Source organism: Alcanivorax sp. 24, assembly GCF_004360225.1.
GTDB classification, from domain to species: domain Bacteria; phylum Pseudomonadota; class Gammaproteobacteria; order Pseudomonadales; family Alcanivoracaceae; genus Alloalcanivorax; species Alloalcanivorax xiamenensis.
In genome coordinates this window covers 1-57,671 of the sequence record NZ_SNUA01000015.1, presented here as the reverse complement: position 1 = coordinate 57,671, position 57,671 = coordinate 1, and the positions used below count along the sequence as shown (strand labels likewise).

Genomic DNA, 57,671 nt, shown 5'->3' with positions numbered 1-57,671 from the left:
CGATTCCTGGTAGAACCAGGTGCCGTCGCGGGCGATGCGCATACGGCTTTCGCCCTGATGCTCCGGGTGCCACCGGTGCACTGGCGGCAACCCTTGCTCGTCCCGTTCGGCTTTTTCCAGCAGGGCCAACAGGGAATCAGCGGAAGTCATTTTCGGCGTTGTCCTTTGTTGCCCATGCGGATACCGATTTCGATCAGAAAGTCGAGGAAATCCTCCTTTTCATCGATCAGCCCCATATAAAATGGCGACTGCACCAGCGCCACGGCGCCATGGGCCAGCGCCCAGGCCGCGCAAATGTGATAAATCGGCGGCACGTCTTCCAGGGAGCCTTCGCTGATCCGTGCCTTGACGATGCTCTTGAGGCGCTCGAAATTGGCTTCACGGATGTTGTGCAGTTTTTCCACCAGTTCCGGCACCGCATGATCCTTGATCACCTTGTTCTCAAGCCGGTCGAACAGCTGATAACGGGCCGGATCATTGATACGGAACCGGAAATATTCGCGGGTCAGTTTTTCCTTGTCGTCCTCCTCGGAAATACTGTTGAACACCGCCGCCAGATCCTCTTCATAACGGAGCATCAGCAGCAGATAAATCTCATTCTTGGTTTCGAAGTGTTTATAGATGGTGCCTTTGCCAATCCCCACCCGGTCGGCGATCATTTCCACGGTGACACGGTCCTCCCCCTGCTCCAGGAACAGCTCCAGAGCGGTATCGAGGATTTGCTGTTCCCGTTGCCGGAACTCCTGCGCCTTACGCGTCGCTTTTTCCAGATCAGCCATTCATCCTTACTCCCAAGACCGGTGAATCCCGCGATTCACCACAGTTTATCCCACCCCCCGGCACCATGCATCACGAGCCAGGTTGACCTGCCACGGCAATCGGTCATGCTGTAAGAGCCTGTTTACCATCCATTCGCCGCCGCGCCGGAGCTCATAAAGCCCGCGGTTCGCGACACCCTCTCGCGGCGTTGCCAGCGGCAACGCGATGGCGAGCAAAGCGTAAACAGGCTCGCTGACGAATTATCGATGCCCTTTTGGGCAGGATGATACCCCCCCGCCCGGCAATGACAATGGAGTCGATCATCACATGACCAGCGCTCTGGATCTGTCCGCGGAATTTCCCCTTGAAAAGGACGTGCTTTACCTGAATCACGCCGCCGTGGCGCCCTGGCCAAAACGCACCCGGGACGCGGTGGTGCGTTTCGCCGAGCAAAACATCACCGTGGGAGCGCGGGATTATCCGCGCTGGCTCGACACTGAGCAGACCCTGCGCGGACGCCTCGCCGCTCTGATCGGAGGCGTGCCCCAGGAGGACATCGCCTTGCTCAAGAACACCTCCGAGGGGCTGTCGGTGATCGCCCAGGGCTTATCCTGGCGGGACGGTGATCAGGTGCTGATCAGTGATCAGGAGTTCCCCTCCAACCGTATCCCCTGGCAAGCGCTGTCCGGACAGGGGGTGGAAGTGATCCAGGTGGCGGTGGGCGGCGATGACGCCGAGCAGCGCATTATTGACGCGCTTGGACCCCGGGTGCGCCTGGTGTCGCTGTCGTCGGTGCAATACGCCAGTGGCATCCGCCTGGATCTGGCCCGGATCGGCGCCGCGTGCCGGGAACGAGGGGTGTTGTTCTGCGTGGATGCGATCCAGAGTCTGGGAGCCCATGTTTTCGACGCGGAGAGCATCAGCGCGGACTTCGTCGTCGCCGACGGCCACAAGTGGATGCTGGGGCCGGAAGGCCTGGCGCTGTTCTATGCCCGGCCGGAAGCCCGCGACCGGCTGCGCCTGCGCCAGTTCGGCTGGCACATGGTGGCGGCGTCCGGCGACTATGATCGCCAGGACTGGCGGCCGGCGGACGATGCCCGGCGTTTCGAATGCGGCAGCCCCAACCTGTTGTGCGCCCATGCACTCAACGCCTCGCTGTCGTTACTGCAGGAGGTGGGCATGGTCCCGGTGGAACAGCGGCTGACCGATATCGTCAGCGGCCTGATCAATGCGCTCAAGGCGCGCGGCGCGGAGTTGTTGACCCCGGAAACCGCCCGTCGCCGCGCCGGTATCGTCACCTTCCGTCTGCCCGGCGAGGCGCCCCAGTCCACCTTTGACCGCCTGCGCCAGGGTGGCGTGGTCTGCGCCCAACGCGGCGGCGGCATACGCTTCTCCCCCCACTTCCATACTGACCAGTCAGTCATCGACCGCGCCGTGGCGCTGTTGTAGGATAGCGCCCCATGCGAACGCAACGACTCTACCAATGGCTGTGCGAGCGCCTGCAACGTCAGGACGGCGGCAAGGATTGGCCACAAAGCAGCCTGGACCATCAGCGTGTCCTGCTGCAACCCTGCGACGTACTGTTGGTGGACAGCGACAGTGCCCTGGACCGGCGCCTGCGGCGACTCACCGGCAGCCGGTTCTCCCGCGCCCTGCTTTATATAGGCCGTCTGCACGACGTCGCCGACCCGGCCCTGCGCGCCCTGCTCGCCGATTACGTACCCTGCGAGCCGGACACCCAGTTGGTGCTGGATGCCAGCCTGGAGCGAGGATTACGGGTGCGCGAGCTGGGCACGCTCAGCGGCCTGCATCTGCGCGTCTGCCGGGCACAGAATCTGTCCACGGACGAGCGGCAGGACGCGCTACGTTACGCCATCAGCCGGGTCGGCACCGGCAGCACCACCTCCTGGAGCACCCTCATGCTGCTCTGGTTGTTTCCCTGGCGCGCGCTGCCAAACCGGTGGCGCCGGCGGCTTTCCAATCGCCTGGCCACCGAATTGCTGCGTACCCTCAGCGGCAGCCTGGTGGGCGAAGCTTTCGCCTTCATTCAGTTCCCGGTTTATCCGCTGGTGAAGCAGCCGGAGGACGACGGCTCACGACTGCTGCGTCTACAGCCACGCCTGTTTCACGCCGCCGATTTCGATCACTCGCCCTATTTCGACGTGATCAAGACCCCTTATCTGCTGGATCGAATTCCCTCTGGATTTCAGGCCATCCCCTGGAAGGGGAACGCCAGCGCCATGGCGGCGGAATCCCAGGCACCTCACCTGAGCCTGGTGGACAACCCGTAAGCCAGCAATAGACACCATGCCCATCCCAGGGCGCCGCCACCGCCAGCACTGGCGCGAGGCGTCTCCGCCCGCGCCTGGGATGGCAGGAACGACAAGCCGGTATCACCGGCCGGGAAATCGCCGCTGGAAGAGCCGCCTTCCAGGTGCACCCGCCCCTCTCCCTCCCCTTCGATCACCAGCGACCGGCTGGCCTCCGCCCCTTCGGCCAGATCCCCCAATTGACAGCGAACCGTGGCACCGCCACTGCATCCCTCGGGCAGGTTCCTCCAGGACCAGCCTTGCGGAATCCGGAACCACATCCAGGCGTCCCGGGCGGCAACATGGGTGGCTCGATTGATCAGCCGGGCTTCCAGCGTCACCGCCTCCGCGTTGAGACGCTGGGTTCCCACCATCATCAGGTCCGGCTGATCGCTGAAAATGGCGGTCACCGCGTCTCGTTCCAATTGGTAATAGTCATGGGCGGCGCTATCCGGCCGGATCCATAACCGGGATTGCACCGCCGCGCCCGAGCGGGAACGCAGCCGCAGGCGGTAATCCCCGCTGCTGGCGCCCCGCGCCAGTGAGGCCTCCCCCCGGCACAGGCTGTAGCCCTCATGGTCGTCGCAGACCAGATCGTCGGCGCTGATCGTGACGCCAGGGTCATGGTCTATACGGGCACCCACCTGGTATGCCGCATTGACCCGGCTCTGATTCTCCAACCGCAGAGACAGCGCCAGCGTCTCCCCGGGGCGGCCGTAGCGCCGCCCGGCCAGCGGCCGGCTGTGCAAATCCACCAGCGCCTCGCGGGAAGTGCTTTCCAGCCAGGCCAGGTAATCACTGACCCGGGTGTAGACCCCCGGCACCTCCGGCGTGGCACACCGGGGCGGGCCGTAGCTGGTGATACCGGCCAGCCACGGCCGGCCGTCATAGCGATAAACCAGGGGGCCGCCGCTGTCGCCCCGGCAGGTATCGCGCCCCGGCTCACCCTGCCTTTGCAATTCACCGGCGCACAGTTGCCGCCCGCCGAGATTGGACCAGTGCCGCGCGCAGCGCTCCGGGGTGATGTAATCCAGCGCCACTTGATGCAATACCCGAGGGGCGCTTCCGCTCTCGGTAGTGCCCCAGCCGTAAGCGGTCAAGGCCTGCTCGGCGGCGCCATCGATCAACGCCTGCATTTCCCGGTTCTTGGCCAGATCCAGCGCGGCCAAAGCGGATTCCCCCTGCATTTGCAGTAACGCCAGGTCGTTGTGGAAAACGCCGTGGACGAATTCGGGGTGAACATGGACCGCCCGCACCGCCCGGCGTTCCACCGGCTCCTGGTAGCGGTCCGCGCTGCCCAGCGCCACGAACAGCTGCCCCGGATCCAACTGATCGCTGCTCTGGCCGCGTACACAGTGCGCCGCCGTCAGCACCCAGCCAGGTGCCACCAGAACCGCCCCACACAAGAATGAACCTTGCTCCGGATCACCCGAGCGGCTCACCTCCAGTTCCGCCATCCAGGATGGGACGGTGGCGACCACTTCCCCACCGATGATCCGCGGCGACATGGTCCGTGCGTGGCCCCCAACGGGCGCCACGCATAGCAGAACACAGGAGAAAACAACAAGAATATGCAAATTCACACCATCCCCCACAAGGCGATTTCGCAAAGAGACGGGAAATTAACTCCAGAAAAATAAGAAATTCTACCTATTATTTTTATAGGGATATATCAGCGTGACCCATATCACAAAAAAAGTGTCGCACCAACAAAAAAGGCGCCTTTCCGTGCGGATTAACAACACGATAGGCGCCTATTTAAGTTTTTTATCAACAATTTATGGCACTTTAAAAAACAGCTTATTGCTCGTCGGTCTCCTCACCGTCGTCATCATCCACCGGTGGCGGCAAATTGCGCCGGGCCTTGGCCCCCAAATCCCGCAATTTATGGGCCTGCCCCAGCAGGTTGCCGCGCCCTTCCGTGAGCCGTTTGTAAGAGGTTTCCCAGGCTTGCTGAGCCTTGCCCAGCTTATCCCCCACGTCCACCAGGGATTCGCTGATCCGTGATACCTGATCGCAGATATGGCCGGCGCGGTCGGCGATGTCCAGGGCATTGCGGTTCTGATACTCATACCGCCAGATGTTCTGAATGGTGCGCAGGGTCACCAGCAACGTGGTGGGGCTGACCAGCACGATATTACGCTCATAAGCCTCCGTGTAGAGCCCGGGGTCCGCTTCCATCGCGGCCATGAAAGCCCCTTCCACGGGAATGAACAGTAACACGAAATCGAGACTGCGAATCCCGTCCAGACGACTGTAGTCCTTGATGTCGAGCCCCTTGATATGGGCGCGCAGGGATTGCAGATGCTGGTCGCGGGCCTGGCGGCGCTCCTCCTCGTCCTCGGTGCTGGTGAAGCGCTCATAAGCCACCAGTGACACCTTGGCGTCGATGACCACGTCCTTGCCCTCGGGCAGATGGACGATGGCGTCCGGCAGCCGCCGGCCGCCGTCCTCGGCGCGCAACGCCACCTGGGTATCGTATTCCCGTCCTTTGCTCAGACCGGAACTTTCCAGCACCCGCTCCAGAATCATCTCGCCCCAGTTGCCCTGGGTCTTTACTTGGCCGCGCAGAGCCTCGGTGAGATTGCGAGCGTCCTGGTGCATCTGCTGATTAAGACTCTTGAGGTGCTGGAGTTGCTCGGTCAACGCCGCCTGGGCCCGGGCATCGTCACCGTGAATCTGATCGACCCGGCGACGGAATTCAGTCAGTTGCTCACGAAACGGCTGCAACAGGGTATGGATACCTTCGCGGTTCTTTTCCTCGAACTGACGGCTGCGCTGCTCGAAGATACGGCTGGCCAGCAATTCGAATTCCTTGCGTAACTGCTCCCGGCTCTCCTCGGCGAAGCGCAGCTTGTCCTGTTGGCCGGACAAACGCTCCTCCAGGCGGGCCTGCTCGGCGCGGGCGATGGACAGGTTCTCTTCCGCCTGGCGCCATTGCTGACTTTGCTGCTCCAGACGCTGGCGCTGTTCATCGCGCTCCTGCTCCAGCGCCTGGCCCCGCAGTGCCAGCCGTTCCGCTTCCTGCTCCAGCAGAGCACGGCGACGGCGCATCGGCAGCCACACCAGCAGCGCGGCGATCACCGCCGCGACCACGGCGGCGGCCGCCAACCACCACCAAAACATCGCTGTCGTCACGGTACCGCCTTATTAAACAGCTGGAAGAAATTATTCCGGGTAATGCGAGCCAGCTCCGCCACCGGCAACCCTTTCAATTCCGCCACGCACTCCGCCACCTTGGCGACGAAACGCGGCTCATTGGGCTTGCCCCGGTAAGGCACCGGCGCCAGCCAGGGGGCATCGGTTTCTATCAGCAGATGCTCCACCGGCAACGCGGCGACGGTTTCGCGCAGCGCCTCCGCATTACGGAACGTGACAATACCGGAGATGGAAATATAAAAGCCCAGTTCGATGGCCTGCTCCGCCATATCACGGTCCTCAGTGAAACAATGCAGCACGCCGCGCACCCGCCCCTCGCCATGCTCACGCAGCAGTGCCAGGGTATCGTCCTTGGCGCCACGGGTATGCACCACCAGCGGCAAATCAGTGTCGCGGGCGGCACGGATATGCTCAACAAAACGCTTTTGCTGCCACTCCCGTTGCTCCTTGGCGTAGAAGTAATCCAGACCGGTTTCACCAATGCCCACCACCCTGGGGTGATCCGCCAGGCCGATCAGCTCCGCCGCTTCCGGTTCATGCACGTCCTTGTAGAGCGGATGCACTCCGACGGTGGCGAACACCTCCGGCTGGGCTTCGGCCATGGCCCGCACCCGTGGAAAGGTCTCCAGATCAACGCCAATGCACAGCATGGTGCCCACGCCATCGGCGCGGGTGGCGGCCATGAGGGCCTGAAAATCACCTTGGTAGGCGTCCAGATCGAGACGGTCCAGGTGGCAGTGGGAATCCACCAGATCAAGCGGCTCCGTAGACATGAAACACTCCGTATTGAACTGCGGGCATTCTACATGAAACCGCCGGACGCCGGACGCCGGACGCCGGACGCCGGACGCCGGACGCCGGACGCCGGACGCCGGACGCCGGACGCCGGACGCCGATAATGCAAAACCAGACCCAATGCCCTGGCAAGCACTAAAACGCCTTTTTTATGGTTCATCGCGGTTTAGCAGGCCACGGCGCTTCAATCATGGGCACGGGTCTGTAACGGAAGGGGCTACCAAGCCGCTCTATTCGCCAGCAAGCTGGGCTCCCACAGATCTGCCACGAAGCCGCTGTGGGAAGCTTGCTGGCAAGCAAATATCCCAACACCAGAGGGCCAGAATTCGCCAGCAAGCTGGTCTCCCACAGATCATGCCACGAAGCCGCTGTGGGAAGCTTGCTGGCAAGCGAATATCCCAACACCAAAGGGCCAGAATTCGCCAGCAAGCTGGTCTCCCACAGATCATGCCACGAAGCCGCTGTGGGAAGCTTGCTGGCAAGCGAATATCCCAACACCAGAGGGCCAGAATTCGCCAGCAAGCTGGTCTCCCACGGATCATGCCACGAAGCCGCTGTGGGAAGCTTGCTGGCAAGCGAATCGCCAACGGTCCAGGGCATTCGCGGCCAAGCGGAGCGCCGCCCGGGCCGCTTCCCACAGCGGCTCTGTAGCCACCTCTGAATGGATATCTGCGAGGTAACCGGGCAATACGGGAGCCCCCGCCGGAGCGACCCTTCTCGCTAAACCGCGATGAACCTTTTTTATGACCGCCGTCCATGGCGGTCACCCTGCGGGCCGTCGCACAACAACGTTAAAAATTGCTCCCGGCAATTTTTTATGACCGCCGTCCATGGCGGTCACCCTGCGGGCCGTCGCACAGCAACGTTAAAAATTGCTCCCGGCAATTTTTTATGACCGCAATGCCCGCCGCCCCGGGTTTCGGCTTTAGCGTCCGGCGTCCGGCTTCAAACGTCACATCGTATGCGTGGGCCGGTCCGATTGCAGCGAGCCCGCGAGGTGATTTTCTATGGTGCGGCGGGCGGTGTCGTCTTGATCGGAGAACTGCACGCCAATACCGGCGCTACGATTGCCCTGGGCGCCTCGAGGCGTGATCCAGACCACCCGGCCAGCCACCGGTATTTTCTCCGGCTCATCCATGATGTTGAGCAGGAGAAAGATTTCCTCCCCCAGTTGATAGGCTTTCTCGGTCGGCACGAACAGGCCGCCGTTGCCGATAAACGGCATGTAAGCGGCGTACAGCGCCGCCTTGTCCTTGATACTCAGCGAAAGAATGCCACTACGGCCCCCCGGCATCTTCATGCCACCCCCCTGTCGCGGTAGTGCTTGTATTGTTGTGCGTGCCAGTGCCGCGGGCGATTACTGCAAGGCAGCGTCCACGCCCACCAGCACCAGCATCCATTGCTCCATGAGCAATTCCTTGTTCGGGTTGGCGCCGGCCAGGATCTGCCTGCGGCCTTCCTGGATCCGCTGGGTAGCGCGCATCAACCGCGCCACCGGAACGGTATCGGCCAACTGCCGCAGCAACGGCTCCAGTTGCTCATCCCCCTCACCGCCGGGCATGGCCGCGCCACCGAGCGCCGCCAGCCGTGTCGCCCGGGCCAGCCAACCATACAATATCCTCGCCATGGTGTCCGGCTCGAACGCCGCCAGGGCCTGGGCCCCCTGGGCCGGAGACAGACGCCCCTGGGCCACCCGCAATACTTGCTCGGCAAGACGGCGGCGGTCACTGAACCAGTCCGCGTCCTGCAACACCAGCGCTTTCAAAGGCGCGCCCTGGGCCGCGTCCAGCAATGCCGGCGCCATCTCCCCGACCTGGGGCGTCAACCAGGACAGCGCCTGGTCGGCGGCCGGCACCGGCAGCAACCGTTGCTGGCAACGGCTGCGGACGGTGGGCAGCAGCAGGCTGGGCTGATGGCTGACCAGAATCAGGGTCATGCCCGGACCGGGCTCTTCCAGCGTCTTGAGCAGCGCGTTCTGCGCACTGCGGTTGAGTGCTTCCGCCGGGGACAGCAACGCCAGTCGTGCGCCGCCAAACTGGGCGGTGCGGGCGCAGAACTCCACCAGCCGCCGCACCTGATCGATCTTGATCGCCCGGCTGCCGCCTTCCGGCGTCAGCACATGCATGTCCGGGTGGGTGCCGGCGGTACTCAGGTGGCAAGCCTCGCATTGTCCGCAGGCCACCCCGGCACTGGGCTGCCGGCACAACAGCGTCTGCATCAAGGCCTGCGCCAGCCGGTACTTGCCGATGCCTTCGGGACCCGCCAGCAACAGGGCATGGGGCAAACGCTGACGCTGGTGCTGATCCAGCAGCCGCGCCATCTCCTCCTGATGCCAGGGACAAGGTACCTGTACCGGCGCTTTACTCATGCCCCCTCCGTAATGGCGTCGACCCAGGCGCCAAGGCGCTGGCGCACCTGTTCCAGCGGCCGGGTGGCGTCCACCTGCACGAACCTGTCGGGTTCATTACGGGCCCGTTGCAGATAGCAGTCGCGCACCCGTTGAAAGAAATCGCGGCTCTCCTGTTCGATGCGGTCCAGTTCGCCCCGTTTGCCGGCGCGAGCCAGCCCCACGTCCACCGGCACATCGAACAACAAGGTGTAATCCGGCGCCACCCCGGCCAGCACCAACCGCTCAAGCGTGGCGATGGCTGCCAGGTCCAGACCGCGTCCGGCCCCCTGGTAAGCCCAGGTGGCATCCATGAAACGGTCACACAGCACCCATTCACCACGCGCCAGGGCGGGCCGGATCAGAGCGTCCAGGTGTTGGGCGCGGGCGGCGAACACCAGCAGCAATTCGGTGGTATCGGCCATGGGCTCCTCGCTGGGCGCCAGCAGTACCTGGCGGATACGCTCCGCCAGTTCGGTGCCACCGGGCTCCCGTGTCACACGTACCGTCTTGCCGCGCTGACGCAGACGCTCTGCCACCCATTCCAGGTTGATGCTTTTGCCAGCGCCTTCGCCCCCCTCGAGAGTGATGAAACGGCCGCTCATGGCGCCGCTCCCGGGCTTGAGCGGTAATCATCGCGGCGATTGAGCTGATATTGGCGTACCGCGCGCCGATGTTCCGCCAACGTATTGGAGAAGGTATGGCTGCCGTCGCCACGGGCAACGAAATACAGCGCCTTGGTCTGCTGCGGGTGCACGGCGGCGAAGATGGCATCGCGGCCGGGCATGGCAATGGGCGTCGGCGGCAATCCGGTGATCACATAGGTGTTGTACGGAGTGGATTCACGCAGGTCGGCCCGGCCAATGCGGCCGGCGTAGCGCTCACCCATGCCATAGATCACGGTGGGGTCGGTTTGCAGCCGCATCCCGAGCCGCAGGCGGTTGACGAAAACACCGGCGATCTGGCCACGTTCCTTGGGTACACCGGTTTCCCGTTCCACGATGGAGGCCATGATCAATGCCTGATAAGGGTCGTCATAGGGCAGCTTATCATCGCGGCCGAGCCAGGCCTCGTCCAGTATCTTGCGCTGACGCTCCAACGCCCGGCGCAGCAGCTCCACGTCGCTGGTGCCGGCGGTATAGAAATAAGTGTCCGGGGCGAACCATCCCTCGGGATGCGTATCCGGCATTCCCAGCCGAGCCATCACCTCCTCGTCATCAACGCCGTCCAGCGTGACGGTGAGGCCCTCAAGCTCGGCCAGGCGGGTGCGAAACTGGCGAAAGGTCCAGCCCTCCACCAGGGTGACACTGCGCTGCATCACCTCGCCCCGGTCGATGCGCTCCAACAGCGTCAACAGAGAGTCCCCTGGGAACAACTGGTATTCCCCCACATGCATGCGCCCTTCGATACCGGTGAAACGGCTGTACAAACGTCCCGCCACCCGACGCAGCGTGGACTCCGGCTCACCACCCAGCAGGCCCTCCCCTTGCAGACGGCTCATCAGGTGGCTGAAACCGGTGCCGGCCGGTACCTGTACCAGCCGGGCCTCGGTCACCGGCAAGGGGCGATGCAAATACCCACTTACCCAAAAGCCCGCCAGCGGAATTGCCACGATGACGAACACCAGTAGCAGAGCAAAAATTCGTATTTTTCGACGCATGGATTGAATGCTAATGCCTGTATTGGCGATCCCAGGCCATGGAGCGGGATCGGGGTTAGAGCCTGACGCCAGCGCGTCACCGCGCGCTCAGTGGTTGAACCGCGCCTGCCAGAGCCGCTGCCATTGTGGGACCTGCGGATCGACCGGCCACGTCCACTGCGCCAGTTTACGCACCGGTAACAGGCCGACAATACTGTTGGTCAGAAAAATGCCATCCGCCCGACGCAGATGTGACAGGGGCCTCGCCCTCACTTCCACCCGCCAACCCTGATCACGGGCGACGTCCAGCAGCCAGCCACGCGCCACGCCGGCCACCCCGGCGCGCTCCAGGGAGGGTGTCCACAACAGGTCGCCAAACACGGCGAACAGGTTCATCGAAGTGGCCTCCACCGGGCACCGGTGGCGATCCAGCAGCAGCCCCTCGCGCCAGCCACGCCGCCCGGCCTCGGCGCGCGCCACCACTTGCGGCAGGCGGTTCAGATGCTTGAGTCCGGCAAGAGGATCGTCCGGCAACACGGTATCGCAGAGGCCGATCTCAACGCCATGACGAAGGTGGGCGCACGGCTCCTCCGTGAACGGAAACCATTGGCCAAACAAGGTGGGTTGCGGCCTCTCCGGCGGCAAATACCCCCGGCCGCCGCTGCCACGGGTAAGCACCAGCTTGATCACGCCGGCGCCTCCGTCATGATCGCGCAGTCGCGCCGCCAGCGTCCGTTCGAGTCTGTCCTCCGTCAGCGGAATCGCCAGCCGGCGGGCACCGGCCAGCATTCTCGCCCGGTGCCGGGGCCACAATGGCACCCGGCCATCGGCGCTGACCCTCAGGGTCTCGAACAGACCATCCCCGTAAGCCAGGCCGCGGTCACTGCGGGACAGCATGGCGCTCCGCTCAGACGCGACGGAACAGCAGGGTGCCGTTGGTGCCGCCGAAACCGAAGGAGTTGGACAAGGTCACGTCGATCTGGCGGTCCTGGGCCTGATTGGGCACCAGGTTCAGATCGCAGCCCTCGTCCGGATCATTCAGGTTGATGGTCGGCGGTGCCACATTGTCGCGCATGGCCAACAGACACATGATCGCCTCCACGGCACCGGCAGCGCCCAGAAGATGGCCAATCATGGATTTGGTGGAACTCACCGCCAGCTTGTCGGCATGCTCGCCGAACACCTGCTTCACCGCGTTCAGTTCGGCCAGATCGCCGAGCTTGGTGGAGGTGGCGTGGGCATTGATGTAGTCCACGTCACCGGCGTCCATGCCCGCGTCGCGCAAGGCGTTGCGCATGGACAGCGCGGCACCGGCGCCGTTTTCGGAGGGCGCGGTCATGTGGTAAGCGTCATCACTCATGCCATAGCCGACCAGCTCCGCGTAAATGGTGGCTCCCCGGGCCTTGGCCCTTTCGTATTCCTCCACCACCACCGCGCCGGCACCGTCACCGAGCACGAAACCGTCGCGGTCGCGGTCCCAGGGCCGGCTGGCCGCCTGCGGATCGTCGTTGCGGGAAGACAGCGCCCGTGCCGCGGCGAAACCGCCCATGCCCAGCGGCGTGGACCCCTTTTCGGCGCCACCGGCGATCATCACGTCGGCCACGCCCAGTTGGATCTGCTGGGCGGCGAAGCCGATGTTGTGGGTCCCGGTGGTACACGCCGACACGGTGGCGAAGTTCGGGCCCTTGAACCCGTACATGATGGCCAGGTTACCGGCGATCATGTTAATGATCGTGCTGGGCACGAAAAACGGAGACAGCTTGCGCGGCCCGGAGTCGAGCAGCTTGCGGTGATTATCCTCGATATTGGTCAGCCCGCCGATGCCGGAACCAATGGCCACGCCGATGCGCTCACCCTCTTCCTTGTCCATATCCAGGCCGGCGTCGCCGATGGCCTGGATCGCCGCCACCATGCCGTACTGGACGAACAGGTCCATTTTCCGTCCTTCCTTCGCGGACAGGTAATCACCCAGTTCGAAATCCGGCACCAGCCCGGCGAATTTGGTGGAGAAATCCGAGGTGTCGAAGTGCTCGATCGGACGAATGCCGCTACGGCCCGCCTTGATACCCTCCCAGGTACTGTTCACATCGGCGCCCAGGGGCGTGAGCATGCCCAGGCCGGTTACCACTACTCGACGTCGTGTCACCTGTATTCCTCCCAAAATGACGATTCCAGGGCCGGACAGTCAGCGCCGGCGCCCTCGGATTATAGCGTGCCGATTCGCTGCCAGGGCAGCTCCCACAGCGGCTCCGTAGCGCTCTCCGTGGGAAGCGAGCTTGCTCGCGAATGCAGCGCAACTTCATATCTCCAACACCAACAAACGCAGAGTAACCACCACGGATGGTGGTCACAAACAAATCGCCGGGAGCGATTTTTGACCTCACTCCAGCGACGGCCCGCAGGGTGATCACCACGGGCGGTGATCACAAACAAATCGTCCGGAACGATTTTTGACGTCGCTCCAGCGACGGCCCGCAGGGTGATCACCATGGATGGTGATCACAAACAAATCGTCCGGAACGATTTTTGACGTCGCTCCAGCGACGGCCCGCAGGGTGATCACCATGGATGGTGATCACAAAAAAACCGCAAGCCCATACCGAGCCTGCGGTTTTCCTTGACGCAGCGTTACGACCGAAATCAGCTGTGGGCTTTGATGTAGTCCACGGCTGCTTGTACGGTGCTGATTTTTTCAGCTTCTTCGTCGGGGATTTCGGTCTCGAATTCTTCCTCGAGGGCCATTACCAGTTCAACGGTGTCCAGGGAATCGGCGCCCAGGTCTTCCACGAAGGAAGCTTCGGATTTCACGTCTTCCGGCTTAACGCCCAATTGCTCGACAATGATCTTCTGGACCCGTTCTTCGATGCTGCTCATGATCCTATTACTCTCCTATTAATGGTGTGCAAGCACCTATGAGCGGCTATTCTAGGTGAACGCGATTTGCGCTTGCAAGCCGCCGCCGGTGCCCGTTTTCACGGATACGTTTCCAAATATGTTGAACCCCACCCACCACTGAGACGGCAGTACCCTCTCCGTGGGGGCCACCCTGAAGCTGCGGCCCGGGCGAATCCATTGCACAGGCCGGCCTCGAAAGACCGGCGCATTCCAACCGGAACCGGCAGCTTAGCGGTTTCGGGAGGATTTGTCCCTACCCGGTGAACATGCCACCGTTAACGTGGACCGTGGTACCGGTTACATAGCTACCACCGTCTCCGGCCAGCCACGCTACCGCGCTGGCCACTTCATCGGGGCTGCCGAGGCGGCCCAGGGGGATTTCCCGCAGCAGCGCATCGCGCTGAGCCTCGGGCAGAACATCGGTCATGTCGGTCTGGATAAAGCCCGGCGCCACCGAATTCACCGTGATGTTACGCGAGCCCAGCTCGCGGGCAAGGGCCCGGGTAAAGCCCTCCACGCCACCTTTGGCCGCGGCATAGTTGGCCTGGCCGGCGTTGCCCATGGTCCCCACCACGGAACTGATATTGATCACCCGGCCCCAGCGGGCCTTGGTCATGCCCTTGATGCAGGCCTTGGTGACCCGGTACAGCGAGTTCAGGTTGGTGTTGATCACATCCATCCATTCATCGCTTTTCATCCGCAACATGATGTTGTCCCGGGTGATGCCGGCGTTGTTCACCAGCACCAGAGGCGCACCGTGCTTTTCCACGATGGACTTGATCGCGGCCTCCACCGAGGCATCCTCGGACACGTTCAGCACCACGCCGTCACCGTTCTCTCCGAGGGCGTCGGCGATGGCCTTGGCGCCGTTTTCGCTGGTGGCGGAGCCGACCACGAAGAAACCGGCGTTGACCAGGTTTTCGGCAATGGCCTTGCCGATACCGCGGCTGGCACCGGTGACCAGGGCCACTTTACGTTCGTCGCTCATGAGGCGTCCTCAACCGTTCAAAGCCGCCTGAAAGGCGTCCAGGGATTCCAGGGGCTTGGCGTCCAACCCCCGGTCAATACGTTTGGCCAGGCCACACAGCACTTTGCCGGGGCCACATTCGTACAGCGTGGTCACGCCATCCGCGGCCAGGGCCTGCACCGTCTCCACCCAGCGCACCGGGGAATACAATTGCCGGATCAAGGCGCTGCGAATCGCCTCGGGGTCGGTTTCCCAGGCCACATCCGCGTTATTGATCACTGGCAGTTCCGGGGCGTGGAAACGGACCTGGGCGAGCGTTTCCGCCAGCGCTTCCGCCGCCGGCTTCATCAGTGCGCAATGGGAGGGCACGCTCACCGGGAGCGGCATGGCGCGCTTGGCGCCGGCGGCCTTACAAGCGGCAATGGCGCGTTCCACGGCACTGCCTTGCCCGGCGATCACCACCTGGCCAGGCGCGTTGAGGTTGACCGCTTCCACCACTTCACCCTCGGCGGCTTCGGCACAGGCCTGACGCACCTGATCGTCATTCAGACCGAGGATCGCCGCCATGGCGCCCTCGCCTTCCGCCACCGCCTGCTGCATCAGCTCGCCACGGGTGCGCACCAGGCGCACCGCATCCCCCAGGCTGATCACCCCGGCACAGGTCAAGGCGGTGTATTCACCCAGGCTGTGCCCGGCCAGCAGCGCCGGGCGCGGACCACCGCTCTGCTCCCACTCCTTCCACAGGGCGACGCCGGCGGTCAGCAACAGCGGCTGCGTATTTTCGGTGCGATTGAGATCAGCTTCGGGGCCGTTCCGGGCCAATTCCCAGAGGTCCATGTCGAGGGCGCCGGAAGCTTCCTGGAAAGCCTGGCGCACGGCGGTGTGATCGGCGAAATCGGCCAGCATACCCAGGCTCTGCGAGCCCTGACCGGGAAAAACGAAAGCGGTTTTTGACATGCGTTTCCCTGATTCGCGAAGGACGGCCGGTGGGACTCCGCGAGAGCCCGCCCCGGGCGTCGGGTTATCGGATTTGGCGGCAGTATGCCTTTACCCGCCCGGCTTGTCCGTTCCGGGCTGCAACAAAGTATGAATGACCCCGGCGCGGCATCGATCAGGAGGCGGGCTGTTCAGAGACCTGGGCCAACGGCGCCACGGCGTCGCGGATCAACGCCGGCACGTTGCGGCGGGCTTCCAGCAGGGCCACTTCCAGAGCGCTGGTAAAGCCGGCTTCGCCAGTGCCGCCGTGGCTTTTCACCACCACGCCGTTAAGCCCCACCAGACTGGCGCCATTGTAGCGCTCCGGGTCCATACGGTGCTTGAGGCCGTTCAACACCGGCAGGGAAAACAGGCCGCTCAGCTTGCGCCACCAGGAACGGCCGATCTCCTCACGGATCATCCCACCGATCATGGTGGCCACGCCTTCCATGGTTTTCAATGACACATTACCGACAAAGCCATCGCAGACCACCACGTCCACGTCACCGAGGAAGATGCCATTGCCTTCGACGAACCCCACGTAATTGAGGTCCTCGGCGGCCTGCATCAAAGCAGCGGCCTCCTTGATCTGCTCGTTGCCCTTGATGTCCTCTTCGCCGATATTGAGCAGCGCCACGCGGGGCTGGCTCAGTCCGTCGACGGCGCGAACCACGGCCTGCCCCATCTGCGCGAACTGCAACAGATGCCCGGGCTGGGAGTCCACATTGGCGCCCAGGTCCAGCATGTGACAATGGCCCTTGGCGGAAGGAATGGCGGTGCAGATAGCGGGACGGTCGATCCCGGGAAGGGTTTTCAACACGAAACGGCTGACCGCCATCAGGGCACCGGTATTACCGGCGCTGACCGCGGCCTGGGCACGGCCTTCCTTGACCAGATTGATGGCCACCCGCATGGAGGAGTCTTTTTTCTGGCGCAGCGCCACCGCCACCGGATCGTCCATGGCCACCACTTCGGAAGCGGGCTCTATGGCAACGCGGGCATGGCCCTCGAGACCGGCCTTGGCCAGTGCCGGCGCCAGAACGTCGGGATTACCAACCAGGATGATGTGGAGACTGGAATGACGGGAAAGCGCACGGCTGACGGCGGGAACGGTGACAGGTACCCCGTGATCCCCCCCCATGGCGTCCACCGCCAGAGTCACGTCTGACATGGCCACTCAATTCCTCAGAGGCATGGCGGCACCCAGAATACTCCTAATCCGGCCCAGGTAAAGGCCGGACACAGGCCAGTGCCCCAGAACGAAAAACGGCGCCCGTCAGACGCCGGATGAAACCGGGTGACGGGCGCCGTTCGACTTATTCTTCTTCGTCCAGGTCCGCGGTGCGCAGAACCTGACGGCCGCGGTACATGCCGTCCGGAGAGATATGGTGACGGCGATGCACTTCACCGGTGTTGCTGTCCTCGGTCAGCGTGGCGGCGGACAGCGCATCGTGGGAACGACGCATACCGCGCTTGGAACGGGTTTTGCGATTCTGTTGAACAGCCATTGTCGAGCTCCTCGGCGTGTTACTTGCGGCGACCCTTGAGCTGGGCCAGCACGGCAAAAGGGTTATCCGGATTGTCTTTGTCCCGGCCCTCGCCGTCTTCCCCATCGTCGCGGGTATCCGGCAGCGGATTCGGGCATTGATCGTGCAGCGCCACCAGTGGCATCGCCAATAGCAGCTCTTCCTCGAGCACATCCGCCAATGGCAGGCGCTCTTCGGTGACCAGCAGAGGATCCAGGTGCGTGGGCAACGCCTTTGCCTGTTCCTCGCTCCAGACCATGGTCAGGTCCACATTGGCGAGGATCCGCTGGTGCACGGGTTCAAGGCAGCGCTGGCAGATCAAAACCAGCGTGGTTTCCACCTGGCCCCGAACGCACCGGTGCCCGTCCTCATCGCGGCCAAAAGCCAGCGACACCCGGACCGGCTGGTCCAGGCTCTCGCGATATTCCCGCAGCCGGGGCAGATCCCCAACCCGGGCCTCGCCCTCGATGACGCGCTCCTGATCCGCGAACTTGCGCGGTTCCAGGTACGGTGGCAGTTGCCCTGAAAACATAAGCGCGCAATTCTAGGGCCGCGCCGCGGCGCTGTCAAAGCGAAAATCACGCCAGTGGCCAAGACCTAACCGTCTGAGAAATTTGGATTTTTCGTGCACTGCCATGCCCACCTCTTTTACACTCGCTGCTTTGAAAACCGAGGAGACCATGGTGAACGACATTCCGCCGACTCTGATTCTGGCCTCTTCCTCTCCGTTTCGCCGTGAGTTGCTGGGCAAACTGGGGCTGCCTTTCAGCGCCGCCAGCCCGGATATCGACGAGACCGCTCTGCCCGGCGAAAGCGCCACCGAGCTGGTACTGCGCCTGGCCCGGCGGAAAGCCCAGGCCCTGGCCGCGGACCATCCCGATACCCTGATCATCGGCTCCGACCAGGTGTGCGTCCTGGATGACACCATTCTCGGCAAACCCGGCGACCGCGACAACGCCATCAAGCAGTTGAGCAGTGCCAGTGGCCGCAGCGTGGTGTTTCATACCGGTCTGTGCCTGTACAACAGCGCCACCGGCCGCTATCAAAGCGGTTGCGAGAACTTCACCGTGCATTTTCGCACCCTGGATCAGGACCGCATCCGCCGCTACGTGGACAAGGAACAACCCTTCAATTGCGCCGGCAGTTTCAAGTCCGAGGGGTTCGGCATCACTCTGTTCAAGGCGCTCGAAGGTCGCGACCCCAACGCTCTGGTGGGACTGCCGCTGATTCTATTGACCGACTTCCTGGCGGCGGAAGGCGTCAGCCTGCCCTGACGCCGGACGCCGGACGCCGGACGCCGGACGCCGGACGCCGGACGCCGGACGCCGGACGCCGGACGCCGGACGCCGGACGCCGGACGCCGGACGCCGGACGCCGGACGCCGATAATGCAAAACCAGACACAACGCCCTGGCAAGTACTAACAACGCTTTTTTTATGGTTCATCGCGGCTTAGCGGGAAGCGGCGCTTCAATCATGGGCACGGACCTGTAACGGAAGGGGCTATCAAGCCGCTATATTCGCCATTCGCCGGCAAGCCGGTCTCCCACGGATCATGCCACGAAGCCGCTGTGGGAAGCTTGCTGGCAAGCGAATATCCCAACACCAGAGAGCCGGAATTCGCCAGCAAGCTGGTCTCCCACGGATCTGCCACGAAGTCGCTGTGGGAAGCTTGCTGGCAAGCGAATATCCCAACACCAGAGGGCCGGAACTCGCCAGCAAGCTGGTCTCCCACGGATCTGCCACGAAGCCGCTGTGGGAAGCTTGCTGGCAAGCGAATATCCCAACACCAGAGGGCCGGAATTCGCCAGCAAGCTGGCCTCCCACAGGTCCGCCACGAAACTGCTGTGGGAAGCGGCCCGGGCGGCGCTCCGCTTGGCCGCGAATGCCCTGAGCCGTTGGCGATTCGCTTGCCAGCAAGCTTCCCACAGCGGCGCTGTAGCCACCTCTGAAGGGAGGTCTTCGAGGTAACCGGGCAATACGGGAGCCCCCGCCAGAGCGACCCTTCCCGCTAAACCGCGAGGAACCTTTTTTATGACCGCCGTCCATGGCGGTCACCCTTCGGGCCGTCGCACAGCAACGTTAAAAATTGCTCCCGGCAATTTTTTATTTCCGCAACGCCCGCAGCCCCGGGTTTTGACTTTAGCGTCTGGCGTCTGGCGTCCGGCGTCCGGCGCCTCACCCCCCATCAACGCAGATCCGGCAGGTACTGCTCCAAGCCCAGGCTGCCACCCAGCCCCTTGCCAATGGAAACACCGAAGCGCTGCAACAATTGCTCCACCGGAGACGGGCTGTAGGTGTAGTTGACCAATTCCTCGACGCCGATCACATCCCGGGCCACCTGACCCGGGCTCTTGAGGCCGTCGATCAAGCCCAAATCCAGAGCCCGCTCGCCAGTCCAGAACAGGCCTGAGAACAATTCCGGGTGGCCATCCACCCGCAGGCGATCACCGCGCCCCTGTTTCACCGCGCCAATGAACTGCTGGTGAATCTCATCCAGCATCTCCTGCACGTGCCGGCGATGGGCCGGATTCACCGGTGCGAACGGGTCCATCAGGTCCTTGTTCTCGCCGGCGGTGTAAACGCGGCGCTCCACGCCCAGCTTCTCCGCCGCTTCTTCCAGACCGAATCCGGCCATGATCACGCCAATGGAACCGACAATACTGGCCGGATCGGCGTAGATGTCATCCGCGGCCGAGGCGATGTAATAAGCCCCGGACGCGCCGGTATCGGTGATCGCCGCGTAGACCTTCTTCTCCGGGTACTTCTCGCGCAACCGCCGGATCTCGTTGTAAACCTGATTGGACTGCACCGGCGAGCCGCCCGGGCTGTTGATGCGCAACAGCACCGCCTTGGCATTTTTCGCCTCGAACGCCTCCCTCAGGCCGGCGCTGATCAGATCCGCCGACGCCTCACTGTCAGCGCTGATGACCCCATTCAGGTCCACCACCGCCACATGGGGCTCGGCCACCGCCAGAGCGCCATCGCGACTGGGAATCAGCATGAACAGAACAACGAACAGATAAACAAAGGTCAGCGTCTTGAAGAAAATCCCCCAGCGGCGGCTTTTACGTTGCTCCGCCTGGGCCTGCCCCAGCAGCTTCTCGATCAGCTGCCACTCTTTATTGCTGCCCTGCGGCCGGGACGGTGGTTGATTCGATTCCATCTACATCTGCTCCTCGCGTGATTACCCCTGCCCCGACCAGGGGCAGCAACTGTGGCAAAGCATCGATCATCGCCCGCGGATTGCGCTGACGCAGGCGCTCCGGCGTGTGGGCACCATAGCTGACCGCCACCCGGTCAACCCCGGCGGCCTCCGCCATATCCAGATCAAAGGTGGTATCCCCCACCATCAGTGCCCGCTCCGGCGCCACTCTCAATTCCTCCAGCAGCTCCAGCACCATGGCCGGATGCGGTTTGGAGCGGCTCTCGTCGGCGCAGCGGGAGGCGTGAAACAACGCCCCGAGGCCGGTGTTGGTCCAGACCCGGTCCAACCCTTTGCGCGACTTGCCAGTGGCCACCGCCAATCGCATGCCCCGCTCGCGCAGCGCCAGCAAAGTATCGCGGGCGCCCGGATAAGGCACACTGGGGGACCGCTCCGCCAATACGAAATGATGAGCATACCGGTCGCGCATGGTGCTCACCATGGCTTCGTCCAGGAAGGGGTACAAAGTGAGGATCGCTTCCGGCAAACCAAGGCCGATGATGCCGCGCACCTGCTCATCTTCCAACGCCGGCAACGCCAGGTCGCGGGCGGCGCCGTGCATGCAGGCGACGATGCGGGCGGTGGAATCCATCACCGTGCCGTCCCAGTCGAAAATCACCAGATCGTAGCTCATCTTGCCAGCGCCTCGGGTAGCCTTACTTCACTTCAGGATCAGGATCGGGAGCGGCGCCGCAGTGCCGCCAGGATCGACTCGAAATCCTCGTCCAGGGGAGCCTCCACCCGCACCCGGCGCTCGCTGAGCGGATGCCGGAAAGCCAGGCTATGGGCATGCAGACACAAACGACGCACGCCGAGTTCCCCAAGCAGGCGATCACCCTGATCATTGCCGTACTTGTCATCCCCCAGCAGCGCGAAGCCGCCGAACTGACTGTGCACGCGGATCTGGTGGGTCCGTCCGGTGCCCAGAGTGGCTTCCACCAGGCTGACACCGCCGAGCCGTTCGAGCAGCCGGAAGTCGGTGACCGAGGGCTTGCCTTCCCGGGATACGCGTACCACCCGCTCGTTGCCCTGCATTAATTTGAGCAACGGCGCCTCGATACGGCGTTCCTTGCCCTTGAAGCCCTGACACAACAGCCAATAGCGTTTTTCCACACCGCCCTGCTGCATCAACCGCTGCAATCGGCGCAAAAAACCGCGCCGGCGCGCCACCATGATGCAGCCGCTGGTATCCCGGTCGAGCCGGTGCACCAGCTCCAGCTCCCGCTCCTCCGGATAGAGCACCCGCAACGCCTCGATCAAACCAAGACTGACGCCGCTGCCGCCATGCACCGCCAGGCCCGCCGGCTTGTTGAAGATGAACAGGTGCTCGTCTTCATAAATAAGGGTGCGCGAAAGCCGCTCCGCCAGAGCGTCACTGATTTTCGGCGGCGCCTCGGATTCGGCGGTGCGGATCGGCGGAACCCGCACGATATCCCCGCTCGCCAGGCGCGTGGTCTGTTTGGCACGCTTTTTATTCACCCGCACTTCGCCGGAACGGATGATCCGGTAGATACGGGAACGGGGCACGCCCTTGAGGTGCGTGATGAGGAAATTATCCAGGCGTTGACCGTCACGACCTTCATCAATGGTAACGAAGGAAACGCGGTCGGCGGAGGGGGTCTCGGACATGCGGGGGATTCTGACCTCCGCCCCCGCGCAGGTCAATCGCCTCGCCGGGGCGGCAGCGCCATCAGATTGATCTTATTGCGGTTTTGTTGCTATAGTGCCTTGTCTGGCAACAGCTTTACGATCGTTGTGTCCGCCCATTACTGAGATTCACGGATGGCGGGGCGCGAACAGTGAAGCCGGTGGTCCCGTGAGCATGACGGGCGGCCCGGGCCGGCGCCCTGCTCCCCTATCGGGTCAAGTCAGGACGCCACCGGAAACATTATCCTTGCCGCTTCCCGTGCCCGCCCACCCAATCAGAGACGCTCGTTGCGCCCGGTTACCGTGAAAAGATGGCCTCCGATGCGCGATCGGAACGCTGATGACAGACTCATGTCGGCCGCGGCAGGCCAACGGCGACGCGCAGCGACCATTCGCCGTCAAGATCAGACCGCCCGCCCCGCCCGACCATGATGACGTCGCGAGAACTCCCACCGGAGCGCGACGCTGCAGCATGACCTCCCGGGCCGCGTCATTGCCCGGCAGGTTGCCGACAACCTAAACAGGCGGACTGCAGCCAGGCTGAAGACAGAGAACCGGTATACAGACAAACCAAAGTTTACCCGGTCCGGCGCCACGAAAATCCAAGCGCCGGGCACAGCGTGAAGCACAACCACGGGGCATGACATCCCCGGCGCAACACCAACGGAACGACTTCCTATATCCGGAGGAGAAAGAGTAACGAACAGGCAGAATCATCACCGTCGTCTCCGCGCCCGAAAAGCGCCGTACACACGTGACGTCGATGCCTGCGCGGCTTTTCCTCGTTCAGGGTCAGGGTCTGATACCGGCACCAAGCCGGCCCGCTGCATGCCGCCACGAACAACGTGGTAGCACAATGAAACGTATGTTGATCAACGCCGCCCATCCCGAAGAGGTTCGGGTGGCCCTGGTGGACGGACAGCGTCTTTATGACCTGGATATCGAACACCGCTCCCGCGAGCAGAAAAAAGCCAATATTTACAAAGGCAAGATCACTCGCATTGAACCCTCTCTTGAAGCCGCTTTCGTGGACTTCGGCGCCGAACGCCATGGCTTTCTGCCGCTGAAGGAAATTTCCCGCCAGTACTTCACCAAGGATCCCAAGGACATCCAGGGTCGCATCAATATCAAGGATGTGATCAAGGAAGGTCAGGAAGTGATCATCCAGGTGGACAAGGAAGAGCGCGGCAACAAAGGCGCCGCCCTGACCACCTTTATCAGTCTGGCCGGCCGCTACCTGGTGCTGATGCCCAACAACCCGCGTGCCGGCGGTATTTCCCGCCGTATCGAGGGCGAGGAACGCCAGCAGCTAAAGGAAGCCCTGGCCAGCCTCAAGCTGCCCGATGAAATGGGCGTGATCGTGCGCACCGCCGGACTCGGCCGTGGCGCCGAGGAGCTGCAATGGGACCTGGACTACCTGCTCAAATTGTGGGATTCCATTTCCGAAGCGGCGCAATCCCGCAAGGCCCCGTTCCTGATCTATCAGGAATCCAACGTCATCATCCGCGCCATCCGCGACTACCTGCGCAAGGACATCGGCGAGGTGCTGATCGACTCCGAGAAGGTGTTCGAGGAAGCCCAGGCCTTCGTCCAGCAGGTGATGGCCGACTACAAGCACAAGATCAAGCTGTATAACGAGGAGATCCCGCTGTTCTCCCGTTTCCAGATCGAGTCCCAGATCGAGACCGCCTTCGAGCGGGAAGTGAAGCTGCCTTCCGGCGGCTCCATTGTCATCGACCCCACCGAAGCGCTGGTGTCCATCGACATCAACTCCTCCCGGGCCACCAAGGGCGCGGACATCGAGGAGACCGCCCTGCAGACCAACCTGGAAGCCGCCGACGAGATCGCCCGGCAACTGCGGCTGCGGGATATCGGCGGCCTGATCGTGGTGGACTTCATCGATATGGGGCCGGCCCGCAATCAGCGCGAAGTGGAAAACCGCATGCGCGACGCCCTGGAAGCGGACCGCGCCCGCATCCAGCTTGGCCGCATTTCACGCTTCGGCCTGCTGGAACTGTCCCGTCAGCGGCTGCGTCCCAGCCTCGGCGAGACCTCCAGCATCGTTTGCCCGCGCTGTGATGGCCAGGGCCATATCCGTGACGTGAAGTCCCTGGCACTGAGCATCCTGCGCCTGATCGAAGAAGAGGTGATGAAGGAACGCACCGGCGAAATACAGGCCCAAGTGCCGGTGGCGGTGGGCACCTTCCTGCTCAACGAAAAGCGCCCGGTGCTGCGTGACATCGAAACCGCGCACAACGCCCGGGTGCTGGTGATCCCCAACCCGAACCTGGAAACCCCTCATTTCCAGGTCGAGCGGATCCGCGACGATCAGGTCAAATCGCAAACCAGCCATGAGCTGGAACTGGTGGACACCAGCGCCGAGGAGCCCACCACCAACACCCAGGAAGCCCCGGCGAAACCACAGGAACCAGCGGTTAAGCTGGTCACCCCGGACACGGCTCCCCCTGCCCCCAAAGCGCAACCGGCGGAACCGGCCGCGCCGGCGGCGGCAAGTGAAAGCACTCCCGGTCTGCTCGCCCGGCTGCTGGGCTGGTTCGCCGCCGTGTTCGGTGGCGGTGCCGAACAAGAACAGAAGCAGGAATCCAAAGGCGGCCAGAAAGACGCACGCCGTCAGCAGGATCGCCAGCCCCAGAACCGCGACCAGCGCGGCAACCGCGACAAGGAACGCGGCCGCCGTCAGCAGGATCGGGGCAACAACCGCAATAACCGGAACCGGCGGGAAGACACGGAGCAGCAGGACGATAACCGTCGTGGCAACCGTGGCAATCAGAACCGCAACCGCAACAAGGCGGACGGTCGCGACGGCGACAACGCCGGCGGCGGCAATAACCGTCGCGGTCGCAACCGTGGTGGCGACCGGTCCTCGGACAATAAGAGCACGGACAATAAGTCCAGCGACACGAAGTCCAGTGATACCCGGTCCAATGACGCCAGGACGAATGACAACCAGGGCCGCCAGGAACGCCGTGGCGAGGGCCCGAAAGCCAACCGGCGCCAGGACGCCAAGGACGATCGCCCGCTGCGCGAACGGGAACGGCCGCGCAAGAGCCAGGATGATCGCAAGGCTCAGCAGCAGGAGGCTCAACAGCAAGCCGCTCAACAGCAAAATAGTGGCGATGCTCAGCAGCGCAAGGATCAACAAGGCAAGGAAGAACCCCGCAACGAAGGCAATAAGGCCGCCACGCAACGGGATAACGACCAGCGCCGTAATGATCAGCGCCAGCAAAACACCGGCCGTGGCGAGCAGGCGGAAAGCAAGCAGGACACCGCGAAAGGCGGTGCCCCGGCTCAGCCTCCGCTGATGACCAGCGAAGACAACACGCCGGGACGCGATCAGGAACGTGGCGACAGCCGTCCGCCCAAGGCCAAGCTGGTTCCGGCTCAGGAAGGCGGAGAAGGCAAGGCGCAAGCCGACCAGGCACCGGCCCAGACCAAACCGGCTCAGGGCGGCGATGCCAAAGAGGCTCCGGCGGAGCAACCATCGGCGCAACAGCAAAAGGACAGCTCCCGGCAGCAGCACGAGCAGCCGGTGAGCAAGCCACAACAGCCGGAACAGGAAAGCAAGCGGGAAGCACCCCGGCCCGCCGCTGAAGCGCCGGTCCAGGACGCCAAGCCGGCGGCCTCCGCCCAAGTGGAAGAGCAGCCGGTACGACGTGCCGGCAACGATCCGCGCCAGCGTAACCGCCAGGCCGCGGCTCAGGCTCAGGCTCAGGCTCAGAACAAGCCTGAAGCGCCCGAGCCGGAAAAAGCCAACGGCGGCCCGGCCACGCAGCCGGAAAACGCTGCCAAACCGGTAGCGGAAAAACCGGCGGCGGAAAAACCGCAACCGACGGCGGAGCCCACCCCTGCTCCAGTGAAAGCCGAGGAGAAAGCGCCAGAAAAAGCGCCGGAGAAAGCCGAGGCCAGCAAGCCGGCACCGACCGAGCAGCCGAAACCGGCGGCACCGGCGGCGGAACCGCAAGCGGAACCGAAGGCCGAGCCCAAAGCGGAAGCCAAGACTGAAACCTTCCCCTCCGACGACGCCAAGCCAAAGGCGGACAGCAAACCGGAGGAAGCAGCAAAGCCGGCGGTCAGCCCGGAACAGCCGGCACCGGCAAACGACGCCAAAAGCACCGGCTCCGAAGCCGCGCCGCAAGGCCGGGCCAGCAATGACCCACGCCTGCGCCGCCGCCAGCAACAACAGGAGGCGACTGCCGCGGCGGACAGCACCAAGGACGCCGACACCGGCGCCTGATGCCCTGATCCTTCAGGCATGAAAAAGCCCTCGCCGGGTTACCGGCGAGGGCTTTTTTGTGGTGCCCTGCACACTGATTCGCTGCCAGGGCAGCTTCCCACGGCGACTTCGTGGTCCTGCTGTGGGAAGCTGCCTTGGCAGCGAATACAGCATGAGCTCATATTTCCAAGACCAATAGACTGACCACGGCCGTGGATTCGGCGGCAAGCGCCAGAGCCTCCCCAACTGTGGGACACCACTGGCCCACGAGCCACGATTGATATCTCAGATTGCCAGGGCGCCCGGCATCAACACCGGCTCCTGCTCCAGTTCCACGCCAAAGCGCTGCCGCACGTCTTCCCGTACCGCCGCCGCCAGCGTCAGGACATCCACGGCGGTGGCGCCACCATGATTGACCAGTACCAGCGCCTGCTGATCGTGCATGCCCACCGGGCCGAGACGCCGGCCTTTCCAGCCGCTGCGCTCGATCAGCCAGCCCGCGGCCAGCTTACGACCTTCAGGCACCGGGAAAGAAACCAGTTCCGGATACGATTCCAGCAACCGCTGATAGTGCGCCAGAGAGACCACCGGATTCTTGAAGAAACTGCCGGCATTGGGCAAATCAGCCGGGTCCGGCAGCTTGCTTCGCCGCAAGGCGATGACCGCTTCGCGCACCCGGGCCGGGGTCACCGGCCCATCGCCTTCCAGCCGCTCCGCCAGCCCGCCATAGTCCAATCGGAAAGAGTCCGGCGGGCAGTCGCTGCCACGGCGCAGATTCAACGTCAGGTGGGTAATAATGAATTCACCCCGGCAGCGGCTCTTGAACAGGCTGTCCCGATAGGCGAATTCGCATTGATCGGCATCGAAGCGGATATTGCTGCCGTCTTCCACCGACACCGCTTCCACCGTGGAGACCACGTCCGCCAGCTCCACCCCGTAGGCACCGATATTCTGGAAGGGCGCCGCGCCGACGCTGCCGGGAATCAGGGAGAGATTCTCCAGACCCTGCCAGCCAGCGGCGACGGTGTCCGCCACCAGCCGGTCCCAGACCACCCCCGCGCCAACCCGGACCCGGGCCTGGCCCTCATCCACCTGCCGGTAGCTTACCTCGTCGAAAGCCGGCATCACCGTCAGGCCGGGCAGGTCCCCGGTCAGGACCAGATTGCTGCCGCCGCCGAGCACGAACAGCGGGTCAGTCCCGCGCCCGGTCAGCACCCGGGCCAGTTCGTCCACATCGGAGGGGCAGGCAAGGCGCTCGGCGCGGGCCGGCAGGGCCAGGGTATTGGCCGTGCTCAGATCCACATCGGTCTCGATCACAGTGACGCCCGCAACTGTTCCAGCCACAGCTCGCTGGCCCGTTCCACCAGGTCCAGCACCTGATCAAAGCCATCCTCGCCGCCATAGTAAGGGTCCGGCACTTCCTCCGGCTCGCCTTCTCCCAGCACTTCCAGGAAGCGCGCCACCCGCGCGCGGGCTTGGGCCGGCGCCAGCTCGGAGACATCGTGGAAATTACTGTGGTCCATGCACAGGATAAGATCGAAACGGCGAAAATCATCCACCGTGATCTGACGGGCGCGTAACGTCTCCATGGCGTAACCGCGCCGTGCCGCCGCCGCCGCGGCACGGTGGTCCGGGGGGCGGCCGATGTGCCAGTCACCGGTGCCGGCGCTGTCGATCTCCAACCGCCCGCTCAGCCCCGCCGCATCCACCCGCTGACGGAATACCGCTTCAGCGGTGGGCGAACGGCAGATATTACCGAGACAAACAAACAGCACCGCCGGCGCGTTGAGATCAGTCATGCGCCTCTCCCCGCAACAGCGCTCTCATACGTTCCAGGTCCTCCGGCGTATCCACGCCCCCGGGCACGTCCTCGCGGGCCGGCGCCACATGAATCGCCACACCATTGGCCAGCGCCCGCAATTGCTCCAGGGATTCCAGCGTTTCCAGCGGTGCCGGCGGCCAGTTGACGAACTGGTGCAGAAAGCCGGCGCGATAGGCGTAGATACCGATGTGCCGCCACCACTCACCCTCACCGAGCTGCTCGCGATCCTTGGTGAACGCATTACGATCCCAGGGAATCGGCGCCCGCGAGAAGTACAGCGCGCGCCCCTGGTTATCGAATACCACCTTGCAGATATCCGGGCTGAACAAATCCCCGGCGGCGGTGATCGGCTCACACAGGGTGGCCATCTGACACTCCGGATTGGCGGCCAGATTCTCCGCCACCTGGTTGATCACCGCCGGCGGAATCAGCGGCTCGTCCCCCTGCACATTGACGATGATGTCGTCGTCAGCGAGCCCCAGTTGCGTTACCACTTCCTGCAAACGATCGGTGCCGGAGGGATGATCCGGCCGCGTCATCACCACCGGACAACGGTCACCAACGGCATCGGCGATGCGTTGATCGTCGGTGGCCACCCACACCTTGCCGGCGGCGCTGAGCAGGCAACGTTCCGCCACCCGCAGCACCATCGGTTTACCAGCCAGATCCGCCAATGCCTTGCCCGGCAGACGCGCCGACGCATAACGGGCCGGAACCACCACGGAAAAACTCATTCTCTCTCCTTCTCGACGGATGCCTTCTCGACGGATGCCGGCGCCGTCTTGAGCAGCGCCGGGTCCGGATTCAATGCGCGGTCGATCATGGCGTCCAGCACCGTGTCCGGCAAGGCCGCCCGCACCGGCAGCATCCACAGCCGGCTATTGTCGAAGCCCTGGCATTTCACTGCGTCCTTCTCGGTCATCACCACCGGGCGGCCGTCGGCGAACGCCAGATCCTCGGGTTTAAACGCATGGTGATCGGCAAACGCGTGTGGTGTCACCGCCAGTCCCAGCACCGCCAGGGAATGAAAAAAACGCTCCGGGTGGCCAATACCGGCAACGCCGTGCACGGCACCAAAACGCTCCCGAAACGCCTCACCGTCCAGGGTCAGGCCATCATTCAGGCGGGTCAGTTTACCGGGTTTGAGGTGCATGGTGACGGCCCCCGGCCAGACCCCGCCGTTGGCCACCAGAAAATCCACCTGATCGAGACGGTCGGCCGACTCGCGCAGCGGACCGGCGGGCAGGCAGCGGCCATTGCCAAGCCCCCGGCGGGCATCGATCACCACGATTTCGGCGGAACGGGGCAACGCGTAATGCTGCAGGCCGTCGTCACTGATCACCAGATCCGGCGCCAGTTCGCGCGTCACATAGCTCAAGGCGCGGTCCCGGCGCGGATCCAGCACCACCGGCACGCCGGCCCGGCGCACGATCAACAGCGGCTCGTCACCGACCACCGCCGGATCGCTGGAGGGTGTCACGGTCATCGGATATCGGCCGGCCTTGCCGCCATAGCCCCGGGAGATCACTACCACACTGAGGCCCCGCTCGCTGGCGCGCTGGGCCAGAGCCACTACCAGGGGGGTCTTGCCGGTGCCACCGACGGTGATATTGCCGACCACCAGTACGGGCACCGGCGGAGCGGTTCGCTGCCGGCGGAAGGCGGCCAGACGGCGCCCGGCAACCCGCCCCACCAGCCACCCCAGCGGGCGTAGCGGCGTCAGCCAGGGGCTGCCTTGGTACCAGCCCCGCTCCACGCGGCGGGCAAAATCAGTCATTAACGTCGTCGGCGAAATCCATCTTATAGAGTTGTGTGTAGAGTCCATTCTTTTCCAACAGCTCGGCATGCGTGCCCTGTTCGATCAACTGGCCCTGATCCAGCACCAGAATACGGTCCGCTTTTTCAATCGTGGACAAGCGGTGCGCGATCACCAGGGTGGTACGACCTTCCATCAGGCGTTCCAGCGCCTTCTGGATATGGTGCTCCGATTCCGTGTCCAGCGCACTGGTGGCTTCGTCCAGGATCAGGATCGGCGCGTCCTTGAGCAGAGCCCGGGCGATAGCCACGCGCTGGCGCTGGCCGCCGGACAGTTGGGCGCCGTCCTGGCCGACCATGGTGTCCAGGCCCTTGTCGAGGCCCTGGATGAAATCCCAGGCATAGGCGTTACGGGCCGCCTGCTCCACTGCCGCGTCGTCGGCGTCCCGCATCTCGCCATAGGCGATGTTATTGCGCACGGTATCGTTGAACAGCACCACCTTCTGGCTGACCATGGCGATCTGGTGACGCAGGTCCGCCAGCCTGTAGTCCGGCAACGACACGCCGTCCAGCAGCACCTGGCCCTGATCCGGGTCGAAGAACCGGGGCAGCATGGCGGAGATGGTGCTCTTGCCGGCGCCGGAGCGGCCAATCAGTGCCACCGTCTCACCACTGCGAATGGAGAAACTGAGGTTGCGCAGCACCGGCTGATTTTCGTCATAGCCGAAGGTGACATCCCGGAATTCCACGTTGCCTTCGGTGCGCGGCAGCGTCAATTGTCCCAGGTCCTGCTCCACCGGGCGGTCCATCAATTCAAACAAGGAGGCGGCGCCGGTAACGCCACGCTGAATCTTCACATTGACGTCGGTAAGCTGCTTGAGCGGTTTCTGCACCATGCCGGCGGCGGCGATGTAGGACAGGAAACCACCCACGGTGAGCTGCTCGCCCATCATCGTGATGTACAGATAAGTGATGGCGCCAATGCCCACCGCCACGAACAGCTGCACGATCACCGTGGAGGCAATCTTGCTGGCATTGAGCTTGGTGTTCTGGCGCGCGAATCGGCGACTGACGCTGTGGAAGCGGTCGCCTTCCAGCTTCTGGCCACCGAAAATCTTCACCGCCTGATTGCCCTCGATGGCTTCACCAAGAAACTGGGTGATGTTGCCCATGGACGACTGAATACGGCGGCTGATGTGACGGAACCGTTTGCTGGTGACATTCACCACCAGGCCAATCACCGGCGCCACCACCAGCAGAATCAGCGTCAGTTTCCAATTCTGATAGAACAGGAACGCCATCAGTCCGATCACCGTCAATCCTTCCCGGAAAATCACCATCACCGCGTCGGTGCCGGCGCTGGTGACCTGCTGGGCATCAAAGATGATCTTGGACATGATGCGGCCGGAAGCGTTGTTGTTGTACTCCGACTGAGGCAGCCGCAACACATGACCAAACACTTCATTGCGCATGAAATAGACGATTTCCTGGGCCACCCAGGCCAGCGTGTAGCTACCAAGGAACTGCCCGACCCCTTGAGCCAGGGCGATGAGCAGCGGCGCGACGGAAACCACCAGGACCCGGTGAGGCTGCGGGTCGACCACGGTTTCACCCAGGTAACCGGCCAGTTGCGCGGCGGCGGCCTGAGTACCGGCGTAGATGGCATAGCCGAAAAAACTGGCGAGTAACAGAAACCAGTGAGGTTTTACATAGCCCAGCAGTCGTTTATACGTTTGCCATGCACTTTCCGATTGTTGGCTCATTGGCCCTCTTCAGTGGCTTCACGTGTAGTGAGCGACAGCTTATCAAAGCCCAGTTGGCCCGCCACGTCCATCACCGTCACCACCGCCTGATAGCTGGCGTGGGCATCGGCGGTGATCAGCATGGGCCACTCGGTCTTGTCCTGGCCCAACCGCAACAGAGCGGAGCGCAGGCCGGCGTCGCTATTGTCGATCAGTTTTTCGCCGTTGATCACATATTCCCCCGCCGACGACACCAGAATCTCCACCGCCTGGGGCGCCTGCTCCGGCGGCGTGCCCTGCGCTTCCGGCAGAGTCAGCGACAACTGCGTTTGGCGGGTGAAGGTGGTGGAGACCATGAAGAAAATCAACAGCAGAAACACTACGTCGATCAACGGCGTCAGGTTAACGCTGATTTCTTCCTGCCTGGGCCGCGGGAATCTCACAACGTCGCTCCTTCCCTTTGCCCTTGTCTTTGCCCTTGCCTTTGCCCTTGTCCCCGCGCCGGTTCGCGGTCACCGTGGACCAAATCGACCAGATGCACCGCGTTTTGTTCCAGCCCGACGGTGATCTCCTCCACCCGGCGCACAAAGAAACGGTGAAAGAAAATCGCAGGAATCGCCACCACCAGCCCGCCGGCGGTGGTCAGCAGGGCCTGGGAAATACCGCCGGCAAGCTGCGCCGCATCGCCAGTGCCGTGGATCATGATCGCGGCGAACACGTCGATCATCCCCACCACCGTGCCGAGCAGACCCAGCAAGGGCGTGATGGCGGCGACCGAGCCCAGTGTCGCCAGGTACTTCTCCAGGTCGTGGACCACTCCGGTGGCCGCTTCCTGGATGCTCTCTTTCATGATCTCGCGGCCGTGCCGGGCGTTGGCCAGCCCCGCCGCCAGTATCACACCGAGGGCGGACTGCGATCTCAGGGTTTCCAGCCGCTCATCGGACAGTTGCCCTTTCTTCAACCACCCCCGCACCTCCGCCAGGGTGCCCGCCGGCGCCAGCCGGGACGGACGTAAAGTCCAGAATCGTTCCGCCACGATGGCCAGCGCCACCACCGAACAGATCAGGATCGGGAGCATCATCCAGCCCCCGGACCGCACCAATTCCTGCACGTTGTTATCCCCTTGGTCAGTTGCGATGGCGCGCCGCGACACGATACCAGGCCAATCCGGTAACCCCCTTACCAGCGCCATCCGCCGGGCCCATGCCAGGGCCGGCCGTGGTCGTCACGCCACCTTGTTATAGGCGCGGCATTATCGGTGGCCCCCAATTGAAACTCAATCATGCCGGCCCGGTCGGTGCGCAGAACCGTGACGCCTGCCGCTTCCAGACGCTCCAGCACCGCCGGCGCCGGATGCCCGAACCGGTTGCCATAGCCGGCCGACGCCACCGCCCAACGAGGTTGCAATCGCGACACCCAGGCCCGCGACGTGCCGGTATCGCTGCCATGGTGGGACAGCACCAGAACGGTCACCGGCGCCACCTGCCCCAGTAACCGGTATTCCACCTGGTGGGTGATATCGCCGGTCAACAACACACGATGCGGGCCGGCCTCCACCCACAGGACACAGCTGGCGTCATTGCCCTGCCAGGCCTGATCACGGGGCCACAGAAAACGGAACGTGACGCCGTCCAGGGTCCAGCTCTGCCCGGCCTGGCACGGCGCCGCGCCGACGGTACGATCCGGCTCACCAGACAGCAACAAGCCCGGCTCGCGCAGGTCCCTCAAACCGCCGGCGTGATCCAGGTCGCCGTGGCTGATGACGGTGATCGATGGCCGCAACCGCTGGCGGCGCAGCCACGGTTCGAGCACGCTGGCGCCAACGGACCCGCCCGGCCAGGCCGGGCCGGTGTCGTATAGAAGCAGATGCCCGTGAGTACGCAGCGCCACCGCCTGCCCCTGCCCCACGTCAAACACCGTCATTCGCAGTTGCCCAGGTGGCGGCGCGGCATTCTGCGGCCACAGCCAGGGCACCATCAGCAGCGGCAGCATACGGCGTGGCCAGGGCCAGGCCCTCAACGTCGCCAGCGCCACCGCCAGCAACAACGCCGCCGCCGCCATGCCTGTCAGCACCGGCGGCGCCCCCGGAGTGAACCGTGCCAGCATCGCCATCAACGCCACCGCCGCCTCCACCCCGGTGGCCGCCCCCAAAGACAGTGCCGGCCAATCGAATATGGCGCCACTCAACGCCAGCGGCACGATCAACACACTGAACAGGGGCACCAGCACGGCGTTGGCCACCGGTGATGCCCAGGTCCAACTGTCGAACATCACCGCGCTGATCACGCCCATGACCAGTGGCAGACCGGCCCATAACCAGGGGCCTCCGGTCCCCGCGATCAGCAAAATCGCCAATACCGCGCCAAAGGACAGCCACAGGCTGGCCGACAGCGCCGCCAGCGGATCCCAAAGCAAGACCACGAACAGCGCCAGGGCGAGAACCCCCAGCGGCGGCCGGGGGCGACGCCGGCAAACCGCCAGCGCCAGCACCGAGATCATCAGGGCGGCGCGCTGGGTGGGCAGGCTGAATCCGGCAAGCGCGGCGTACCCCCAGGCCGCCGTCACTGCCGGGGGCCACGCCAGCAACGCCAGTGGGATCCGCCGTAACGGACGGTACAGCCATTGAGCGGCGGGGCCGAACAGGACTCTGCCCAGCCACCAGATCATGCCACTCACCAGGGTCAGATGAAGCCCGGAGATGGCCAGCAAATGCGCCGTACCGGTCTCACGGAACAGGTCCCAAAGCGGCGCTGGCAAGCCACGGCGGTCCGCCACCACCAGGGCCGGCACCACCGCCGCGCCATGGGGACTGACGGCCAGATGGCCGACGATGCGGTCGCTCACTGCCTGCCGCCAGCCCGGCAGACCGCCGCCGCCCCAGCGTGCTTCCACGGCTCGCACCGTGGCGCGGGCATCAATGCCCTCGGCAAGAAAATAGCGCTCAGAATCAAAACCCGCTTCGTTGTAGGTACCGCGGGGCCTGTAGAGGCGCAGCCGGGCGCGTATCCACTCGCCGGCGCGTAATGGCGGATCCGGGTTCCAGTAACTTACCCGCAGCCGATGCCGGCCCGGCCAACGGCGTTCCGGGGCGCTGACGCGGCCTTCCAGCAGCGCGCTCTGATTGATGCCGGTCTGACCATAATGCACCCCGCCGTGGGTCTCGGGCAGCGACACCACCCGTCCGACAAACACCATCTCCTCCCCGTTCAGGTGCTCCGGCAACCGCGCCTCCAGCGCCAGTTGCAGTACCACCACGGCGTAAAGATAAGCCAGCGCCGGCCACATCCAGCCTCCGGCGGAGCCACCGCGGCGCCGGGCCAGCAGCGCCAGCGCCAACCCCAGCACCAACGGCCATAACGGGCCATACCACACCGCCGCCGTCATCGCCGCGGCCATACGCCACCAAGGCATCCTTGCCTCCCGCCACCAACCCTCTAGTGTTGACAGCTTCCGTTCAGTTTGTCTGTTCTACACTGCCTAAGAGCCTGTGGAAAACGTCATGCCGGATTCGATCCGGCATCTCCTTCCACGAAACCATCCGCCCCGCGGAGGGAGACCCCGGGTCACACAACGGTGCTTGGAGCACCGTTTGGACGCCCCGCGGGGCGCCCCGAAGGGGGAGTTCAATGATCTTAAGCCATTGAACTCCCCCGTCGGGATGACGGGGTGGTTTTCAGAAGTTCTCTGAGCGGCGGGGTGGATCACGCGCACTAGGCGCGACCGTCCCACATCGGCATAATGCGCGCACCTGGAACCGGATTCTCGACTTTCATGCCGAAACGGTTATTCCGAAAATACCTGCCTTCCCCCGAGAAGCTTCGCGGACATCCCTCCCTGAAGTTCCTTGGCGAGATCCTGTCGGATCCGAACCTGTGGCACATTAATCGGCATTCACTGGCCGGTGCCGCTTTCATAGGCGTGTTTACCGGACTGCTTCCCATTCCCATGCAGATGGGCCTGGCGGCCTTCCTGGCGGTACGTTTCCACTGCAACCTGCCGCTGTCGATGATGCTGGTCTGGCTGTCCAATCCACTCACCTATGTTCCGGTGTTCTATTTCAACTACCGCGTCGGTGCCTGGCTGATGGGCCTGCCTCCCCATCATGGCGAAGGCATCACCACGGCCTGGTTCCTGCAACAACTGGTTCCCCTGTGGATCGGCTCACTGATCGTGGCCCTGATTGCCGGGCTGCTGTCCTATGGGGCGGTGAAGGTGTTCTGGCGTCTGGCGGTGGTGCGCAGTTGGAAGCTGCGCTCCAGAAAACGCCGGAAGCCGATGAATGAACCCTAATCCGGCGCCGCGGCGGTGGCTGTAAGCTTTCGTGGTGATGTGCTGTAAGCCAGGGCGGATATTTCGCTCACACGCAACACGCCTGCACGCTAACACACCATGCGCGACTCGTGAGCGGCGATTGCTCTAGCGTCCGGCGTCTGGCGTCATGCGTTCAGCGGAGAAGATAAAGACCCGATCCAGACTTTCCGCTCCGCCATTCCAGCCGGTATTGAAACAAGCCGCCAACGCCCGGCACCAGGCCAGCGGGCGCGGTGGCAGGCCCTCTTCGAGATAGCGATGGGCCCGGCGGTGCACCTGCTCGGCGAAAGCGGCTTCCAGCCGTAGCGCCGCTTCGTCACCGTCCAGATTATCCATGGAGACACGGAAATCATGGCCGCAGGCGGCACAGAACAGCGCCTCGAGCGCCTGTGGCGCCACCTCCACCCGGGCAAACAGTTGCTGCTGCCCGGCATCACGGCCATCCGGTGCGTACCAGTACCCGTAATCCTCCAGGGTACGGCGCCGCGGTCCCGCCACGCACCAGTGCGCCACCTCGTGCAGGGCGCTGCGGAAATAGTCACGGGTATAGACAATACGATGGGGCGCTCCGGGCGAGTACACGGGCTCCTCGGCGCCCCCCTCCAGGACCGTGTGATAGCGCGAAGAAAAGGTATCGCGGAACAGTCCTTCCAGAGTCGCGGAGCAGTACATCCCGGCAGCGCTTTGCGGTATGGTAGCCGCCCCGTGCCTCTGCTCCCGACCCGCATCATGTCCATTCGCCGTAAGGAATACGCTGCTCAACTCGCTCTCGCCCTGCCGATTCTGGGTGGTCAGTTGGCGCAAACCGCCAACGGCTTCGTCGATACCATGATGGCCGGCCGCGTGGGTGCCGAGCATCTGGCCGCGGTGGCGGTGGGCGCCAGCATCTGGGTCCCGTTGTTTCTGTTCATGACCGGGGTACTGACCAGCGCCACGCCGATTCTGTCGCGCCACCTGGGGGGCGAAGCTTACCATCGGGTCAACCCGCTGGCCCAGCAGGCGTTGTGGTTGGGGCTGGGATTGGGACTGTTCACCGCGGTGGCACTGCGCGGCATGTCTCCGGTCCTGCACGCCATGGACGTGGACCCGGCCATGCTGCCGTTGGTACAGGGCTACCTGGAAGGTCTCAGCTGGGGCATGCCCGGCGCCGCCTTGATGCTGGCCATGCGCAGCTACACGGAAGCCATGCGCCACACCCGTCCGGTGTTGTGGATCAGCATTATCGGGCTGCTGATCAATATTCCCACCAACTATGTGCTGATCTACGGCAAACTGGGCTTCCCGGCCATGGGCGGCGTCGGCTGCGGCTGGGCCACCAGCGTGGTGATGTGGTCCATGGCGCTGATGATGGGGCTGTACATCCGCCGCCATCCGGTTTATCAGCCGGCACGTCTGAATCTGCGGCGGCGCCATCTGGAATTCGCCAGTCTCGCGTACATGCTGCGGCTGGGGCTGCCCGTGGGGTTATCGATCTTTTTCGAGGTCAGTATTTTCGCCGTGATCGCCCTGCTGATCAGCAGCCTGGGGCCGGAAATCGTCGCCGGTCATCAGATCGCGCTCAACTTCACCTCGCTGATTTTCATGGTGCCGCTCAGTTTTTCCCTGGCCGCCACGGTGCGGGTAGGCCACGCTCGCGGCCGCCACAACCGCGATGACTTGAATCTGGCGGTGGGCAGCGCGATACGCATGGTCAGCCTGGTCGGCGTTGCCGCCGCGGTCCTGCTGGTGCTGATCCGGCACTGGGTTCCCTGGATCTATACCCGCAACCCGGAAGTCATCGCCCTGGCCTCGCATCTGTTGCTGTTCGCCGCGCTTTACCAGATCTCCGACGCCATTCAGGTGGTGGCCAACGGCTGTCTGCGCGGTTTCGAGGACACCGCCTGGCCGATGGTAATGACCCTGTTCGCTTACTGGGGGATCGGCCTGCCGCTGGGCTATGCGCTCGCCCTCACCGACCTGCTGGTGCCGGCCATGGGCCCCAGCGGCTTCTGGATCGGTCTGGTGGCCGGGCTCACCTGCGCCGCCATTTTGCTCGGTATCCGCCTGCGCTGGCGTCTGCGGCAACCGCTGACCGCCCGTGCCGGTAACGGCGATCAGTCTCTGGACCACGCCGCCTGACTTGCGCCTCCGCCCGCAACCGTCTAGTGTGAAAATCGTAGAGTCTGGAATAGCCCGTGCGAGGACGATCCGCCACGGGATCGGTGCCGACGCAGGGGTATTCCATGGTTCTCTTGGGCGGAGGCGCTTATGGTTCGGGCTAACCGGCAGGATCCACGCGGCAGTAACGTCATCCCCTTCACCCCGAGACGGCGCTCCGGCAAGCCGTCCATTCTCAGACTCTCTCCGGAGTACGACGGCATGGAGCTGCTCTATGCCAACGATCAACATCCCGACACCCTGTTTTCCCTGAAAATTCTCGCCTGGGCACGTCTCGAGGACGGCACCACTCAGGCGCTGGTGCCCTGGCTGCGCGATCTGGTCACCGCCAGTGCTTTGTCCGATCCACTCAATGGCCGCTGGGAAGGTTACCGCCTGCCCGACAGCGACTACCTGTTCCGTGACGCACCGGAACACAAGGTGCAGGAGTTGGATGCGGCGCTGCGTTTTTTCGGCAAACCAGGCGACCACAGCTGCCAGGAAATTCCCGACACCATCGGCACCCACGCGGTGTTCTCCCAGGACGAATTCGAGACACTGTCGTTGATGGAAGTGGTGAGCTGGCGCGTGCAGGGTGACGGTACCCCCCAGGCCATGGTGGCGGACGAGGCGGCGGTGACACAGACACCGGTATTGCCCGGCGACGCCAGTCTGGTCGCCGCCGAACAACAGGAAGGGTTCCGCTATTTCTTCCAGCATGGCATCGCCAACCGGCTCAAGGAACACGACCCCGAAGCCCTGGCCGCCATCGCCATGCTGGCGGCCCGTTACTGACGCCGACATCGCTCCCCGGTCCGCCGCGACAGGTGGACCGCCGATGCCCCCGTGGCCGGCTCCGCCGACCACCGGTGGCCCTCGCCGGTTGAACGTGCTTTACGCCCCCTGCGACACCCTGTAGTTTTCCTACACCCGCTTACTCTCCCGGCTGTCAGACCGGTGACACCCAGCATGTGGCTTACTGGCGAGACGTCCGGGCCAGGCGGTCATATCCGCGCAAAACAGGAATGCTAGTCTGTCACTTTTATTGAACGAACCCGTGCTTGAACACGATGCCAGGGCGCCGGTGTGGCAAGGGAATCATCAACGGATTGATACGCGTCTAATCGGACTTTTATGAAAAAAACCACTCTCGTATTGATCGCCGCCGCCATGGTGCTCGGCGCCGTGGCCGTGGTGGCCATACTGGCGGCCATGCGCCCGCAACCGGAGGTGGAGGAGCGGCCGGCGATGGCGGAAATCGTCGATGTGCTGCCGATCGAAACCGCCCACAGCCAGTTTCAGCTGCGCTCCCAGGGGACCGTGCAACCGCGCATCGAAACCCAACTGGTGGCGGAGGTGTCCGGCAAGGTCATCCGCATCGCCGATGAGTTCGTCGCCGGCGGTTTGTTTCAGGCCGATCAGGTACTGATCGAAATAGACCCCAGCAATTATCGCAACACCCTCGCCCAGGCGCAGGCGGAATTAAAACGGCTGCGGGCGGCGCATCGCCTGGCCCGCCAACAGCTGGACCGGTTCGAGAATCTTTATCAGCGCAAGAACATATCGAAATCGGATCTGGAGCAGCGGCAATCGGAAGCGGAACAGACCCAGGCCGCGATCCAGTCACAGCAGGCCCTGGTTCAACAGGCGCAACGGGACCTGGAGCGGACTCGCATCCATCTCCCCTACGACGGCCTGGTCAAGGAACGCAGTGTGGACCTGGGGCAGTTCGTCGCCGCCGGCAATCCACTCGGTACCGCCTTCAGCGTCAAGGAGGCGGAAATACGGCTGCCGTTATCCCAGCAGGACAGCGCCTTCGTTGATCTGCCTCGCCCGGGCTATCGGCCGCCCTCGCTGCCCCAAGTGACCCTGCAAGCGCGGATCGGCGGCGAAACGGTAATCTGGCGCGGCGAAATCGTCCGTACCGAAGGGGTGGTCGATGAGCGCACCCGGCTGATCTACGCGGTGGCCCGGGTACAGGATCCGTACGATCTCGAAGGCGGCGACGAGCAGCCGCCACTGCCCATTGGCACCTTTGTCAGCGCCCGTATCCAGGGCCGCTCAGCCGAGGGACTGGTGGTGTTGCCACGAGTCGCCTTGCGTAACGGCGACCAGGTCTATGTGGCGGACAGCGACGACAAGCTCGCCATACGCCGGGTCCAGGTGGTACGCAGTACGCCGGAGCAGGTCTACACCAACGACGTGTTTCGACCCGGCGACCGCGCGGTGATCACCGCGATTCAGACACCGATACAGGGCATGGCCTTGAAAATCCGGGATCTGGACGCGGACCAGGACGACAGCGAGCCATCCGCCCCGGCACCGATGACGGCACCGGGGGAACACGGCGGCGCCGAGTCCGCTGACGATCAGGGAGCCTCGCATGTCGTCACCCCCTGATGCGGATCACCAGCAATCCGGTGCGCCACGGCTGAACGCTTACACCGGTCTGATCGCCTGGTTCACCCACAACCCGGTGGCCGCCAACCTGTTGATGGCGATCCTGATCATTGGTGGCGCCATCACCGCGTTCACCATCACCAAGGAAATCCAGCCGCAGGTGGAGACCAACTACGTCACCATCACGGTGCCCTACCTGGGGGCCACGCCCACGGATGTGGAACAGGGTGTGCTGATCAAGATCGAGGAAGCGATCCAGGACCTCGAAGGGATCAGGGAAATCGTCTCCATCGCCAGTGAAGGCAACGGTTCGGTGCAAGTGGAGGTGGCTCCGGATTACGACATCCGCGAGGTGATGGACAACATCAAGATGCGGGTGGATTCGATCACCACTTTCCCGGCGGAGACCGAGCGGCCGGTATACCAGCGCAACGTCTGGAGCACCGAGGTGATCTGGGTGGCGGTGTCCAGCGTCGACGTGGATGACCGCACCCTCAAGGAAGTGGCGCGGCGGGTGCGCGATGACATCACCGCCCTGCCCTCGGTGACCAAAACCGAACTGATCGGCGACCGCCCCTATGAGATCGGCATCGAGGTCAGCGAGGAAACCCTGCGCAATTACGGCCTGACGCTGACCGAAGTGGCGGACGCCGTGGGCCGCTCCTCCCTGGATTTGCCCGGCGGCCGCATCCAGGCCGCCGGCGGCGATATTCTGGTGCGCACCGTGGGCCAGGCCTACGTGGGCCGGGATTTCGAGGATATCGTGGTGCGCACCAACCCGGACGGCAGCCGGCTACTGCTCCGCGACATCGCTGATATCCGCGACGGCTTCGTCGAGGACAACTACTACCTGACCCACAACGGCCGCCCCGCCGTGGGCATCCGTGTACTGGCCCTGGGCGAACAGGACGCGCTGGCGCTTTCCCGGGAAGTCCGCGACTACGTGGACCGGATGCAGGAAAGTCTGCCCGACGGTGTCCAGGTAAACTGGATGATCGACGTGTCCTACTACCTGGAAGGCCGGCTCAACATGATGTCGGAAAACCTGTTGATGGGCGCGGTGCTGGTGTTCCTGATCCTGTCGTTGTTCCTGCGTCTGAAACTGGCGTTCTGGGTCATGGCCGGGCTGCTCACCGCCTTCCTCGGCACCCTGTTCACGCTGCCGCTGTTCGGCATCACCATCAATCTGATCAGTTTGTTCGCCTTTCTGGTGGTGCTCGGTATCGTCGTCGACGACGCCATCATTATCGGCGAATCCGCCTATACCCGGATTCAACGGGATGGCCACTCCACCAACAACGTGGTGCTGGGTGTGCTCGATGTGGCCGGCCCCGCCACCTTCGGCGTGCTCACCACCATGGCCGCGTTCCTGCCGATTCTGCTGGTCTCCGGTATCTGGGGGCAGTTTTTCGCCTCCATTGGCGGTGTGGTGGTGATCTGTCTGTTCTATTCGCTGATCGAATCAAAACTGATTCTGCCCGCCCATTTGGCGCACATGCGCGACGCTCCCGCGGAAACCTCAAAACCGAATCGGATGATCCGCTTCCAGCGGCGCTTCTCCGACGGCCTGTTCCGTTTCGTCGACAACACCTACCTGCCCCTGCTGCGGCGCATCCTGCGTCATCGTTATCTGGCACTGGCCGGCGCCCTTTCCGTGCTGATTCTGGCCGTGGGCCTGATTGTCGGCGGACTGTTGCGGGTGGTGTTCATTCCCGACCTGAGCGGCGACTTCGTTCAGGTGGAACTGGAAATGAACAAAGGCACGCCGGCCTACGTGACCCAGACCAACCTGGACACCATCGGCAAAGCGCTCACCGAAGTGGACCAGGAACTCCAGCAGGAATTGGGACTGAATGAGCCACTGGTGCGCACCCAGCTGGCCTGGACCGAAAGCGACACCACCGGCGGCATCGTGGTGGAATTGGTAAAGAGCGAGAACAGTCTGGTGTCGGTGCCGGAGCTGTCACGGCGCTGGCGGGAGAAAGTCGGCCGCATTCCCGGGGCCCGGACTTTCCACATAGGTGGCGAGGGCGGCCCCGACGACAACGATATCTCACTGGAACTGGTTGGCCAGAATCAGGCCCATCTGGAGGCAGCCAGCGCCGAACTGGAACAACGATTGCGGGACTACAACGGCGTTTACGACCTGCGTAATTCCCATGACAGCGGCGTGCGTGAAATCCAGCTCAGGATCAAACCGGAAGCGGAGCTGCTCGGGCTGAGCCAGCGGGATCTGGCACGGCAGGTGCGCCAGGCGTTCTACGGCGAGGAAGTGCAACGCATCCAGCGAGGCCAGGACGAAGTGAAAGTCATGGTTCGCTATCCCAGAGCGGAGCGACGGTCCGAGGGTTATCTGGAAGACATGCGCATTCGCACCGGCGACGGTCAGGCCGTGCCCTTCTCCGCCGTGGCCGATCTGGACATGGGCAGCAGCCCGGCCACCATCCGCCGCTTCGATCGTCAGCGTTCGATCAGCATCACCGCCCGGGTGGACAAAGCCGTGGCCGAACCCGGCCGCATCACCAAGGATCTGATCGAGCACCAGTTGCCGGACATTCTCAGCCATCATCCCGGCGTCAGTTATCGTGTCACCGGCGCCACCCGGGATCAGGAAAAGATGATGGTCGATCTGCTCTATGGCACCGGCCTGGCCCTGTTCCTGATTTATGCGCTGATGGCGATCCCGTTGAAGTCCTATGTGCAGCCGCTGATGATCATGTCGGTGATTCCGTTCGGCACCATCGGCGCGGCGGTCGGCCACCTGGTGCTGGGCATGCCCTTCAGCCTGCTGTCCATGTTCGGCATCGTCGCCCTGGCCGGGGTGGTGGTGAACGACAGTCTGATTCTGGTGGATTTCGTCAATCGCTACCGCCGCGATGGCGAGCCTCTGGTGGAAGCCGCGATCAAGGCGGCGCGGGCCCGGTTCCGGCCGATCATCCTGACGTCGCTGACCACCTTTCTGGGGCTGGTGCCGATCGTGTTCCTGGAATACAGCCTGCAGGCACAGGTGGTGAAACCGATGGCGGTATCACTGTCCTTCGGCATCGTCTTCGCCACTTTGATCACACTGGTATTGATTCCGACGCTCTATATGGTGATGGACGACGTAACCGGATTGTTCGCCGGCAAGCGCAAGAATGCGGAGCCGGAGAGTAACGAGAACGTGGCATAAGAGCCGGACGCCAATGATGAAAAACCGGGCCCGCCGCCCTCGCAAGCATTGAAAGCGTTCATTTATATCCGCAATGCTCCACGCCTCGATGTTCTAAAGCGTCCGGCGTCCGGCTTCTAGCGTCCAGCCCCCTCTTCCAACAAAAAATGACGCCACAGATTCAAACATTTTCGTGTGGCCAGACGCCCCGCCGTCAAAGAGGCGTCCACCCGCAGTGACAGGGTCAACCGGCCGTTGACGATAATGGCGCCATTAGCGACCGGGTGGTTGGGACTGCCCGGCCCGCATACCGCCAGGCAAGCGGAATCGGAAAAGCCGGCGGCGCCAAGATCGAGCCGCCAAACCCCCAGATTACTGAAGGAGCCGATATGACCGGGCCCCTCGAGCAGGCGCCGGCATAACCAATCCACCCCGCGCTCGCCAATCCAGCGGCCCACATGCGCCAGGTGCCAGAAACGCCAGTGCTGCTGCTGGCGCAACCTCTCGCGCAAAGTGGTGTACAGCGCCGCCACCGATTGCTCCGGTGCCACCGGCACATAGAAGCCACTGGACAGGTTCATGTCATCCCGGGCACGGCTCACCGCGCCACGCATGTTCACCGGATACAACCAGCTGCCGGTGGACGGCGTCTCCAACAGCGTTTCGCCTACCGCCCGATGCAGACGATGCAGCAATAAACTGTTCAACGAACCCTGCTCCTGCTTCGCCCGCGCCATGATCACCGCCGTGGCTTCGGGATCGAAACAGATGGTTTCCACCTGACCATGGGGTTCGGGCCCACGGAGACGGCGCCAGGGAAGCGGCTGTCCGGGCGGCGCGCCCTGAGCCCTCAACCATTGCCAGAGGGGCGGCGACGCGCTCTGGCGACTGCGAGGCACCGGTGGTAGAGGCACGCCCCATTGCCGCAACAACACCAGCAAGCCGCCGATGCCATCGTGATGCCGATGAGGAATCGAATAGTAGCGCTCGCCGACGCCATCCGGATCCATCACGGCGAAGTGGATAGCGTCGTCGATACCGCAGCGGCGCCGAGCCTGGTACCACATGCCGATATAATCTTTCTCCACCACCTTCATAGTCGGGCCACTTCCACGTAAGGGATCCGTTCCGGGTCCAGTCGCGGGCGCGGGTCTTCGCCATAGCTGACCAGATAATGGTCGCTGAGCAGAGTACGACGGCGAAGGCCACGCACCGCGTCGCGTAACGGGTCCTGGATGAAGAAGCCGCACACCACCGCCCCGTGATCACGATGATGGGCATGCAGGGCGTGCTCCAGCAGTGGCGCCAGCCATCGCGGGTCATTGTTCTCCGTCACCAGAGTGTGCAAGGTGACGAACGACAAACACTCGCCCGGCGCCGGCAGCCGCAAACCGCCATGCAGCGGACGGGTGACATTATGCAGCGGCCGCAACCACTGCAGAGCACCGCGATAGCCATTGACCCGCGTCTGTTTGATATCGCTTTGATTCCAGCTTCCCAATACGCCTTTGAGCGTCGTCCCCTGCCAGACACCGACCCAGTCGCCAAGACTCAGGCCGTGAAAGTAGGGAGAGAAATGCAGCTCACTCAGGTCCAGCCAGGGAAAAAACTGCTTGCGCGGCCCTTCCCGCTCCAGCAGCGCCAGCAGCGCGCCAAGATCGGCCCCGGTCATGGCGCGCACGGAAAGCCCCGTCGGTGCCTGGAAGCGACCAGGCCGTGTGTAAATCACGCTGGTTTCGATGGCGCCGAACGGATAATAGCGCGGCAGCCCGGCGCGGCCGCTGGCCACGGTGTTCCGCGACACGCCGTTATCGCGCAGGATCACCGTCTGCATCCACTCCTCCTGATGCAAAGTGGCTTTCAACGTGCGGAACAGGCGAAACAACAGACGGCTGCCCTGGTGCCGGGGGGCAATACGCAAATCGTGCGCATAGCGGATTGGCACGCAATCACCGTTCACCCACACCCGGCGACGGCCCACGTTGTACACCGCGCCCAGCTCCGGCGATGGCCCGTCACTTTCCGCCAACCAGACTTCCGGTTCTTCACAGGTAATGGCCGCGCCCCGAAAATAATCCGGGCGCCGTTCAAACGTCAGGGTCATCGCCCCAGGTTGTGGCGTGTTTTCCAGCAGCGCCAGAATCGCCGGGTTGTCCTGGCTGGTGGCTCTTCGAATACGCATGGGCCCCCTCCTCAGGCTGAAACCGGCGATGGCGCGAGGAAAGCCGGCGCGGTTCCCGGCCAGGCACGCAGGGCCTCGATCTTGATGTTGCCCTCGATCATGCCCTGGTCCCGGCAATGGCCCAGATAGCGTTCGCGCATGTCCGCCAGCACCACACACCGCAGCGGCGCCAACTGGTGCAGATTGCGTGCGAGACGATAATGAAAATGGCCACCAAGAGCCTGCTCCAGATGCTCGGCCAGCGACGCCACCGGCACTTGCGGCGACCCTTCCAATAGCGCCAGATAACCGGGTTTGCCATCGCCGGCGTCATCACAGGCCACCACGCCCACCGGCGTTACGCCGGGTGGCAACGGCGCCCGCGCGAAAGCCTCATTGACCACCTCGCCAGTCAGCTTCTCGCCGACCAGATCAACGGTGCCACGCCGCCCGAGGAAACGCAGGCAAGGCACGGTGCGCCAATGTTCGGTCACTTCCACCAAGTCATTGAGCCGGTAGCGCAGCAAGCCGCTGCCGGTACTCAGCAACGGCATCACCCGCTGCCCGGCTTCCAGCTCCCAGGGGGCATGGATGGCTCCGTCATCCGGATCCTGGAACTCATACACGTGGCTGCGATACGCCAGCGGGTAACGGCCCTGACAGGGAAAGGTCACCACCCCTTCGGTGGCCCACAGTCCCTTGCCCTGAAAATCCGCGTGCGGCAACAGCGCTTGCAGGCGCCGCGCCCAGGGCTCCGACGCGGCGGTATCCCAGGCACTGACCAGCGCCAGCGCCGGCCACAGCGCCAGGAAAAAATCCGCCGTCAGTTCACCGTCCCAGGCTCGCAGCAAAGCCGCCCCACGAGGACTGCGCGGACACCTGGACTCCGCCATCGCGGCCCGCCGCGCCCCCCAGTCACCACGGCTCAGCACTTGCGCCAGTTCCTCGCGCCACTTGGCCAGACCTTCCAGCAGGCCAATGCCGAAGGTCGGACTCCACACCGACAGCAGGCTCAGGCGGCTGTCGGCGACCAAGTGCGCCAGAGTGGCGAACAGGGAATCGTCGGAGGTACGGGCCAAAGCCACCGAGGACGGCACGCTCTGGGTGGCGCCGGCGATCAGCCGCTTGCCCCAGGACATCAGCGCCAGATCGTCATTCAATTCCTCGCCAAGAGACTGCCGCAGCGCGGTGGGCATCCAGGACAGCGACCAGTAGTGCCGGCCGCGCCGCAGCTTCGGATAACGATGATAAAGGTCCGCCAGCCAGGGGCCGATGGCGCCGTCCAGTTCACCGAGAAAGGCGCGACTGTACGGAATCCACTTGATCGCCGAGGTGGAACCGCTGGTGGGCTGGTAACGGGCGGTGGGCGAGGCGATCAGCGGATTGGCGCCCTCCCGTCTGCCCTGCTCCACCCGGAGGCGCCAGTCCTCATAGCTGGTAACCGGTAGTCGTTCGGCGAAACGCTCCCAGGACCAGTCCTCGCCGATCCCTTGCTCCCGCCCCACTGCTGACGCCGCCACCTGCCGCATCAACTGGCGATGACGGAATCGCTGGGTCTGTTCCAAATGGGAGAGCCCGGTACGGAAACGCCGCCCGGCGGGCAGCACCCCCAGATGCAATAGCCGTTGGCTGAGCATAACCTCTCCTTACTCGTAAGCCGCCGGGCGAACGGCCAAACGCAGACGGCGGGGCCGCTTACGCCAGAGTTTGGCCAGGTAGGCCTGCACCGTGCCGCGATCAAAGATGCCCACACAGGGCAGTTCGGTGCCCCGCTCCCAGGTGGGATTGCGCTCTTCGAAGAAGCGGATCTTGACGTTGCCGTCGCGCATTTCCTGGGAAATCGGTGCCACCGCGCCTTTGAGCGAGGAATAGTTGTCACCGAAGTCCAGCAACTTGCGCTCGGCACAATAGCTGTCGGAGTAGAGCTTCTCGCAGTAATGGTCGACGTATGCCGCCAGATCCTGATGCTCACCATCGGGATGGGGATAGTACCGATTGAAGTTATTGGCCAGCAGTAAGTAAGTCTTGTAGCCCTTGGAGATCAGCAGCCATACCAGCGTTCTTGTTGGCCGCTTCATTTTTTCCCGCACCATCCAGCGCAGGAAAGCAGTCTGCAGGGAGCGATCCCCCCAGTATTGTTTCTCAAGGATGGTATCACCACTGAAGACGCCGGTGGCGGCGCGCCCCCCGACGCTCATCGGCACGGTTTTCAATGTTGAAAAACCCACCACTTGCCGGTCCAGTGTCCGGCGTACCATGAAGACACCGCTCTTCTCCGACATATCCTTGACGAAGACCTCCAGGGACACGTTTTGATAGTACTTTTCGTAGAGTCCATACATCTCCTTCATGTCGATGAAGGAAATCCGCTCGATGGGCACGTAGCGTGTTTTCAACGTATTGCCGGTGTCACCCGCCATGTTCCTTCTCCATCCTTGATGATGTGTTTGGCCGCGCCATGGCACGGCGATTCCCGTCCGGCAGAAACCGGAACCATGGTCCCTGTTTGGCGTTGCTTATCTGATGTTATGTTCGGCGTTATAAGCGGCTTGCATCCCGAGCGTCACCGTCTTCCCGGTGTCACGGTTATCGTTCTAACCGATTCGTCTGAACAATCGATGACAGCATCTAGCCAGGACAGGAAAGAGAAAACAAGTGCGATGTCATGAAATAGGAACTGGGCCCTGGAAATCGCGCAAAGCACTATTTTTTATGAGGTTATTCGTTGTCGATGATGTCTTTGATTCAACAAAGAACAACAAAAAATTCATTGAAATGAAGGAAAGATTCGGAGAGGAATCGCGTTTGAAAAAGGACAGGAAAGGACACAAAAGCATTCGCTGGCAAGCCAGTTTCCCACAGGGGGCTCTAAGAGGCTGTGGGAAGCTGGCTTGCCAGCGAAATTCCGCCTCAGCGCTTCTTCTCGATCCAATAAAGGAACAGCTCGCCATCCTGCCGCCGGGCCAACAGAGTGTGGCCCAGGAACTGGCAAAACTTGGGGATATCCCGTTCGGTGGAGGGATCTGTGGCGCGGACTTCCAATACCTCGCCCGGCGCCATGTCACGCACTTTGCTGTGCAGCAACATCACCGGCTCCGGGCATAGCAGACCGGTGGCGTCGAGGTGGTGCTGGGCGTCAATGGCGTCGGACATGGTGTTTCCGCGAAGGGTCAGGAGTGATCGGGCGCGCCAGTATAACGCCCTGCCGCGCCGGGCCCAAGCGGCGGGCGCCAGGCCAGGGCCAGCAAGGCCACCGCGCAGCCCAACAGCGCCGCCAGCAGGAAATGACCAGCGTAGCCGAAATAGCCGGCGCTGAATCCGCTGACCAACGTGAACATCCCCACCGCCATCAGTTGCAATGACGCTTGCAGCGTGTAGTCACCACCTTCCGAGCCCGACCGGCAGTAAGCCATCATCACCACGAACAAGACCACCGTGGAGGCACCGTCCGCCGCCTGTTCAAACAGGGAGACCATCCATATCAACGGCGTCGCGGCATCAGCCCGCGCCACCCACCACCAGCCCACGAACGCCAGCCCCTGCCCCAGGCCCAGCCCCACCAGGGCACGCCGGTAATCCCAGCGGCGCATCAGCACGCCGGCCAGCAAGGCACCGAGCAGCCCCACCAGAGAGGCCACCAGATCGAGCCGTCCGATGGCGGCCAGTGTCCAGCCTTGATCCACCAGATAGGGCTTGATCATGCGGCTACCAAACCCGTCACCCACCTTGTAACCAAGCAGGATCACAGCCCAGGGCAGCAGCCCCGGCCGCCACCAGAAGCCACGCGACCGCCGCCACCACCACCGCACGCCACGGCGCCGTGGAAACGACGCCGCGGCCTCCGCCGGCTCCGGGAAACGCAGAATCCCAATCAACAGCACGCCAATCATGATGGTCAGCAACCACAATGAACCGCGCCAGCCAATCAGGTCGTTGGCGATCAGAAACAGACCACCACTGAGAATCAGCCCGACCTTGTAACCGGACACCTGGATGCCGTTGCCCAGGCCGTACAGATCACCCCGCAACCAGCGTACCGCCAGGCCATCGGCGGCCACGTCCTGAGTCGCACTGGCCAGATTGATCAGAAACAGGATCAACAGCAGAACCGGAAACGCCTCACCAAACCAAAGCGGGCGCTCCAACAACGACAGCACCAGCAACAGCGCCATCACCAGCACTTGCGCCGCCGCCACCCAACGCAGGCGGTGACCGGCGCGGGCACCGGCCATCGGATCCACCCAGGGTGCCCACAGGAACTTCAGCGCCCAGGGCAACGCCGCCAGGGCCAGCAGACCGATCCATTCGGTGGACAGCCCCGCTTCCCGGGCCAGCGCCGGTACCGCCTTGGCCAATAAACCGGACGGCAGGCCTTGCAGAAAATAGAGTCCGGCCAGAGTCAGCAGTACGTATGCCGGGGCCGGACCGCGCTCAGGGGGCACGAGTATCCACCCAGACGGTGATTTCCTCGCGGTCGTAGTACAGATGCGCGGCGTTGATACGGGCGGCCAGGCCCTGTTTTTCCATGCCCTCCGCCAATCGCTCCAACAGCACCCGCGACTCACGATAACGGCGCGCCATCGGCAATTTCAGATTGAACAAGGCGGTCCGGGCCCAGCCCTGGGTCAGCCATTTCAACATCAGTGATTGCGTGCGGGCCGGTTTGTCCACCACATCGCAAACCACCAGGTCCACCGGTCGCTCCGGGCGCCAGGTGAAGGCGTCGGCGGAAACGTGACGCACCGGGTATTCCTCCAGCAGGCGGGTATCGAGGCGACCATGGTCGATACCGGTGACCTTGATGCCCAGGCGCGCCAGCTGCCAGCTCCAACCGCCGGGCGCCGCGCCAAGGTCCACCGCGGTGTGCAGCCCCTCCGGCCGGCCGCGCCCGAGGAAACGCAGCATTGCTTCTTCCAGCTTCAGTGCCGACCGGCTTGGCGCCTCCGGCGCCAGCCGCAGCCGTCGAATACCCCCTTCGGGCAACGGCAGCCGGGCCGGGCTGACGCCAATATAGCCATGGCGGGAATCGTCGAAATACAGATGCAGACGTCGACTGGAATTTGCGCGCAGCACGCCTTCCTTACGCAGACGCGGCTCCAGCGCCTTGCGGAAGCCACGCAGGAAGCCGGCCAGTTCACGGCGGTCATTGGTGTCCGCGTGTTCCAGATACAGCTCCGTGTAAGGGCCGTTACGTTTTAACTCCGGCCACAGGGCACCGATGCGATCCCGCTCCGGCAAATCATCGAACGCCGCCACCAGCGGATAGAAGGTCCGCGCGAAAATCAGCCCGCTTTCCAGAATCGGAGCCGGGTCCCCTTGCAGGTTTTCCCAGAACACGGAGCCACTGCCCGGCTGTGTCCGCGGGTAACCGGCGGCGCCCAGATCGGCGGCCCGATCCGACAACTCCGCCGCCAGATCCGACTCGAACCCGGGCCGGCACAAGGCGAGGTAACGTTGTGGTTGCTCAGCCATAAACCCTCGGGGGAAAGTTGACAGTTGATAGTGGACAGTTGACAGCGGAAAAACAGGAACAGGCGATCTTTAGCCGATGTGGGAGCTTGCCTGCAAGCGAATGAGGTTCGCTCGGCACTTGGCAATATTCGCTTGCAAGCAAGCTCCCACAGAAAACACAGGAAGTGACTTTTTCCTTCCGCTGTCAACTGTCCACTATCAACTGTCAATTTGTTCTTACTTAACGAACACCACCGTCTTGTTGCCGTCGACGATGACCCGGTCCTCCAGGTGCCAGCGTACCGCGCGCTGCATTACCTGGCGTTCCACGTCCTGCCCCAGGGCGCGCAACTCCCTGGCCGAATGGCGGTGGGAGACGCGTTGTACGTTCTGCTCGATGATCGGCCCCTGGTCCAGATCCTCGGTGACGTAGTGACTGGTGGCGCCGATCAGCTTGACGCCCCGGTCCCAGGCCTGCTGGTAAGGGTTGGCGCCGACGAAGGCCGGCAGGAAAGAATGGTGAATATTGATGATGCGATGGGGATGCCGGGCGACGAACTCCGGGCTGAGAATCTGCATGTAGCGGGCCAGCACGATCACATCCACCTGGCCTTCCAGCAATTCCAGCGCCCGGGCCTCGGCTTCCGCCTTGTTTTCCCGGGTCACCGGAATGTGATGATAGGGAATGTCGAAGCGCTCCACCTCGTCGCGCAGATCGTCGTGGTTGCTAATCACCATGGTGATGTCGGCGGACAGATCATCCCTCGAGACCCGCCACAGCAAGTCCATGAGCACGTGGTCATGACGGGACACCAGGATCGCCATGCGCTTCTTCTCGGCGGCGTAGCTGATGTGCCACTGCATGCCGTACCGTTCCGCCACCCGCTTGCGGAAATTATTTTCCAGGGCATCCCGCGAGCAATCCAGATCCGGAGTCTGGAATTCCAGGCGCAAAAAGAAAGTACCGTCCTGGGTATCGCTGGAGTGCTGATCCAGATCGGTGATATTGGCGCCATGGTTATAGAAGAAGGTGGAAACCGCGCTGATGATGCCGGGCTGGTCCGGACAGGTCACCAGCAACCGCGCGGTGGCGGCGTCAGGGGTGCTCATTCGTTTCTCCAAAGTGGGTCCGCCGGTACGCCGACGGGGTCATGTTGGTCCATTTCTTGAACGCCCGGTGGAACGAGCTGGCTTCACTGAAGCCCATCAACAGGGCGATTTCGTCAATACTGAGTTCCGCCTTGGACAGGTAGTACACCGAGGCGTCCTTGCGGATCGAATCCTTGATTTCCTGGTAACTGGTGTTGTCGTCCTTGAGACGGCGGCGCAGGGTCTGCGGTGTCATCTCCAGGCGCCGGCAGACTTCACCGAAGTCCGGAAAATGGCCATCGTAGCTCTCCGACAGCAAACCACGGATACGCGCCGGCAGCCCCACATTATGCACGTTGCCTTCGAACAACTGAGCCAGAGACTCACGCAGGAAATGGGACAACGACAGCTCGTTTCTCACCAAGGGCAGGTCCAGGTAGTGGGCGGGAAACACCACCTGATTAACGCCGCTATTGTAGTAAGTCGGACAGTTGAACATGAAACGGTGTTCATCGTCTTCCTTGAGCGGCTGATAATCCAGGTAGACCGCCTGGGGCTCCACCACCTTGCCCACCAGCCAGCTCATGAAGCGCAGGCTGAGAAACAGCATGGCATCGATGATCACGTCACGAAAATCCAGGCGCGGATCGACTTCGGTGATCAGCCGGGCCTGGTCACCCTCGCGCCGCAGCCAGGTGCGCACGTTGAGATCGAACAACGCATAAAAACGGATCCCCCGGCGTACCGCCGCCTCCAGAGTGGGACAATTGATCACCGCATGAGCCATCATCGAGAAGGTGCCGGGCTTGGACTTGCGGCCCTGGCCGAAGCCAAGAAACTCGTCCTGGGTCTGTTCCATCACCAGCAGCATCAGCCGGATAAAGGTGTCCCGTTCGATACGGGCGTCCGGCTGCTCCAGAACGCGCCGCTCGATGCCGCACTGATCCAGCAGTTCGGGGATGCTCACGCCGCTGCGCGCCGCCCCCTGCAGCACCTTGACCACTCGCCGCACATTGATGGTTCTTCGTTGATTCATCCGCGATCCTGAACGTGGGGACGACGGCTTGCGCGGCGGCGAAAAAGCCGCCTGCCCCGGCCATCCCCCGGGAAAGGCCCAATGATAAATAAAAGCGCCGGCGATTGGCATGGTGATACCGCCAATCCAGACTGTCGGCGCCGTCGACGCCCATGCCGATCGGTGAAATTTTCCATGGGGCTGGTAATTAAATTAATTATTAATTAAATTGCCGAATACCGTTATCAGAGAGAGTCACCATGAGCCCTCCCCGTGGCCGCCGGCCCGGGCGCCCGGAAACCGGAACCGGTCCCGATCAGCGCTCACAACTGCTGGATGTGGCGGTGCGACAGTTCAGCGAACACGGCATCAGCGGCACCCCGTTAAGCCGTATCGCCCGCGAAGCACGCGTTACCCCGGCATTGATGCACTACTACTTCGGCAACAAGGATCAGTTGGTGGAGGCGGTAGTGCGGGAACGCCTGTTGGCGCTGATCGCCCCCGCCCTTGACAGCATCACCGAACACGCCCCGGACGACGGCGCCGGCCAGATTCTCGACCGCTTCGTTGTGACAATACTGGAAACCGTGTCGGGTGCCTCCTGGCTTCCCCCACTGTGGGTACGGGAAGTGCTGACCGAAGGCGGCCAATTGCGCGAAATGCTGGTGCGGGAAGTGGCACCACGAGTCGCCGGCACCATCACCGATGCGATCGAACGGGATCAACGGCGAGGCCTGCTGAACCCGGATATCGAACCGCGCCTGGTACCAATATCGTTGATCGGCCTGACGATCTTCGCCCTTGCCACCCGCTCGCTGTGGTCCCGTTTTCCGGGCAACCAGAACATCGACACCGCCACCCTGATCCGCCATGTGCGCGCCTTGCTGCACGGCGGTCTGACCGGAGGATAAAGGCGTGAAAGCAATCCGCGACCACTCCGCTCCCATCACGCATTACGCTGTCGTCACCACCTTATTGCTGCTGCTCTCCGGCTGCGGCGACCAACCCGAGCCCCTGCTCGGCACTATCGAATGGGACCGCGTGGCGATCCTGGCCGAAGCCTCCGAACCGGTCATCGAACTGGCCGTGCGGGAAGGTCAGGCGGTGACCGCCGGCCAGCGTTTGCTGCGCCTGGACCCGACCCGGGTGCAGGCACGGCTGGACGCGGCGCGGGCGGACCTGGCCGGGCAACAGGCCCGGCTTGCCGAGCTGGAAAGCGGCCCGAGGCAGGAAACCATCGACGCCAACCGTGCCGAACTTGCCCAGGCGCGCAGCGAACACGCCCTGGCGCGGCAGGATCTGCGGCGGACACAAACGCTGTTCGAACGGGGCAGCGTGGCTCGCGCCGATCTGGACGACGCCCGTACCCGAGTGAGCAGTCTCGGCGCTCAGGTGGACGCCCGTCAGGCACGGCTGGACGAACTGCTCGCCGGCACCCGCCCGGAACAGTTGGATCAGGCGCGTGCCGCCTTGTTGGCGGCACAGGCGGCCGTGGCGGAGTTACAGCGCCAGCGGCAACGTCTGGACGCAGTGGCCCCCACCACCGGCCGGGTGGATGCCCTGCCCCACCGGCTCGGCGATCAACCCGCCCAGGGCGCGGTGCTGGTCAGCCTGCTCGGTGGCGACGCGCCTTACGCGCGGGTCTATATCCCGGAACCCCGGCGGGCGGCGATCCGGCCCGGCGATCGCTTCCGTGTCGCCGTGGACGGCATCGACACGCCCTTCGACGCCGAGGTGCGCGGCATCCGTCAGGACCCGGCCTTCACCCCCTACTACGCGCTCAGCGGTGACGATGCCGCCCGGCTGTCCTATATGGCGGAGTTGACGCTGCTCGGAGACGCCGCCCGCGAGTTGCCGGCGGGCGTCCCCTGTCAGGTCTGGCCAGAGCAAGACGATGAGCACTGACAACGCCATCGAGACCCATGATCTGACCCGCCGGTTCGGCGACTTCACCGCCGTCGATCACCTGGATCTCAGTGTGCCGCGCGGCCAGGTCTACGGCTTTCTCGGCCCCAATGGCTGCGGCAAGTCCACCACCATCCGCATGCTCTGCGGCCTGCTGTTACCCAGTGAGGGCGATATCCGCGTGCTCGACCTGGACATCCCGAAACACGCCGAAGCGCTGAAACGCCGGGCCGGTTACATGACACAAACGTTCTCGCTGTACCGCGATCTGACCGTGCGCGAGAACCTGGAGTTCGTTGCCCGGCTGTTCGGACTGAGCCGCTCGCATACCCGCCAGCGGGTGGAAGAACTCTGCCATCGCTATCATCTGGAAGAGCTGACCGGCCAGTTGGCGGGCACGCTCAGTGGCGGCCAGAAACAGCGCCTGGCCCTGGCCACCGCGGTACTGAACCGGCCGGAACTGTTGTTCCTGGACGAGCCCACCAGTGCCGTGGACCCGCAATCGCGGCGGGATTTCTGGGACGAGCTGTTCGCCCTCACCGACGCCGGCACCACGCTGCTGGTCTCCACCCATTACATGGATGAGGCGGAACGTTGCCACCAACTGGCTATCCTGCAACGAGGCAGGCTGATGGCTCAGGGCAGCCCCGAGCGACTGAAAGCCGAGGTCGGCGCGACGCCCTTGCTGGTGGTAACGGCAACGCCGAGAAAGGCCCAGACGGTATTGCAAACATTGGACGGCGTGCGGTCCTGCGCGCAAATCGGCGCCAGCCTGCGGGTGCTGGTCTCGTCCCCGGATCAGTTACCAGCGGTACGTGACGCTCTGCATAAGGAGGGCATCGAAGGCGAGGTGGACTACACCGGGGTCAATCTCGAAGATGTCTTCGTCGCCGCCACCCACCGCCACACGGAGGGAGCATCGTGAGCGATCGTTTCAGCCTTGCGCGCCTGCTCGCGGTGGTGATCAAGGAACTGCGGCAGCTGCGCCGGGACCGCCTCACCTACGGCATGATCATCGGCATTCCCACCCTGCAGCTGATCCTGTTCGGCTACGCCATCAATATGGATGTGCGCCACCTGCCCGCCGCCGTGGTGGATCAGGCCCAAACACAAACAAGCCGGCGGGTGGTGGCGGAACTACAGCAATCACGAGTGTTCAATTTCAATCGCGCCGTGCCTCATCCGGCCACCGGCGAGGCCCTGTTGCGACGGGGAGAAGTGAAAGCGGTGCTGATCATTCCGTCGGATTTCGAGCGCCGCCGGCAAGGTCAACGACCGCCGTTGCAACTGATCGTCGACGGTTCCGACCAGGTAGTGCAACAAGCCGCCCGCCAAATCGCCCAATTCCCTTTGCGCGGCGCCACCAGCACGGCTTCGGTGGAAGTGCTGCCCTACTACAATCCGCACCGCAACGCGCCGCTGAACACCGTGCCCGGGCTGATCGGCGTGATCCTGACCATGACCATGGTCATGTTCACCGCCATCGCGCTGGTGCGGGAACGGGAACAGGGCAACCTGGAATTCCTCATCACCACGCCGCTGTCCTCGGCGGAGCTGACCCTGGGAAAGGTACTGCCCTTCATCGCCATCGGCCTGATTCAGACCTCGCTGGTGCTGCTGCTGGGAAAGTGGATTTTCCAGGTGCCGGTGCGGGGCTCGCCGCTTGAACTCTATCTGGCGGCTTTGCTGTTCATCATCGCCAGCCTGGCGCTGGGTATCTTTATTTCCACCCTGGTGCGCAGTCAGTTCCAGGCGATCCAGGCGGCGATCTTCACGTTTCTGCCGCAGATTCTGCTATCCGGCTTCATGTTTCCCTATGAAGGCATGCCCAAGGCCGCTCAATGGATCGCCGAGGTGCTGCCGCTAACCCATTTCATCCGCCTGGCACGGGGCATCATGCTGCGCGGCGCCGGACTCAGCGATCTGTGGCCGGAGTTATTGGCCCTGGCCGCCTTCGCCCTGGTCCTGCTGGTTGTCGCGGTGACGCGGGTGCATAAACGGCTGGATTGAATGCCACGCCCTGGCTGGTACACCAGGGCAACATTCTGTGGCAGCCAACCCCGCTGGCGAATTTTTCCATCGTTCGGAAGGGCTCATTCGCCAGCAGGCTGGCTTGTATGGTTTCCCGGCAAGTCTTAGAAGGAGAAGACTTGTCGGGGTGGAGGGACCAGGCTGGCTTCTGACCCTAGGGTACAGACTGTGGGAGATATGGCCCCACCCCGCACCTTCAAACGCCGA

51 protein-coding genes (1 of these 51 running past the window's edge) are annotated in these 57,671 nt (G+C 63.4%); 13 read left to right on the top strand and 38 right to left on the bottom strand.

What is annotated here, in order from left to right:
* On the bottom strand, positions 1-150 hold the 5' end (the start) of the coding sequence (locus E0L37_RS17535) for a DUF1285 domain-containing protein (protein WP_133492964.1). The gene continues 411 nt to the left of window position 1, outside the view; the window shows 150 of its 561 coding nt (coding positions 1-150); the start codon lies at positions 148-150; its stop codon lies off the left edge, out of view.
* Positions 147-770, bottom strand: coding sequence for a TetR/AcrR family transcriptional regulator (locus tag E0L37_RS17530; RefSeq protein ID WP_205655643.1), 624 nt, complete (start codon positions 768-770; stop codon positions 147-149). The genes E0L37_RS17535 and E0L37_RS17530 overlap by 4 nt, the downstream gene beginning before the upstream one ends.
* A 316-nt stretch (positions 771-1,086) precedes the next feature.
* Here E0L37_RS17530 and E0L37_RS17525 point away from each other — a divergent pair, with 316 nt between their 5' ends.
* The gene (locus tag E0L37_RS17525) at positions 1,087-2,208 is read left to right on the top strand and encodes an aminotransferase class V-fold PLP-dependent enzyme (protein WP_133492962.1); all 1,122 of its coding nucleotides are present in this window, start codon (positions 1,087-1,089) and stop codon (positions 2,206-2,208) included.
* A gap of 11 nt (positions 2,209-2,219) precedes the next feature.
* Entirely contained in the window at positions 2,220-3,050 is an 831-nt protein-coding gene (locus E0L37_RS17520; protein WP_133492961.1) for a hypothetical protein, read from the top strand.
* On the opposite strand, the gene E0L37_RS17515 is transcribed toward E0L37_RS17520, so the two are convergent.
* The 15 genes from E0L37_RS17515 to E0L37_RS17445 all read right to left on the bottom strand — a co-directional run bounded on the left by E0L37_RS17515 (position 3,023) and on the right by E0L37_RS17445 (position 17,942).
* A complete protein-coding gene (locus E0L37_RS17515) occupies positions 3,023-4,576 on the bottom strand; it encodes a trypsin-like serine protease (RefSeq protein WP_133492960.1) in 1,554 nt (517 codons plus the stop codon). The two genes, E0L37_RS17520 and E0L37_RS17515, sit on opposite strands and share 28 nt — an antisense overlap.
* A gap of 292 nt (positions 4,577-4,868) precedes the next feature.
* Positions 4,869-6,206: a DNA recombination protein RmuC gene (gene rmuC / locus E0L37_RS17510; RefSeq protein ID WP_236564204.1), complete on the bottom strand. Its 1,338-nt coding sequence runs from the start codon at positions 6,204-6,206 to the stop codon at positions 4,869-4,871.
* Positions 6,203-7,000, bottom strand: a complete 798-nt coding sequence (locus tag E0L37_RS17505; protein ID WP_133492959.1) for a TatD family hydrolase — start codon at positions 6,998-7,000, stop codon at positions 6,203-6,205. Before E0L37_RS17505 ends, rmuC begins: the two co-directional genes overlap by 4 nt.
* Positions 7,001-7,974: 974 nt before the next feature.
* Positions 7,975-8,322, bottom strand: a complete 348-nt coding sequence (locus E0L37_RS17500) for a PilZ domain-containing protein (protein WP_133492958.1) — start codon at positions 8,320-8,322, stop codon at positions 7,975-7,977.
* Between the two features lie 57 nt (positions 8,323-8,379).
* Positions 8,380-9,390: a DNA polymerase III subunit delta' gene (locus E0L37_RS17495; RefSeq protein WP_133492957.1), complete on the bottom strand. Its 1,011-nt coding sequence runs from the start codon at positions 9,388-9,390 to the stop codon at positions 8,380-8,382.
* On the bottom strand, positions 9,387-10,013 hold the full coding sequence (tmk, locus tag E0L37_RS17490; RefSeq protein WP_133492956.1) for a dTMP kinase: 627 nt from the start codon (positions 10,011-10,013) through the stop codon (positions 9,387-9,389). Before tmk ends, E0L37_RS17495 begins: the two co-directional genes overlap by 4 nt.
* On the bottom strand, positions 10,010-11,068 hold the full coding sequence (gene mltG, locus E0L37_RS17485; protein ID WP_133492955.1) for an endolytic transglycosylase MltG: 1,059 nt from the start codon (positions 11,066-11,068) through the stop codon (positions 10,010-10,012). Before mltG ends, tmk begins: the two co-directional genes overlap by 4 nt.
* Positions 11,069-11,155: 87 nt before the next feature.
* Positions 11,156-11,944 (bottom strand): aminodeoxychorismate lyase, encoded by a 789-nt coding sequence (gene pabC / locus E0L37_RS17480; protein WP_133492954.1) that lies wholly within the window; start codon positions 11,942-11,944, stop codon positions 11,156-11,158.
* 10 nt (positions 11,945-11,954) lie between these two features.
* Positions 11,955-13,193, bottom strand: coding sequence for a beta-ketoacyl-ACP synthase II (fabF, locus tag E0L37_RS17475; protein ID WP_133492953.1), 1,239 nt, complete (start codon positions 13,191-13,193; stop codon positions 11,955-11,957).
* A 494-nt stretch (positions 13,194-13,687) separates the two neighbouring features.
* A complete protein-coding gene (gene acpP / locus E0L37_RS17470) occupies positions 13,688-13,921 on the bottom strand; it encodes an acyl carrier protein (RefSeq protein WP_008928079.1) in 234 nt (77 codons plus the stop codon).
* A gap of 274 nt (positions 13,922-14,195) precedes the next feature.
* Complete coding sequence (fabG, locus tag E0L37_RS17465; protein WP_133492952.1) at positions 14,196-14,930, bottom strand: 3-oxoacyl-ACP reductase FabG; 735 nt, start codon at positions 14,928-14,930, stop codon at positions 14,196-14,198.
* Between the two features lie 9 nt (positions 14,931-14,939).
* Positions 14,940-15,866: an ACP S-malonyltransferase gene (fabD, locus tag E0L37_RS17460; protein WP_133492951.1), complete on the bottom strand. Its 927-nt coding sequence runs from the start codon at positions 15,864-15,866 to the stop codon at positions 14,940-14,942.
* Positions 15,867-16,020: 154 nt separating this feature from the next.
* A complete protein-coding gene (plsX, locus tag E0L37_RS17455) occupies positions 16,021-17,055 on the bottom strand; it encodes a phosphate acyltransferase PlsX (RefSeq protein WP_133492950.1) in 1,035 nt (344 codons plus the stop codon).
* A gap of 145 nt (positions 17,056-17,200) precedes the next feature.
* A complete protein-coding gene (gene rpmF / locus E0L37_RS17450) occupies positions 17,201-17,392 on the bottom strand; it encodes a 50S ribosomal protein L32 (protein WP_014995069.1) in 192 nt (63 codons plus the stop codon).
* Between the two features lie 19 nt (positions 17,393-17,411).
* A complete protein-coding gene (locus tag E0L37_RS17445; RefSeq protein WP_133492949.1) occupies positions 17,412-17,942 on the bottom strand; it encodes a DUF177 domain-containing protein in 531 nt (176 codons plus the stop codon).
* Positions 17,943-18,090: 148 nt separating this feature from the next.
* On the opposite strand from E0L37_RS17445, the gene E0L37_RS17440 reads away from it, so the two are divergent.
* Positions 18,091-18,684, top strand: coding sequence for a nucleoside triphosphate pyrophosphatase (locus tag E0L37_RS17440; protein ID WP_133493014.1), 594 nt, complete (start codon positions 18,091-18,093; stop codon positions 18,682-18,684).
* Positions 18,685-19,597: 913 nt separating this feature from the next.
* Here E0L37_RS17440 and sppA read toward each other — a convergent pair.
* The 3 genes from sppA to E0L37_RS17420 are packed head-to-tail and all read right to left on the bottom strand — an operon-like array spanning position 19,598 to position 22,243.
* Complete coding sequence (sppA, locus tag E0L37_RS17430; RefSeq protein ID WP_133492948.1) at positions 19,598-20,575, bottom strand: signal peptide peptidase SppA; 978 nt, start codon at positions 20,573-20,575, stop codon at positions 19,598-19,600.
* Positions 20,532-21,248: an HAD-IA family hydrolase gene (locus E0L37_RS17425; protein WP_133492947.1), complete on the bottom strand. Its 717-nt coding sequence runs from the start codon at positions 21,246-21,248 to the stop codon at positions 20,532-20,534. Before E0L37_RS17425 ends, sppA begins: the two co-directional genes overlap by 44 nt.
* Before the next feature lie 38 nt (positions 21,249-21,286).
* Positions 21,287-22,243, bottom strand: coding sequence for an RluA family pseudouridine synthase (locus E0L37_RS17420; RefSeq protein ID WP_133492946.1), 957 nt, complete (start codon positions 22,241-22,243; stop codon positions 21,287-21,289).
* Between the two features lie 874 nt (positions 22,244-23,117).
* Between E0L37_RS17420 and rne the strand changes: the two genes are divergently transcribed.
* On the top strand, positions 23,118-26,516 hold the full coding sequence (rne, locus tag E0L37_RS17415) for a ribonuclease E (RefSeq protein WP_133492945.1): 3,399 nt from the start codon (positions 23,118-23,120) through the stop codon (positions 26,514-26,516).
* A gap of 264 nt (positions 26,517-26,780) precedes the next feature.
* On the opposite strand, the gene murB is transcribed toward rne, so the two are convergent.
* The 8 genes from murB to E0L37_RS17375 form a co-directional block, all read right to left on the bottom strand.
* On the bottom strand, positions 26,781-27,812 hold the full coding sequence (murB, locus tag E0L37_RS17410; RefSeq protein ID WP_133492944.1) for a UDP-N-acetylmuramate dehydrogenase: 1,032 nt from the start codon (positions 27,810-27,812) through the stop codon (positions 26,781-26,783).
* Positions 27,809-28,294 carry a low molecular weight protein-tyrosine-phosphatase gene (locus E0L37_RS17405; RefSeq protein WP_133492943.1) on the bottom strand — a complete coding sequence of 162 codons (486 nt, stop codon included), beginning with the start codon at positions 28,292-28,294 and terminating at the stop codon, positions 27,809-27,811. The genes murB and E0L37_RS17405 overlap by 4 nt, the downstream gene beginning before the upstream one ends.
* Positions 28,287-29,051: a 3-deoxy-manno-octulosonate cytidylyltransferase gene (gene kdsB / locus E0L37_RS17400; protein WP_133492942.1), complete on the bottom strand. Its 765-nt coding sequence runs from the start codon at positions 29,049-29,051 to the stop codon at positions 28,287-28,289. Before kdsB ends, E0L37_RS17405 begins: the two co-directional genes overlap by 8 nt.
* Positions 29,048-30,094 carry a tetraacyldisaccharide 4'-kinase gene (lpxK, locus tag E0L37_RS17395; RefSeq protein ID WP_133492941.1) on the bottom strand — a complete coding sequence of 349 codons (1,047 nt, stop codon included), beginning with the start codon at positions 30,092-30,094 and terminating at the stop codon, positions 29,048-29,050. Before lpxK ends, kdsB begins: the two co-directional genes overlap by 4 nt.
* On the bottom strand, positions 30,087-31,835 hold the full coding sequence (gene msbA, locus E0L37_RS17390; protein ID WP_133492940.1) for a lipid A export permease/ATP-binding protein MsbA: 1,749 nt from the start codon (positions 31,833-31,835) through the stop codon (positions 30,087-30,089). The genes lpxK and msbA overlap by 8 nt, the downstream gene beginning before the upstream one ends.
* The gene (locus tag E0L37_RS17385) at positions 31,832-32,257 is read right to left on the bottom strand and encodes a biopolymer transporter ExbD (RefSeq protein ID WP_133492939.1); all 426 of its coding nucleotides are present in this window, start codon (positions 32,255-32,257) and stop codon (positions 31,832-31,834) included. The genes msbA and E0L37_RS17385 overlap by 4 nt, the downstream gene beginning before the upstream one ends.
* A complete protein-coding gene (locus E0L37_RS17380; RefSeq protein ID WP_133492938.1) occupies positions 32,254-32,925 on the bottom strand; it encodes a MotA/TolQ/ExbB proton channel family protein in 672 nt (223 codons plus the stop codon). Before E0L37_RS17380 ends, E0L37_RS17385 begins: the two co-directional genes overlap by 4 nt.
* A gap of 68 nt (positions 32,926-32,993) precedes the next feature.
* A complete protein-coding gene (locus tag E0L37_RS17375; protein WP_133492937.1) occupies positions 32,994-35,225 on the bottom strand; it encodes a DNA internalization-related competence protein ComEC/Rec2 in 2,232 nt (743 codons plus the stop codon).
* A gap of 360 nt (positions 35,226-35,585) precedes the next feature.
* On the opposite strand from E0L37_RS17375, the gene E0L37_RS17370 reads away from it, so the two are divergent.
* Entirely contained in the window at positions 35,586-36,104 is a 519-nt protein-coding gene (locus E0L37_RS17370; RefSeq protein ID WP_133492936.1) for a DUF2062 domain-containing protein, read from the top strand.
* Positions 36,105-36,230: 126 nt separating this feature from the next.
* Here E0L37_RS17370 and E0L37_RS17365 read toward each other — a convergent pair whose 3' ends face one another.
* The gene (locus E0L37_RS17365) at positions 36,231-36,797 is read right to left on the bottom strand and encodes an elongation factor P hydroxylase (protein WP_133492935.1); all 567 of its coding nucleotides are present in this window, start codon (positions 36,795-36,797) and stop codon (positions 36,231-36,233) included.
* Positions 36,798-36,830: 33 nt separating this feature from the next.
* Between E0L37_RS17365 and E0L37_RS17360 the strand changes: the two genes are divergently transcribed.
* The 4 genes from E0L37_RS17360 to E0L37_RS17345 all read left to right on the top strand — a co-directional run bounded on the left by E0L37_RS17360 (position 36,831) and on the right by E0L37_RS17345 (position 43,833).
* A complete protein-coding gene (locus E0L37_RS17360) occupies positions 36,831-38,243 on the top strand; it encodes an MATE family efflux transporter (protein ID WP_240687495.1) in 1,413 nt (470 codons plus the stop codon).
* Between the two features lie 129 nt (positions 38,244-38,372).
* Positions 38,373-39,056 (top strand): hypothetical protein, encoded by a 684-nt coding sequence (locus E0L37_RS17355; RefSeq protein WP_026949059.1) that lies wholly within the window; start codon positions 38,373-38,375, stop codon positions 39,054-39,056.
* 339 nt (positions 39,057-39,395) lie between these two features.
* Positions 39,396-40,661, top strand: coding sequence for an efflux RND transporter periplasmic adaptor subunit (locus tag E0L37_RS17350; RefSeq protein ID WP_133492934.1), 1,266 nt, complete (start codon positions 39,396-39,398; stop codon positions 40,659-40,661).
* Complete coding sequence (locus E0L37_RS17345; protein ID WP_133492933.1) at positions 40,645-43,833, top strand: efflux RND transporter permease subunit; 3,189 nt, start codon at positions 40,645-40,647, stop codon at positions 43,831-43,833. The genes E0L37_RS17350 and E0L37_RS17345 overlap by 17 nt, the downstream gene beginning before the upstream one ends.
* Positions 43,834-43,949: 116 nt before the next feature.
* Here E0L37_RS17345 and E0L37_RS17340 read toward each other — a convergent pair whose 3' ends face one another.
* From E0L37_RS17340 to E0L37_RS17300, 9 genes are all read right to left on the bottom strand, one after another.
* Positions 43,950-44,879: a hypothetical protein gene (locus tag E0L37_RS17340; RefSeq protein WP_133492932.1), complete on the bottom strand. Its 930-nt coding sequence runs from the start codon at positions 44,877-44,879 to the stop codon at positions 43,950-43,952.
* A 26-nt stretch (positions 44,880-44,905) separates the two neighbouring features.
* Complete coding sequence (locus E0L37_RS17335; RefSeq protein WP_133492931.1) at positions 44,906-45,994, bottom strand: hypothetical protein; 1,089 nt, start codon at positions 45,992-45,994, stop codon at positions 44,906-44,908.
* An 11-nt stretch (positions 45,995-46,005) separates the two neighbouring features.
* Positions 46,006-47,610 carry a GH3 auxin-responsive promoter family protein gene (locus E0L37_RS17330; protein WP_133492930.1) on the bottom strand — a complete coding sequence of 535 codons (1,605 nt, stop codon included), beginning with the start codon at positions 47,608-47,610 and terminating at the stop codon, positions 46,006-46,008.
* A gap of 9 nt (positions 47,611-47,619) precedes the next feature.
* Positions 47,620-48,393 carry a hypothetical protein gene (locus E0L37_RS17325; RefSeq protein ID WP_133492929.1) on the bottom strand — a complete coding sequence of 258 codons (774 nt, stop codon included), beginning with the start codon at positions 48,391-48,393 and terminating at the stop codon, positions 47,620-47,622.
* A gap of 490 nt (positions 48,394-48,883) precedes the next feature.
* On the bottom strand, positions 48,884-49,126 hold the full coding sequence (gene tusA / locus E0L37_RS17320; RefSeq protein WP_022994585.1) for a sulfurtransferase TusA: 243 nt from the start codon (positions 49,124-49,126) through the stop codon (positions 48,884-48,886).
* 17 nt (positions 49,127-49,143) lie between these two features.
* Entirely contained in the window at positions 49,144-50,415 is a 1,272-nt protein-coding gene (locus E0L37_RS17315) for an MFS transporter (RefSeq protein WP_133492928.1), read from the bottom strand.
* Entirely contained in the window at positions 50,405-51,445 is a 1,041-nt protein-coding gene (gene rlmM, locus E0L37_RS17310; RefSeq protein ID WP_133492927.1) for a 23S rRNA (cytidine(2498)-2'-O)-methyltransferase RlmM, read from the bottom strand. Before rlmM ends, E0L37_RS17315 begins: the two co-directional genes overlap by 11 nt.
* Positions 51,446-51,661: 216 nt before the next feature.
* Complete coding sequence (purU, locus tag E0L37_RS17305) at positions 51,662-52,534, bottom strand: formyltetrahydrofolate deformylase (RefSeq protein WP_133492926.1); 873 nt, start codon at positions 52,532-52,534, stop codon at positions 51,662-51,664.
* A complete protein-coding gene (locus E0L37_RS17300) occupies positions 52,521-53,549 on the bottom strand; it encodes an AraC family transcriptional regulator (protein ID WP_133492925.1) in 1,029 nt (342 codons plus the stop codon). Before E0L37_RS17300 ends, purU begins: the two co-directional genes overlap by 14 nt.
* Before the next feature lie 239 nt (positions 53,550-53,788).
* On the opposite strand from E0L37_RS17300, the gene E0L37_RS17295 reads away from it, so the two are divergent.
* From E0L37_RS17295 to E0L37_RS17280, 4 genes are read left to right on the top strand one after another with little or no spacing between them, the layout of a single operon-like run.
* Positions 53,789-54,439, top strand: a complete 651-nt coding sequence (locus tag E0L37_RS17295) for a TetR/AcrR family transcriptional regulator (protein WP_133492924.1) — start codon at positions 53,789-53,791, stop codon at positions 54,437-54,439.
* Between the two features lie 4 nt (positions 54,440-54,443).
* Positions 54,444-55,433 (top strand): HlyD family secretion protein, encoded by a 990-nt coding sequence (locus tag E0L37_RS17290; protein ID WP_201303710.1) that lies wholly within the window; start codon positions 54,444-54,446, stop codon positions 55,431-55,433.
* Complete coding sequence (locus E0L37_RS17285) at positions 55,423-56,358, top strand: ABC transporter ATP-binding protein (RefSeq protein WP_133492923.1); 936 nt, start codon at positions 55,423-55,425, stop codon at positions 56,356-56,358. Before E0L37_RS17290 ends, E0L37_RS17285 begins: the two co-directional genes overlap by 11 nt.
* Positions 56,355-57,443, top strand: a complete 1,089-nt coding sequence (locus E0L37_RS17280) for an ABC transporter permease (protein WP_133492922.1) — start codon at positions 56,355-56,357, stop codon at positions 57,441-57,443. Before E0L37_RS17285 ends, E0L37_RS17280 begins: the two co-directional genes overlap by 4 nt.
* Positions 57,444-57,671: the final 228 nt, after the last annotated feature.

Coding starts and splice junctions, on each gene's coding strand:
- pabC (WP_133492954.1), bottom strand. CDS start 11,944: ATGCTGTCCCGCAGTGACCGCGGCCTGGCTTACGGGGATGGTCTGTTC.
- E0L37_RS17495 (WP_133492957.1), bottom strand. CDS start 9,390: ATGAGTAAAGCGCCGGTACAGGTACCTTGTCCCTGGCATCAGGAGGAG.
- tmk (WP_133492956.1), bottom strand. CDS start 10,013: ATGAGCGGCCGTTTCATCACTCTCGAGGGGGGCGAAGGCGCTGGCAAA.
- mltG (WP_133492955.1), bottom strand. CDS start 11,068: ATGCGTCGAAAAATACGAATTTTTGCTCTGCTACTGGTGTTCGTCATC.
- sppA (WP_133492948.1), bottom strand. CDS start 20,575: ATGGAATCGAATCAACCACCGTCCCGGCCGCAGGGCAGCAATAAAGAG.
- E0L37_RS17375 (WP_133492937.1), bottom strand. CDS start 35,225: ATGCCTTGGTGGCGTATGGCCGCGGCGATGACGGCGGCGGTGTGGTAT.
- E0L37_RS17325 (WP_133492929.1), bottom strand. CDS start 48,393: ATGGCGGGTGACACCGGCAATACGTTGAAAACACGCTACGTGCCCATC.
- E0L37_RS17370 (WP_133492936.1), top strand. CDS start 35,586: ATGCCGAAACGGTTATTCCGAAAATACCTGCCTTCCCCCGAGAAGCTT.
- E0L37_RS17515 (WP_133492960.1), bottom strand. CDS start 4,576: ATGTCGCCGCGGATCATCGGTGGGGAAGTGGTCGCCACCGTCCCATCC.
- E0L37_RS17525 (WP_133492962.1), top strand. CDS start 1,087: ATGACCAGCGCTCTGGATCTGTCCGCGGAATTTCCCCTTGAAAAGGAC.
- rne (WP_133492945.1), top strand. CDS start 23,118: ATGAAACGTATGTTGATCAACGCCGCCCATCCCGAAGAGGTTCGGGTG.
- E0L37_RS17350 (WP_133492934.1), top strand. CDS start 39,396: ATGAAAAAAACCACTCTCGTATTGATCGCCGCCGCCATGGTGCTCGGC.
- acpP (WP_008928079.1), bottom strand. CDS start 13,921: ATGAGCAGCATCGAAGAACGGGTCCAGAAGATCATTGTCGAGCAATTG.
- msbA (WP_133492940.1), bottom strand. CDS start 31,835: ATGAGCCAACAATCGGAAAGTGCATGGCAAACGTATAAACGACTGCTG.
- E0L37_RS17520 (WP_133492961.1), top strand. CDS start 2,220: ATGCGAACGCAACGACTCTACCAATGGCTGTGCGAGCGCCTGCAACGT.
- E0L37_RS17425 (WP_133492947.1), bottom strand. CDS start 21,248: ATGAGCTACGATCTGGTGATTTTCGACTGGGACGGCACGGTGATGGAT.
- E0L37_RS17355 (WP_026949059.1), top strand. CDS start 38,373: ATGGTTCGGGCTAACCGGCAGGATCCACGCGGCAGTAACGTCATCCCC.
- purU (WP_133492926.1), bottom strand. CDS start 52,534: ATGAGCACCCCTGACGCCGCCACCGCGCGGTTGCTGGTGACCTGTCCG.
- E0L37_RS17365 (WP_133492935.1), bottom strand. CDS start 36,797: ATGTACTGCTCCGCGACTCTGGAAGGACTGTTCCGCGATACCTTTTCT.
- E0L37_RS17420 (WP_133492946.1), bottom strand. CDS start 22,243: ATGTCCGAGACCCCCTCCGCCGACCGCGTTTCCTTCGTTACCATTGAT.
- E0L37_RS17330 (WP_133492930.1), bottom strand. CDS start 47,610: ATGCTCAGCCAACGGCTATTGCATCTGGGGGTGCTGCCCGCCGGGCGG.
- rpmF (WP_014995069.1), bottom strand. CDS start 17,392: ATGGCTGTTCAACAGAATCGCAAAACCCGTTCCAAGCGCGGTATGCGT.
- fabG (WP_133492952.1), bottom strand. CDS start 14,930: ATGAGCGACGAACGTAAAGTGGCCCTGGTCACCGGTGCCAGCCGCGGT.
- E0L37_RS17500 (WP_133492958.1), bottom strand. CDS start 8,322: ATGAAGATGCCGGGGGGCCGTAGTGGCATTCTTTCGCTGAGTATCAAG.
- tusA (WP_022994585.1), bottom strand. CDS start 49,126: ATGTCCGACGCCATTGACGCCCAGCACCACCTCGACGCCACCGGTCTG.
- E0L37_RS17345 (WP_133492933.1), top strand. CDS start 40,645: ATGTCGTCACCCCCTGATGCGGATCACCAGCAATCCGGTGCGCCACGG.
- E0L37_RS17295 (WP_133492924.1), top strand. CDS start 53,789: ATGAGCCCTCCCCGTGGCCGCCGGCCCGGGCGCCCGGAAACCGGAACC.
- lpxK (WP_133492941.1), bottom strand. CDS start 30,094: ATGACTGATTTTGCCCGCCGCGTGGAGCGGGGCTGGTACCAAGGCAGC.
- E0L37_RS17440 (WP_133493014.1), top strand. CDS start 18,091: ATGGTGAACGACATTCCGCCGACTCTGATTCTGGCCTCTTCCTCTCCG.
- rlmM (WP_133492927.1), bottom strand. CDS start 51,445: ATGGCTGAGCAACCACAACGTTACCTCGCCTTGTGCCGGCCCGGGTTC.
- fabD (WP_133492951.1), bottom strand. CDS start 15,866: ATGTCAAAAACCGCTTTCGTTTTTCCCGGTCAGGGCTCGCAGAGCCTG.
- E0L37_RS17285 (WP_133492923.1), top strand. CDS start 55,423: ATGAGCACTGACAACGCCATCGAGACCCATGATCTGACCCGCCGGTTC.
- E0L37_RS17505 (WP_133492959.1), bottom strand. CDS start 7,000: ATGTCTACGGAGCCGCTTGATCTGGTGGATTCCCACTGCCACCTGGAC.
- E0L37_RS17445 (WP_133492949.1), bottom strand. CDS start 17,942: ATGTTTTCAGGGCAACTGCCACCGTACCTGGAACCGCGCAAGTTCGCG.
- E0L37_RS17300 (WP_133492925.1), bottom strand. CDS start 53,549: ATGAATCAACGAAGAACCATCAATGTGCGGCGAGTGGTCAAGGTGCTG.
- plsX (WP_133492950.1), bottom strand. CDS start 17,055: ATGTCAGACGTGACTCTGGCGGTGGACGCCATGGGGGGGGATCACGGG.
- E0L37_RS17335 (WP_133492931.1), bottom strand. CDS start 45,994: ATGCGTATTCGAAGAGCCACCAGCCAGGACAACCCGGCGATTCTGGCG.
- E0L37_RS17405 (WP_133492943.1), bottom strand. CDS start 28,294: ATGACTGATCTCAACGCGCCGGCGGTGCTGTTTGTTTGTCTCGGTAAT.
- E0L37_RS17340 (WP_133492932.1), bottom strand. CDS start 44,879: ATGTGGTACCAGGCTCGGCGCCGCTGCGGTATCGACGACGCTATCCAC.
- kdsB (WP_133492942.1), bottom strand. CDS start 29,051: ATGAGTTTTTCCGTGGTGGTTCCGGCCCGTTATGCGTCGGCGCGTCTG.